Here is a 57,671-nt window from a genome sequence, read left to right on the forward strand (position 1 = left end):
CGATGATAGTGTGGATTACCCATGCGAAAGTAGGTCACCGCCAGGCTTCTATTCTAAAAACCCCTCCTAGCACTAGCTTCGAGGGGTTTTTTATTGTCCAGTTTTCGATAATTGAGTTTATTTAACGTAGTTCTGCTAATTATTTAACTAGGGTTATTTGAGTTCTAAAGCTTTGCCAGTGTTGAGCACGCATTTGCGTTGAATCAATTTGGTCCCAAGATAGTATGTTGTATTCCTAGAGTATGTGAGCTTATCTTGAGTAACATATTGAATCGCTGGTTGAACTTTTGGCTAAGTGATTTTCTAAATACCGAATATATCAAGTAGTTATTATATCCACATCATTTTCGCAGGAGAGTTTGCAGTAATGAGTGGAGATAACCTGGGTTTGGCGGTATTTCCGAGTGATTGTTAAATCATAGCCTGGAAGAGTTCAGCACGATAGTAGATGAGTAATATCACACCAAAAATTACCCGGTACCACGCAAACACAATAAAGTTATGATTCGCAATATAGTGCAGTAGCGCTCTGATGGCGAAAAAAGCGCTGATAAAAGCGGTTATGAAACCAACTAAAAATACATTGAGATCGCTGGCATGGAGCAAATCCCAATGCTTGTAAACATCATAGAATGTCGCAGCAAACATGATGGGTATGGCGAGGAAAAAAGAGAACTCGGTGGCAGCTTTTCGGCTTAGCCCGAAATACATACCTCCCATAATGGTTGACCCGGATCGTGACATGCCGGGGATGAGGGCTAAACATTGTGATAAACCCACCTTGAGTGCATCCGGCCAACGAATGTCGTCAACTGTTTCAATGTGCGTAGTCAGTTTTTTCTTTTCAATCCAAAATATGAATAATCCGCCAACGATAAAGGCAATAGCGACAGAAAAAGGATTAAACAAATGCGCTTTGATGGACTTGATAAATAGCAAACCCAAAAAAGCTGCCGGGAAAAATCCAATGGTGATGTTGATGATGAATCGCTGGGAGTTTGCTTCTGATGCAATGCCGCTGATAACAGAACCTATTTTATGCCGGTATTCCCAGCAGACTGCCAGAATTGCTCCTAGCTGAATGACAATCTCAAAAACCTTTCCGACTTCATCATTAAAGCTTAGTAAATCACCGGCTATAATAAGATGACCAGTACTGGAAATGGGTAAGAATTCTGTCAGACCTTCCACTATGCCCAATATGAAAGCCTTGAGCAGGATGATGTAATCCATTGTTGTTATTTTCCCTTAGAATTATGCAATTGCATTAAAAGTGGTTATTGTCGCAGACTAGCAGGTAAAAAAATACCCCTGTAAGAATCAGGCATAACCTTTATCTTGAAGGGGCAATTGTATGTTTCTTGCGTGATTATGCTTTTTTGTAAAGGTCCCCACCGCTTTTAACAAATTCTACTGCTTTAGCTTCCATGCCTTTTTGTAATGCATCGTTCTCAGCAACACCTTGGCTTTGTGCATAATCACGTACATCCTGTGTGATTTTCATGGAGCAGAAGTGAGGGCCGCACATGGAACAAAAATGCGCTACTTTGGCGGAATCTTTTGGTAACGTTGCATCATGGAAAGAACGGGCTCGGTCAGGATCCAAGCCCAGATTGAACTGATCTTCCCAACGGAATTCGAAGCGTGCTTTTGATAGTGCATTGTCTCTTATTTGCGCCCCTGGGTGACCCTTCGCAAGATCTGCAGCGTGCGCGGCAATCTTGTAGGTAATGATGCCTTCCTTTACGTCATCTCTATTCGGTAGCCCCAAGTGCTCTTTTGGCGTGACATAGCAGAGCATGGCGCAGCCGAACCAGCCTATCATGGCAGCACCTATGCCTGAGGTGATGTGGTCATAGCCTGGCGCAATATCTGTAGTAAGTGGGCCGAGTGTATAGAAGGGCGCCTCGTCGCAATGTTTAAGTTGCAATTCCATGTTTTCTTTGATCATGTGCATAGGCACATGGCCTGGGCCTTCAATCATGGTTTGTACGTCGTGCTTCCAGGCAATTTTGGTCAGTTCGCCTAAAGTTTCGAGTTCACCAAACTGTGCGGCATCGTTTGCGTCATAAATTGAACCGGGGCGCAATCCATCACCCAGGCTGAAGGAAACGTCATAGGCCTTCATGATTTCACAAATGTCTTCGAAATGGGTATAGAGGAAGTTTTCCTTGTGATGGGATAAACACCACTTGGCCATAATGGAACCACCGCGGGAGACAATACCAGTCATACGTTTGGCTGTCATAGGGACATAACGAAGCAAAACACCCGCGTGGATGGTGAAATAGTCCACACCTTGTTCTGCTTGCTCAATCAGGGTGTCGCGGAAGATTTCCCATGTCAGGTCTTCTGCTTTGCCATCTACTTTTTCCAATGCTTGATAGATGGGCACGGTGCCAATGGGGACAGGGCTGTTGCGCACGATCCATTCACGTGTTTCGTGAATGTTTTTACCTGTGGACAGGTCCATAATCGTATCGGAGCCCCAACGGGTTCCCCATGTCATTTTTTCTACTTCTTCCTGAATCGAGGAAGATACTGCTGAATTGCCAATATTACCGTTAATTTTAACCAGAAAATTTCGACCAATAATCATCGGTTCCACTTCGGGATGGTTGATATTGGCTGGAATAATCGCACGGCCACGGGCGACTTCATCTCTGACAAATTCTGGTGTGATGATTTTAGGAATTGCCGCACCAAAATGTTCGCCGGGATGCTGTTGTGTGAAAATTTCAGACAAGTTGTCTCTGCGCTGGTTTTCTCGAATCGCAATATATTCCATTTCAGGGGTGATGATGCCTTTGCGGGCATAATGCATCTGACTGACATTCATGCCGGATTTAGCACGTCTTGGTTGGCGTTGCAGATTAAAGCGAAGTTCTTTCAGTTTTGGGTCGTTGAGGCGTTCCTGACCAAATCCGGATGAAGGGCCCTTCAACAGCTCTGTATCATCGCGTTCTTCTATCCAAGGGGTGCGAACGGATGGCAGCCCGGTACGGATGTCAATTTTGACATCTGGGTCCGTGTAAGGGCCGGAAGTGTCGTAAACAAATATGGGTGGGTTGGTTTCGGCACCAAAACTGGCGGTGGTGTCACTTTGACTGATTTCCCGCATAGGGACGCGAATGTCGTCGCGTGAGCCTTGGACGTAGACTTTGCGTGAGTTGGGAAGCGGTTTGATAGCAGCTTCGGCAGCATGGGCGACATCAGTTAAAAATTGGGGATTGGCATTCATGGTACACTCCTTGGGCGACGTAGGAGCGTTGAAAACAACGCTTCCCTACGACGGTATGATCCGTATCAGGTTCAAAGGGTATTTCTCACCCTGCAGAAGGGGATAATTTTTCCTGCAGGGACCCCTAGCTATGGGTGTGAAATTACTGGATTTATGAAATAATTGCAAGTTATCGTTACAGTTTAGCAGAGAAATCGGAGCAACCGGATGACTATGGATATTGAGAAAGCACGCTTTAATATGGTGGAGCAGCAAATCCGACCATGGGATGTATTGGATCAGGGTGTACTGAATCTTCTGTTCAAGGTAAAGCGGGAAGAATTCGTGCCGCTTGCTTACCAAGGCCTTACCTTTGTGGATATGGAAATTCCACTGGGTCACGGGGAAGTAATGCTTTCGCCAAAACTCGAAGCACGGATTCTTCAGGAAGTGGCGGTCAAAAAAACCGATAAGGTATTGGAAGTGGGAACTGGCAGCGGTTATATGACTGCATTGTTGGCACACGAGGCAATGCATGTCTATAGTGTTGAGATTATTCCTGAGTTCAAAATGCAGGCAGATCAAAATCTGAAAGCGCACGGGATAACCAATGCTACTTTGGAGATTGGCGATGCAGCGTGTGACTGGAATCGACAAGGTCCATATGATGTGATTATCCTGACTGGATCAGTGCCGGTGATTCCGGAGAAATTTAAACAAAATCTGACTACGGGTGGCAGGTTATTTGTTGTAGAGGGTGATGCTCCTCTGATGGAGGCTAAACTGATTACCTGTGTTGCAGATGGCGTGTATAACACCGTGGTGCTGTTTGAGACATGTATTGCCCCGTTGAAAAATGTGCTGCAACCTCAGCGTTTTGTGTTTTAGTATTTAATAGTGGTGTGAGTTATGCAACAAATTAGCCCTGATGGATTGCAGCAATGGCTGGGCGATCAAACGCGGGTGCAGCCTTTTTTACTGGATGTGCGCGAACCTTGGGAGTATGAAACTTGTCATATTGAAGGTTCCAGATTAATTCCGATGAATCAGGTCCCCGACAAGTTTGAAGGTTTGGATAAAATGGCTGATATTGTGGTCATTTGCCATCACGGTGTGCGTAGCTACCGTGTCGCTCAATTTTTGGAACATTATGGGTTTGCCAAGGTTTATAATTTACAAAGTGGTGTGGATGGTTGGGCCAAAGAAGTGGATCCCGCCATGCGACTATATTAAGAGGAAAGTATGAAACGTCTATCAATTCTGATGGTTGGAATGGCTTTCAGCCCTGTACTTCATGCTGAAAATATGATGGATGCCTACCGTGAGGCACAAAGTCATGATGCGGTTTTTGCTTCCGCAAAGGCTGCGCATCGTGCCGGTCTGGAAAAATTACCTCAAGGCAGGGCATTGCTGCTGCCTTCGGTCAATTTAAGTGCCGATACCACAGAAAATAGCGTGAAACGCGAAGGCGCGGCGCGGACCAATTACAATTCATATGGCTATACATTAGCCTTGAGCCAGCCGATTTTCCGCAAGCAGAACTTTGCACAGTATGAGCAATCAAAACAGCAGGTAACACAAGCCGAGGCGCAGCTGGCGATTGCTAAACAGGATTTGATTTTACGCGTTGCCCAAGCTTACTTTGATGCTTTGCTGGCGCAGGATAATGTGGCGTTTGCGTCCAGTTATAAAACGGCTATTTCTGAACAGCTTGCGCAAGCCAAGCGTAATTTTGAGGTGGGTACGGCGACGATTACGGATACCCATGAAGCTCAGGCTCGATTTGATTTGGCGACTTCACAAGAAATTGCGGCGCGTAATGATCTGGAAGTCAAAAAATTTGCATTGCAGAAAGTGATTGGCAAAATTCCGTCTTCACTCTCTAGATTGAGTGATAAGCTCCCCCTTAAAACCCCAGAACCTAATGACATGGAACAGTGGGTGGCTTCTTCTGAGCAACAGAATTTGCAATTTCAAATTCAACAGGCTGCATTTGAAATAGCTAATCAGGAAGTAGAGCGTAATCGTGGCGGTCACTATCCGACGCTTGATGTCGTAGCTTCTTATCGAGATGCAAATAACACCAACCTGAGTTTTGGAATTGGTGGAAATACGCAATCTACTGCCATTGGTTTGCAGTTGAATCTGCCGATTTTTTCTGGCGGTTCGACGAGTTCAAAAGTGCGCGAGGCAGTGGCGAATCAGGATAAGGCGCGGGAAGACCTTGAAGATACGCGACGCCAAGTGGTATTGCAAACTCGTCAGGCTTTTCTGGGTGTAACCAGTGGTGAGGCGCAGGTGCGGGCTTTGGAGCAAGCATTGGTTTCCACCCAAAGTTCGCTGGATTCCACCAAGTTGGGTTTTGAAGTCGGAGTGAGAACCAGCGTGGATGTGCTGAATGCGCAGCAACAGTTGTTTAGTGCTAAACGGGATCTGTCGCAGGCGCGTTACACTTATATTATGAATCAGCTCAAGCTCAAATCTGCTGTTGGTACTCTGGGCGAAGCAGATCTGGAGCAGGTTAACAGTTTGTTGGCGCAAGCCAAGTAACTTACTAAGCGACTAACGGCCTTCCCGTTAGTCGTTCCAGTACTTTCAATGGTGCAGTTTGCTGATTATGCAACGCGGCCAAAGGCAAATGAAAAGTTTGCTCCAGCATGTACTGTCCCGACATGGCAGCGTGAAGCACTTGGTCGCTGAAAACGATCCAGACGCAGCCTGCGGGAAGTGCGAGTTCCTGTTGTGGCCCATTTTTCTGATAATCCAGATCCGCTTTCATCGTATCGTGTAAATGTAGCATGATGTGGTCGTATTCTGACCGCCGTCCTTTGGTAATACCCAGCTTATCCATCATCCACGCAGAACCGGGGAATGGCGATTTGATTTGTGGCAAATAATGATTGGCCAGACTTTCAAAAGGTTCGCCAACGCGCCAGATTCGAGGCCTGTTGTCAGGGTTGATATTGGCAAATACGCGTAGAATGCGTTCTCCATGGGTTGGTCGCGATGGAAAGGCATCGACGTGAAGGCGTTTATCATCTTTTTTGTAAGAACTAGCTCGTTGCTCAACTTCAAATGGACGGAAACTGGTGCGGCCATGTCCCAAGTGGGGAACGTATTCCGGGAACAAGTCTGAAACTAAATGGGTGGCCTGGCTGGCAAATCGGGCAATCATGGCTTTTAGCTGTGCCAAATCGGATTCATTGCCTTGTGCCCCTTTTATAGCCTTACCGTCATAACTGATATTTTTTGATTTTCCGTCTGACCATTGCGGGGAAAGAAAGCGGGTTTCCTGGGGTGACAGGGTAAATGCGAGGTGCGGTAAAAACAATACCTGCCCATTTTCCAGAGAGCAGATGGCGTCATTCTGAAGTGCGGGAGGGAAAGCTTCTTCCCAGGATGTGATTTCAAAGGTTTGCACTGGGTTCATGTTTTTTTCCAAAGTGGCTGGTTGCGGCAAATATAGCAAATGAAGGTGTCTGCTTCAATCCAAAAAGGGCGATATTAATTTGATGAGTCGATCTGTGGCGCCGCGATGTGCTTGGCTAAAAAGGAGGGCTGATTCGGCCATTTTAATGCGCTGCGTGTTACTTAGCAGTAGTTCATCGGTTTTCTGGGCAAGCTCGATAAAGTTTTCTATTCTGATCGCAGCGCCTGAATCGACTGCCTGCTTTGCGACATCAGTAAAATTAAAGGTATGTGGGCCGATAAGTGCTGGTACGCCCATCGCACTGGCTTCAATCAGGTTTTGCCCACCATAAGGCAGCAGGCTACCGCCAATAAAGGCAATATCGCAGGCTCCATAGTAGGCAAATAATTCTCCCATTGTGTCGCCCAAAACCACTTTAGTATCTTCAGCAATGGGCAGGTTGTCGCTCTTACGCTGAAATTGAATGCCATTTTGCTCAAGGAGTACCGCTACTTCATCAAAGCGTTGCGGGTGGCGCGGCACGATAACCGTCAGAATATTCGGGGTGTTGATATGGGTGAGTGCTTCTAAAATTAACGCCTCTTCTCCGTCCCGTGTGCTTGAAGCTAGAAAAACTGGGCGGTCGGCACCAAATTGTATTCTGAGTGTTTCGCCTTGTGTTTTAGCGGTTTCTGGCGGGGTGACATCGAATTTCAAATTGCCACTGATGGTGACAGAGGTCGCGCCAAGCTGGTGTAGGCGTGCTGCATCGTCTTCAGTTTGGGCCGAGATCACTTCGAGCGATTTTAGTGCCTCATTTGTTAAATGCGGAAGGCGAGCATATTTTTTGGCTGATTTGTCGGACAGGCGTGCATTGGCTAAAATCAGTGGAATTTGGCTTCTTTTGCATGCGTGGATCAGATTGAACCATATTTCTGTTTCCATCAAAATGCCAATTGCAGGCTTAAAGTGTTGTAAAAAACGTTGTGCCGCAAACGGATAGTCATAGGGTAAGTAGCAGCGCAGGACGTTTTCACCAAATAGCATTTCACTGGTTTCTCGGCCAGTAGGCGTCATATGGGTGAGTAAAATCTGGTGCTGGGGATATTTTGCTTGCAAGGCTTTTACTAATGGGACAGCAGCGCGAGTTTCTCCAACAGAAACAGCGTGGATCCAGATAAGGGGTTTCAGTGGCAGGATGCTATAGAAACCAAAGCGTTCTCTAATATGCTTGTGATAGGCTGGTTGACGACGTCCGCGCCACAGCAATCGCCATGCGACATATGGCAGCAATAAAAAGAGCAAAACAGTATATATGGTACGGTTTCTGATCATGCTTTATTTACTGCTTCTACGGCGCTAATGACTTCCGCAACAGTTGGTGGGGTGCCAAAGTTGCCCAGGTTGCGTATGGGGCTATCTGCATACAGACCATTTACCGCCGGGTCGGAGCCACAGAAAATAGCCACAACAGGCTTTTGGAGGGCTGCAGTCAGATGCACCAGTCCTGTATCTACGCCAACTACGCCTCTAGCATGGGCGAGCATGGCTGCAGCCTCTTCCAGGCGCATGGCAGGGGGTACGATTGCGTCAGGGATCAGTTCTGCAAGGCGTTTGCTGCGCGCATGTTCACTGGAATTACCCCAAGGTAATATACATATGATTCCTTGATTTTTATAATAAGCACCTAGTTCTATCCATGCAGACTCAGGCCAGAGTTTCTCATTTCGGCTCGTGGCGTGAAGTAATACCGCATAGGGATTTTCAGGGAGCCATGATGGTGTCAGGGCAGGCGCAACAATGCCATAATTAATATGCGGCTCAGGCTTGTATCCAAACGTTTGTGCTGCGAGCAGCCGATAACGGTCAACAGCATGACGTGTTTTATCAACAGAAAATTTCTTGTTGTAGAAAAGAGTAGCTAAAGGTTCCCAGGCACTGTCCCAAGCGAATCCACAACGCGTGCCTTTTGCAATTCGAGTAATAAGCGCACTTTTCATCAAACCTTGTGTATCGAGCACAATATCGTACTGCTTGTTTTGCAGTTTTTGTTTGAAGTCCTTGATCTCATGCCATGTGGAGCGCTTGAAAAGGTTTTTCCTCCAGCGCCGGATGGAAACAGGGATTATCGTTTTTACCCCGGGATGCATCTTGGGAATATCTGAGAATGGCGCTTCCACAACCCAGTCGATTTGGGCGTCTGGGAAATGGGAAAGAATGTCCGTTACCACGGGTAAATTGTTAATCACATCTCCCATGGAGGAGGTTTTTACAAGTAATATGTTGATCATCCGCCTATTTTAACGTAACGGGCGGCTCAGTTTCGCATAAAATAGCGAGCATGATGCAAAATACAAATAAGAACACTCGACAGCCATTATCTGTGACCATTGTTGCACTGAATGCAGCGCATCAGATCACTGCCTGTCTGGAATCCGTCGCGTTCGCCGATGAAATTGTGGTGGTCGATTCAGGTAGCACGGACGCTACGCTGGAGATTGCTCGCAAACATGGTGCGCGTGTAATCCATCAGGATTGGTTGGGTTTTGGCCCTCAAAAACAATTTGCTGTAACACAGGCGAGTTATGATTGGGTGTTGTGTCTGGATTGCGATGAACGTATTAGTGAGGGTTTGCGTCAATCTATCGAAGCTGCCTTGGTAAATCCGGAATATCAGGCTTATCAAATGCCACGGTGCAACCGTTTTATGGGACGCTGGTTAAGGCATGGTGAAGGTTATCCAGACTGGAGTTTACGCTTGTTTAATCGTCATGTGGCTGGTTGGAGCGAAGATGCCGTGCATGAGAAAGTAATCACTGCGACAACGGTGTGCAGGCTCAAAGGTGATCTCCTGCATGAGTCGGCAGAAAGTCTGGATACTTATCTGGAAAAGCAAAATCGTTATACGACACTTCAGGCGCAAAAAATGGCCGACCTGGGGAAGCTGGCCAGTTTGGTGCAACTGATATTCAGCCCGGTGTTAAGGTTTATCAAGTTTTACTTTGTTCGCTTGGGATTTCTCGATGGTTTGCCGGGTTTGGTGCATATATCAATTGGTTGTTTTAATAGTTTTATAAAATACGCCAAACTGAAAGCCCTGTCGCGCAAAGATGAGGGTTAAAGGCACATCGTATTCCATGCTAATATGTCACAAACATTAATATTCCGAGAAGCAAAAACAATGAAAATTCTGGTTACCGGCGCGGCAGGTTTTATCGGCATGCATGTCGCCAAGCGCTTGTTAGCACGTGGGGATGAAGTGGTAGGCGTAGATAATCTCAACGATTATTACGATGTCCAGTTGAAGCAGGACCGACTTGAACAGCTAAAGCCACACGATAATTTCCGTTTTGTTAAGATGGATATCGCAGATCGTGAGGCTATGGCGGCACTGTTTGCCAAGGAGAAGTTTCAGCGGGTCATCAATCTGGCCGCGCAACCCGGCGTAAGATATTCACTTAAAAATCCCCACGCCTATATCAATAGCAATATTGTCGGGTTTACCAATGTTCTCGAAGGCTGTCGCCACAATAATGTAGAGCATCTGGTTTATGCCAGCAGTTCCAGTGTTTATGGCGCCAACAGTAACATGCCATTTTCTGTGCACCAGAATGTGGATCATCCCGTTAGTCTTTACGCGGCGACCAAAAAAGCCAGTGAATTGATGGCGCATACCTACAGCCATCTTTATAACCTGCCCACAACTGGTTTGCGTTTTTTTACGGTATACGGACCTTGGGGTCGGCCGGATATGTCGCCCTCTTTATTTACAAGCGCAATTGTGGAAAACAGGCCGATAGATGTATTCAATGAGGGAAAAATGCAACGTGATTTTACCTATGTTGATGATATCGTTGAAGGGGTTGTCAGAGTGCTGGATCGGATTGCAACTCCCGATCCTGAATTTGACACCAATCAGCCGGATCCGGCTACAAGCTATGCACCTTACCGCCTATACAACATCGGTAACCACGAACCCGTTCAGCTAATGGCATTTATTGAAACCATTGAAAAAGCAGTTGGCAAAACGGCGGTTAAAAATATGCTACCGATGCAGGCGGGTGATGTGGTGGCTACTTATGCAGATGTGGAAGATTTGAAGCAGGCAGTTGGGTTCGAACCTAAAACACCGTTGGCATCTGGGATTGGCAAGTTTGTGGAATGGTATAAGTCGTACTATAAATAGTAACTGGCAGGAATTGATATGATATTGGTCACTGGTGGCGCTGGATTTATCGGCTCGAATTTCATTCTGAACTGGATTGCTGCTACTGGTGAACCAGTGGTGAATCTGGACAAGTTGACGTACGCGGGTAATCTGGAAAATCTGGTTAGCTTGAAACAGGATGCACGTCACATATTTGTTCACGGTGATATCAATGACCGGACGCTGGTTTCGAAACTGCTAGAACAGCATCGACCTCGTGCCATTCTCCATTTTGCGGCAGAAAGTCATGTGGACAGGTCTATTCATGGCCCTGAAGATTTTATTCAAACGAATATTACCGGCACATTTCACTTGCTGGAAGAAGTAAGGGCTTATTGGCAGAGTTTAGCAGCGGCGGAAAAAAACGCATTTCGGTTTTTGCATGTATCGACTGACGAAGTGTATGGTTCGCTCGGCGCTGATGATGCTCCTTTCAGCGAAACTACACCCTATGCACCGAATAGCCCCTATTCTGCTTCCAAGGCGGCTTCGGATCATTTGGTGCGAGCCTATCATCACACTTATGGCCTGCCTGTACTTACTACCAATTGTTCCAACAATTACGGCCCCTACCAGTTTCCTGAAAAACTCATCCCGCTCATTATGTTGAATGCCTTAAATGGTAAGGCTTTGCCGATTTATGGGGATGGTATGAATGTTCGGGATTGGTTATATGTAGGGGATCATTGCGATGCTATTTGTGCAGTGTTAGCCAAGGGGCATTTAGGTGAAACCTACAATATAGGCGGCTGGAACGAGATGACCAATCTTGATGTGGTACACACGGTTTGTGCCATTCTTGACAAACTTCATCCGGACTCCCCTGTTACACCTCACGCTTCATTGATTACTTATGTGAAAGATCGTCCAGGACATGACCGGCGTTATGCCATTGATGCGCGTAAAATTGAACAGGAACTTGGCTGGAAACCCAAAGAAAATTTCGAAACCGGCATCCAAAAAACCGTTCAGTGGTATCTGGATAATATGCAGTGGGTGGAAAACATCACCAGTGGCACATACCAAAAATGGGTCGATAAAAATTACGGTGGAAGGAACGTTTCATGAAAGGCATTATTTTAGCAGGGGGTTCCGGCACTCGCCTCTACCCTGTAACGCAGGCGGTTTCCAAGCAACTATTGCCGATTTACGACAAACCAATGATCTATTATCCCCTTGCTACGCTCATGCTGGCAGGTATTAGGGATATTTTGATTATTTCTACACCGCAGGATACGCCCAGATTTACACAGTTATTGGATGACGGCAGTCGCTGGGGCTTAAATATTACTTATGCAGTTCAGGCAGAGCCGGAAGGCATCGCCCAGGCATTTATTATTGGCAAGAAATTTATAGCCAATGAACCTTGTGCGCTGGTGCTGGGAGATAATATTTTTCATGGCCACGAACTTGCTGAAGATTTACAGGCGGCTACAAAGAAACAACAGGGAGCCACAGTATTTGCTTATCCGGTAAATGATCCAGAGCGCTATGGTGTGGTGGAATTTGATCAATCCGGCAAAGCGTTAAGTATCGAAGAAAAGCCAGTAAAACCAAAATCCCGGTACGCAGTAACAGGGCTCTATTTTTACGACAATCAAGTTGTTGATATCGCCACTTCGCTGAAACCCTCGCCAAGAGGGGAGCTTGAAATAACCGATGTTAACAAGATTTATTTGGCAAAAGGTGAGCTTGATGTAGGCGTCATGGGCCGTGGAATGGCTTGGCTGGATACGGGCACGCATGAGTCGCTTTTGGAAGCATCCCTCTTTATACAAACCATCGAAAAGCGTCAAGGGCTCAAGATTGCCTGTCCCGAAGAAATCGCGTTTCGTATGGGGTACATAACACCAGCGCAATTAGAAGTGCTTGCTATCCCGTTAAGTAAAAATGGCTATGGGCAATATCTGTTAGAGATTCTTACGGAGAAAGTGTTTTAAATGAATGTAATTAAAACAGCTATTCCCGATGTACTGATTCTTGAACCCAAAGTCTTTGGGGATGAGCGTGGTTTTTTTTATGAAAGCTATAACAAGCGCATTATGGAAGCAGCGGGGATTGTTGGGGATTTCGTGCAGGATAACCATTCCCGCTCTGCAAAAGGCGTGTTGCGCGGCCTGCATTATCAGATCAAGCAACCTCAAGGCAAGTTAGTCAGGGTGACATTTGGAGAAGTGTTTGACGTTGCAGTGGATATTCGCAAAAACTCCCCCTCGTTTGGTAAATGGGTGGGAATCAGCCTTTCGTCGGAAAACAAGCGTATGGCATGGATACCACCTGGGTTTGCTCATGGTTTTCTAGTGATGTCTGATTACGCCGAGTTTTTATACAAGACTACAGATTACTGGGCGCCTGAGCATGAGCGCTGCATTGCATGGGATGATTCTGATCTAGCGATAAACTGGCCGCTTCAAAGTGATCCGCAACTCTCTGGTAAAGATAAGCAGGGTTGGTTGTTTAAAAATGCCGATGTTTTTGTTTGAATTGCCTAGGTTTTCGGTGGCGCCCCTGCAATCTGCTTCTGTGCGATACAATGTACAATCCCTCAATAAATTTGGGAAATTATAATGAGTACGCCTCACTCACTTCTTAAACAAACGATCCTGGATGCTATAAGCAAACACCCCGATATTCGATTGGCCATACTGTTTGGTTCGTTGGCGTCTGGCAAAGAGCGCAAAGAAAGTGATTTGGATCTCGCTATTGACGTTGGGCACACTATTTCTGCAAGTGAGAAAATCGCACTCATAAATGAATTGGCGTTGGCAATTGCCCGTCCCATTGACTTGGTAGACCTAATGGCTGTTGGTGAGCCGTTGCTAGGACAAATATTACGCCATGGAAGAAAAATACTTGGTGAAGACAGGCAGTATGCAGAATTAATAAGCAGACACCTATTTGATCAAAGTGATTTTCTTCCCTACAGGAATAGAATTCTTGCGGAAAGGAGGATGGCGTGGATAGGGAAGTAATCGAGCAAAAGCTCGAGTCTTTGCGCCGCTGTCTTAAACGGATAGCAGAAAAATGCCCGACTGAATCAGAGAAATTAATAAATGATTTAGATTTGCAGGATATTATCGCCCTCAACCTTAGTAGGGCTGTTCAATTATGTGTAGATATTGGCGCACATCTGATTGCCGGGATGGAAGTGACTCCTCCAGACACCATGGGCCAAACTTTCGATATCTTGGCACAAGAAGGTCTCATGCAACCGCATCTAGCGTTGCGGCTAAAAAAAGCTGTAGGGTTTCGTAATATTGCAGTGCATAACTACGAAGTAATTAATTGGCTAATAGTCCATGCCATTGCACAACATCACCTAGCCGATTTTAATGAATTTGCCAAAATGGTTGCAACCAGATTGGAAAATGAAAACCACTTTAGGGAATAACATTTCCAATGAAAATTCTGCTCATCGGAAAAAATGGTCAGGTTGGCTGGGAACTCCAAAGAACATTAGCTACTTTAGGGGACGTCATCCCGGTAGACAGAAACCAAATGGATCTAGCCAATCCGGATTCCATTCGCGCAGTAATTCGCGAGGCAAAGCCCGATATTATTGTTAATGCAGCCGCCTATACTGCGGTTGATAAAGCTGAATCAGAACCAGAACTTGCCATGGCAATAAATGGGGTAGCCCCAGGTATCATGGCTGAAGAAGCAAAACGGTTGAATGCTTTAGTAGTCCATTATTCCACAGACTATGTATTCGATGGCACTAAGCAAGGTGCATATACTGAAGAAGATATTCCTAATCCAATCAATGTGTACGGCAAAACCAAATTAGCGGGAGAGCAGGCGGTTCAGGCCGTTGATGTGCAGCATATTATTCTCCGTACCAGCTGGGTATATGGAGTACGTGGAAAAAATTTTTTGCTTACCATTTTGCGTCTGGCCAAAGAGCGGGATGAACTTAAAATTGTGGATGACCAGATTGGCGCACCTACCTGGAGCAGGATGATTGCAGAGGCAACGGGGCAAATTCTGGCACAAAAACTCTCACCGTTCTCTATAAATCAGCATTCTTTTTCCGAGTTGTATGGTGTTTATCACCTGACTTCCGGTGGGCAAACCACTTGGTATGGCTTTACAAAAGCTATTCTGCAACATCAATCAGTTATTGATTGCGGCCTTTTGCCAAAATTAATTCCTATTTCTACCAAAGAGTATCCGCTTCCTGCCAAACGCCCCGAAAATTCAGTGTTATCGAGTGGTAGTCTAATAAAAACTTTTGGCTTGACCTTACCAGTTTGGGATCGGGCATTAAGCATTTGTTTGGATGAAATAAATTTTTAAACCGAGTTCAGGTGAGATCTTACGAAACGTACTTAGCAGTGAAATGGGTATGTGGAATAGTAATATCAACACTTTCCTTGATTAGCAAAACAAAAAGTGTTCAAATATTAACTTGTTCAATTGTTGAACGCTTAGTAATTTCTCACGAACGATCTTAGTATTACCAATCCCGAATGTTAAGTGACGAATACCGATACAAGATTTTAAAGCGCCTTGAAACCGAGCCTGAAGTTAGCCAGCGTGAGTTGGCGAAAGAATTAGGTATCAGTCTCGGTAAGGCAAATTATTGTCTTAAGGCATTGGTCGAGAGGGGGTTGGTAAAAGTAAATAATTTTCGTAACAATCAAAATAAAAAAGCTTATATTTATTTCCTTACTACAAAGGGTGTAGAAGAAAAATCAAGAATTACTGTCCAATTTCTTAAATCTAAAATTGTAGAATATGAAACCTTGAAATGTGAGGTAGAGAAACTTCAGTATGAAGCTGAGCAGATTCAAATTTCCAAGAATGGAAATGGATGTAATTCAGAATTTGAGGGGCGCGATCCCATCATTGAACCCATCACTAGTAAATAGATAGTATCTGCCAGGAAATCATTAAAATGCTCAATAACTCGTCAATTCTTATCACCGGGGGTACAGGATCCTTTGGCCATACCTTCGTGCCTATGACGCTGGCAAAATACAACCCGCGTCGTTTAGTTATCTACTCACGCGACGAGATGAAACAGTGGGAAATGGCCAAACTTTATGGCAACGACGAACGGGTACGCTTCTTTATCGGGGATGTACGCGACAAGGACCGTCTTTCGCGTGCACTTGATGGCATTGATTACGTGGTACACGCAGCCGCGACCAAGATCGTTCCAACGGCCGAGTACAACCCATTTGAATGCGTGAAGACCAATGTGTTGGGTGCGATGAACCTGATCGATGCCTGTATAGACCAAAAGGTTAAGCGAGTCGTCGCACTTTCGACCGACAAAGCGAGTAGCCCGGCAAACCTATACGGCGCAACAAAACTCACCTCAGACAAACTATTCGTTGCGGGTAATTCCTACGCAGGTGCTCACGAAACCCGTTTTGGGGTGGTTCGTTACGGCAATGTGATGGGTTCGCGTGGTTCGGTTATCCCATTCTTCCTTTCTATCGCTGACAAAGGGGTATTGCCGATCACCGATGAACGCATGACCCGCTTCATGATCACTTTGGAGCAGGGTGTCGATCTTGTGTGGCATGCCTTCGAAGATATGGTGGGTGGGGAAATCTACGTCAAGAAGATCCCTTCCATGAAGGTGACCGATATTGCCCGCGCCGTTGCGCCCGATGCCCATCATGAAGTCGTCGGTATTCGCCCCGGGGAAAAGCTCCACGAGCAGATGCTCGGCACGGAAGATGCGCTGCATACCTATGAATACCCCGATCATTTCAAAATTCTGCCAGCAATTCATAATTGGAGTAATGACCCCGCTCGCATTAATGGCGGGAAAAAAGTTGCTGAAGACTTCACCTACTGCTCGGACAATAATGCTGAGTGGATGAGCGTTGAGGCGCTGCGCACTTGGATTGAGCATAATCGCAACAAAATTGGGAACATCTGATGCATATTCCCTATGGGCGACAGAACATAAACGAGGCTGACATCCAGTCAGTTATTGATGTCCTGCGCTCTGATTTCCTAACTCAGGGCCCGGCAGTTCCTGCTTTTGAGAATGCAGTAGCTGAGTATTGTGGTGCACGGCATGCGGTTGCGGTTAATAGTGCTACATCAGCCTTGCACATTGCTTGCCTTTCCCTTGGGGTTGGCTCAGGTGATTCCGTCTGGACCAGTCCAATAACCTTTGTGGCTAGTGCCAACTGTGCCCGCTATTGTGGTGCTGACGTCGATTTTGTAGACATCGCCCCGCGTACTTACAACATGAGCGTTGTACGGTTGAAAGAAAAGCTGCTGCAGGCCGAGGCTAAGGGCAGATTGCCCAAGGTTGTGATTCCTGTTCATCTATGCGGTCAACCTTGCGATATGGAAGGCATATACGCGCTTAGTCAGCAATACGGCTTTAAGATCATCGAAGATGCATCGCATGCCATTGGTGGCAAATATCATAATGAACCGATCGGTAACTGTCATTATAGCGACATCACAGTCTTTAGTTTTCACCCGGTCAAGATCATCACCACAGGCGAAGGTGGTATGGCATTGACCAACGATGCAAGTCTTGCCAAGAGCATGCAACTCCTGCGTAGCCACGGTATTACCCGCGACGAGGGGGGCATGACACGCGCTTCGGATGGCCCTTGGTATTACCAGCAAATAGAGTTGGGTTATAACTATCGCATGACTGACCTACAGGCTGCGTTGGGGCTGAGCCAGAAGCAGCGACTGGATGAATTTGTTACTAAGCGCCATTCCTTGGCGCATCGATATGATGATTTGTTGGCTGGCTTGCCAATAACGACACCTTGGCAACACCCAGACAGTTATTCGGGATGGCATCTATATGTGATTCGGCTGAAGCTGAACGAGATAAACAAGTGCCATCTAGATGTATTTGAAGCCTTGCGTGCAGCCGGTATTGGCGTGAATTTGCATTATATTCCTGTGTATCAACAGCCATATTATGAAAGCCTGGGCTTTGGTGCGGGTTATTGCCCAGAAGCGGAACGGTATTACGCTGAGGCGATCAGTTTGCCGATGTATCCGGGCTTGACAGAAGAGCAACAGAACAGTGTAGTGAGTGCCTTGATCGAGGCGATCCGATAATGAGGCTCGTCCTTGGCACAGTCCAATTCGGTTTGCCCTATGGCGTTGCCAATCAAGACGGACAAGTAAGCCGTTCGGTCGCAAAAGACATGCTGAAACTTGCTGAGGCCAATGGCATCGACACGCTCGATACCGCCATCGCATACGGTGAGAGTGAAACTTGCCTGGGTGAAGTGGGCACGCAAGGTTTCAAGCTGGTGACTAAACTACCATCAGTGCCCGTTGATTGTGCTGATGTAAGCGGTTGGGTTCAAGAACAAGTTAACGAATCACTGGCACGCCTTGGTGTGAGTGTGGTGTATGGTCTGTTGCTGCACCGTTCTGAGCAATTGCTTGGCAAAGGCGGCAAAGCACTTTTTCAAACCTTGCAAGGTTTGAAAGAAGCGGGACAAGTGCAAAAGGTAGGTGTCTCCATCTACGATCCAAGCGAATTAGAAGCGCTAATCCCACAATATCGTTTTGATCTGGTACAAGCCCCATTTAATCTTGTAGATCGTCGCCTTCACACCACTGGCTGGCTACAACGACTGAAGCATGTGGGCGTTGAAATTCATGCGCGCTCAGCCTTTTTGCAAGGCCTGTTATTGATGCCGCGAGCCGATATTCCGGCCAAGTTTGCACCGTGGACTGAGCTGTGGGATAAATGGCACAACTGGCTCGCGAGCCATTCAGTTTCAGCAGTCCAGGCATGTTTGGCTTATCCACTCTCTTTTTCAGAAGTTGATCGCGTTGTCATCGGGGCAGACAGTGTGAGCCAGCTGGAGCAAATTATCAGGGCAGCGAACAGTGCTGTGTCAGATGAACTACCAGACCTGCACTGCGATGCAGAGGATTTGATTAACCCATCCCATTGGCCCCGTTTATGAAAATTGTTGCACTCGTTCAAGCCCGTATGGGTTCTACCCGTTTGCCGAACAAAGTTATGAAGCCGATAGGCGGCATACCAATGATTGAGCTGCTGCTCTCACGTTTGTCCCAAGCAAAAATGGTGGATCAGATTGTTGTTGCTACCTCAGTGGATGAACGGAATTTACCGCTAATTCAGCATGTGCAGAAACTCGGCTATGCCTGCGAACAAGGTAGTGAAAATGATGTGCTCGAGCGTTTTGTGCAAGCAGCAAAGACGCACAAGGCTGATGTGGTCGTGCGCATCACAGGCGACTGTCCGCTAGTTGATCCAGAGTTGGTCGATGAAGTTATCCGTCGTTTTAAAGCGGCTGATGTGGACTACTTTAGCAATGTTAGCCCGCCGACCTACCCAGATGGACTAGATATTGAAGTTTGCTCATTTAGGGTGCTGGAGCAAGCCAGTCAAGAAACCGATAAACCCTATGATCGGGAACATGTTACCCCTTATGTACGCGAATCTGGGAAATTCAATACTTCCTCCATGCAGTATGGCCAAGACCTCTCTGCCTTACGTTGGACGGTAGATGAACCCGCTGATTTTGCAGTGATTGAAAAGGTTTTTCAGCACTTTTATCCGCGTACCGATTTTACCTGGAGCGAAGTGCTTAATTTGCAAAACCAGCAGCCGGATATTTTTAACATCAATCAACATTTGAACCGTAACGAAGGAGCCACTATGGGCACCGGTCAGAAACTTTGGAAACGCGCAAAACAAGTTATTCCCGGTGGCAACATGCTGCTCTCCAAACGTGCCGAAATGTTTTTGCCTGATCTATGGCCAGCCTATTTTAGCAAATCCAAAGGCTGCAAAGTGTGGGATCTGGACGGTAAAGAATACATTGATATGTCCATCATGGGTATTGGCACCAATACCTTGGGCTACGGTCATCAGGAAGTGGATGACGCAGTGCGCAAGACCATTGATGCCGGCAATATGTCCACCCTCAATTGCCCGGAAGAAGTATACCTGGCCGAAAAACTGATTGAGATACACCCCTGGGCTGATATGGTGCGTTTCGCGCGCTCAGGCGGCGAAGCTAATGCTATTGCTATTCGTATTGCTCGGGCTGCTACGGGTAAGGATAAAGTAGCCATTTGCGGATATCACGGCTGGCACGATTGGTATCTGTCCGCTAATCTTGGCGATGACAAAAATCTGGCGGGCCATTTGCTTCCGGGTCTGGCGCCCAATGGTGTTCCCCAGAACTTGCGCGGCACAGTCTTTCCATTCAACTACAATAACTACGCCGAACTGGAAGCGCTGGTCAATGCCAATGATATTGGCGTGATCAAAATGGAAGTGGTGCGTAATATGGGCCCCGAAGATAATTTTCTGCACAAGGTGCGCAAACTGGCTACAGATCGCGGCATCGTGCTGATTTTTGATGAATGTACCTCCGGTTTTCGCGAAACTTTTGGCGGCTTGCACAAGAAATACGGCGTCGAGCCGGACATGGCCATGTTTGGCAAGGCAATGGGCAACGGCTATGGCATCACAGCGACTATTGGCAGACGCGAGGTCATGGAAGCGGCTCAAACCACGTTTATCAGCAGCACTTTCTGGACTGAGCGAATCGGGCCGACTGCCGCACTCAAAACGCTAGAAGTTATGCAACGTGTGAAATCCTGGGAGCAAATTACGCAAACTGGATCTGATATCACTAGCAAGTGGAAGGCGCTGGCGGAAAAACATGGCTTATCGATTGCTACTAACGGCTTGCCAGCACTAACAGGATTCTCGTTTAACAGCCAGAATGCGCTGGCTTACAAAACGCTCATTACGCAGGAAATGCTGGCAAAGGGTTATCTGGCCGCGACTAGCGTCTATGTCTGTACCGAGCATACGCCAGAAGTTGTCAGCAATTATTTCGAGGCATTGGCCCCGATATTTGCGCTTATTAGGGAATGTGAAGAAGGCAGAGATGTGATGAGCCTGCTCAAAGGACCTGTGTGTCATGGCGGATTTAAGCGGTTAAACTGATGGCCCACTCCATTCTGATTCTCGCTGCCCACCCAGACGATGAAGTTCTCGGCTGTGGCGGCACCATTGCTAAATTGGCTGATCAAGGTGCTATTGTGCATGTCGCCTTCTTGGCCGATGGTGTTTTTTCACGGGCTGGTGATACGGCAGCGCAGCAGGAAGAACTAAATGTTCGCCGGGCGGCAGCCCGGAAAGCCTGCGCTATTCTGGGAGTGAAGTCGGTGTCTTTTGGAGACTTTCCAGATAATCGTATGGATACAGTTGCGTTGCTCGACATTACCAAAGCAGTTGAGCCTTTGATTGCAGAGCACCAGCCTGAAATGGTGTTTACCCACCATGCAGGTGATGTCAACATAGATCATCGACGTATGCATGAAGCTGTTGTTACAGCCTGCCGTCCACAACTAGGTCATCCGGTTAAGACTTTACTTAGTTTCGAGGTGCCCTCCAGTACCGAATGGCAACTTCCAGGAAGTGCACCAGCCTTCGCGCCTAACTGGTTTGTGGATGTTTCAGATACACTTAATCGTAAGCTTGCAGCACTGGATGCTTATGCGGCAGAACTTCGTGCCTGGCCTCATCCGCGTTCGAGACAAGGTGTAGAGTATTTAGCACGTTGGCGCGGGGCGACTGTAGGCGTAGATGCGGCTGAAGCATTTATGCTAGGACGACAATTGGCATGAAGGTAGTTTTCCGTGTAGATGCCTCTGCAAGAATGGGGGTCGGCCACCTTATGCGTTGCTTGACCCTGGCAGAGGTTCTGCGCGAGCGTGGCGCTCAGATAAGTTTTGTTTGTCGCGAGCACACGGGAAATCTTATTCCATTAGTGCGGCAAAAGGCGATGTCTGTCAAAGCACTACCGACCACGGAAGCAAATGCTACTGAGACTGGCGAAGACTACGCCAGTTGGTTGGGTGTGACACAAGCTGTAGACGCTGAGCAGTCCATCGAAGCACTCAATGGCGAAAAGCCGGATTGGCTGGTGGTGGATCATTACGGGCTTGATATCGAGTGGGAACAAAGGTTGCGCCCACACGTAGGAAAGTTGATAGTGATTGACGATCTGGCCAACCGTCATCACGATTGTGATGTGTTGTTAGATCAGAACTTTTCTGCAGAGGGCGAGCGCCGTTATTCAGGTCTAGTCCCGGATGCCTGCAGGCTGCTGGCAGGGCCCCGTTATGCGTTGCTTCGCCCAGAATATGCGGATTATCGGAGAAAGCACCGTTTCCGTGATGGCCAAGTTAAAAAGGTGTTGGTATTTTTCGGCGGTTCAGATCCGCAGAACATGACCGGGAAAACGCTTGAAGCATTATCCCGTACCGATCTGAAGGATTTGGAAGTAGATGTCGTGGTCGGTGCCAATAATCCTCACCGCAAGTCCATTGAACAGCAGGCGTTTCACAGACCGTTTACTAATTTGCACGAGCCTCGTCCACACTTGGCGGATTTAATGGCAAAAGCAGATTTGGCATTGGGTGCGGGAGGTGCAACGACATGGGAGCGCATGTGTTTAGGGTTGCCAGCAGTAGTTATCTTGATTGCCGAGAATCAGCGCCCGGGAACTGAAGCACTTGCTGCAGTGAAATTGATTCAATATGTGGGCCAAGCTTCAGACATGACTCCAGAAAGTATTTCAAAAGAGGTTGTCGGGTTAATTTCAAATCCTAAACGCTTAATTGAGTTGAGCGTGCAAAATCAGCTTATGGTTGATGGGCTTGGTGCGATGAGAGTTCGGGAAGTCATGATGCCGACTGACACCGTTAAACTCCAACTTCGGGCAGCATACCAAGAGGACATGATTAGCTATTTCAACTGGGCAAATGATCCGGAAGTACGAAAAAATGCAATTCACACTGATCCAGTTCCTTGGGCAGCGCATACAGAATGGTTTACGAAAAAATTGAGTGACCCAAATAGTCATTTGTATGTTTTAGATGCTGCGGGGCTTCCTGTAGGGCAGATTCGATTTGATGAGGAAGGCAAGCAGGCAAGAATTGATTATTCACTCGATACTTTGGTGCGGGGAAGAGGATGGGGCGCAAAACTGGTTTCTCTTGGTTCGGATATATTGCAAAAAATTAAGCCAACAGAATTGCTAGCGGAAGTAAAAACAGAAAACCAGGCATCTCGCTCAGTTTTCTTACGCCTCGGATTTACACTGGATGGAAGTAATGGTGGCCTCTTAATCTTTCATCGCAATCCTGAAAAATCAAATGAAGTACTTTAGAGAGTTTTAGCTTTGAAGAATGCGACGATGAGCAACAATCAACTTAAACGATGCTGTGTCATAGCGACAAGTCGGGCGTGGAACCAGGATATGGTTGAGCGACTGGGTGCTTTGACCGGACGAGATTTCAGGTTGATTACTACTCCGGGAGAGCTGACAGTAGAGAAATTGGCCCCCATTAATCCTGAATTTATATTTTTCCCGCATTGGTCGCATCATATTGATTCAGGTATTTATGAGCAGTTCGAGTGTGTGATATTTCATATGACGGATTTGCCCTTTGGCAGAGGGGGAAGTCCGTTGCAAAATCTGATTGCACGCGGCATCTATGAAACCAAGATTTCAGCACTTCGTTGCGTGGAAGAAATGGATGCAGGGTCAATTTACCTGAAGAGGCTATTCAGCCTTTATGGCTCGGCAGAAGAGATTTTTATACGTGCATCCAGTGTCATCGAAGATATGATCGCAGAGATACTGCAAAAACTACCTGAACCAAAGCCGCAAGAGGGGGAGCCCACAGTATTCAAGCGGAGAAGACCGGAAGACGGTGATTTAGCCACAGCGCAATCACTGGAACAGATGTTTGACCAGATCCGCATGCTGGATGCGGAGGGTTATCCTAACGCATTTTTGAATATTGGGCCTTTCAAGTTTGAATTTACCAGGGCATCACAGAAAGTCGGCCAGATAATGGCGGATGTACGGGTTACGCTGGTCGACAACGTCAAAGAAAGAGATAACTAATGATCAAGATAGGTAATTTTGAGATCGGGCAGCAGAGCAAACCTTTTGTTATTGCTGAAATGTCCGGTAACCATAACCAGTCGCTGGAACGCGCATTGGAAATTGTCGAAGCCGCAGCCAAGACCGGTGCTCATGCGCTGAAAATTCAGACTTATACGCCCGATACCATGACGATTGATCTGGACGAGCGTGAATTCCATATCAGCGATCCTAAGAGCCTGTGGGCAGGCACTTCGCTCTATAAGCTGTATGGCCAGGCCTACACGCCGTGGGAATGGCACAAAGCTATATTTGACCGGGCGCGTGAACTCGGGATTATGGCTTTCAGCACGCCGTTTGATGACACGGCGGTAGACTTTCTCGAAAGCCTGGATGTGCCATTCTACAAAATTGCGTCCTTTGAGAATACCGATTTGCCTCTGATTCGCCGCGTGGCAGCAACGGGTAAACCGCTAATCATTTCAACTGGCATGGCTACCGTGGCAGAGCTTGATGAAACAGTTCGGGCTGCACGTGAGGCCGGTTGTCAGGATCTGATTTTGTTAAAATGTACTAGCACTTACCCGGCTACTGCCGAGAATACGAATATTCTTACTATTCCGCATCTGCGCGAACTGTTCGGTTGTGAAGTGGGGCTGTCTGATCACACCATGGGTATAGGGGTATCGGTGGCAAGCGTTGCGTTAGGTGCCACTGTCATCGAAAAGCACTTTACGCTCAATCGTGCCGATGGGGGGGTGGATAGCACCTTTTCCATGGAACCTGCGGAAATGGCACAGCTCGTAGTGGAAACAGAACGCGCTTGGCAGGCGCTTGGGCAGGTCAGCTACGGGCCTACAGAAGCTGAAAAGAAATCTATACAGTTTCGTCGCTCTTTGTATGTTGTTAAGGATCTTGCGGCAGGCGATGTCCTCACGCGTGATAATGTCCGGGCAATTCGACCCGGTTTGGGTTTGCCACCAAAATATCTGGAACAGGTTCTAGGTATGACTGTAAAACAAAATGTTAAACGTGGGGAGGCTTTGGGATGGGGGTTGCTTGCGTAAGATTATTTCATTTAATGAGGCCATAATTGGATAAGAAACAAGACTTTTCACTACGCTCTGACACTGCAGAACTACGCAATTTAATCTTAGGGATGCGTGCTGCCTATGCACGAGGTGAGAATGCTATGGAATTCGCACGTCAGACTGCGGGTGCTGGGGGGAACTCGCTTGTTTCTACGCTGCTTGCTTACGATCTTCAAGCCGGCTCTTACATTTCGGAAGCGCGAGCAAATCCGGAGGCGAATGCGCTCTGGTGTGCGCAGTTAGCAGGAATTTTAGATCCGTTTATTACAGATCAAAGTTCAATGTTAGAAGTTGGCTGTGGTGAAGCCACCACACTTACGGGTGTTCTGCGGCACTTACGAACCATTCCTCAGCATGCTTTGGGGTTTGATATCAGTTGGTCACGTTGTGCCGAAGGTCTCGGATGGCTGTTAGAAAAAGAAGTCAATGCACGACTGTTTGTGGCGGATTTGTTTGAAATCCCATTAGAAGATGGAAGCGTGGATGTTATTTACACCTCGCACTCGCTTGAACCCAATGGCGGACGAGAAGAGGAAGCGATTCGCGAACTGATGCGTGTCGCTCGTCGCGCAGTGGTTCTGATCGAACCAATTTACGAACTGGCCAACATGGCGGCGCAATCTCGTATGCGCCATCATGGCTATGTGCAAAGTCTTAAAGAAACTGCCGAGCGTCTGGGGGCGAATGTTACTGACTATCGCTTGCTCGACCACATAAATAACCCTCTCAACCCAAGTGGGTTGGTTCTTATTGAAAAGAGTGAAATCATCAAAGCGGTGGGGGGCGCCCCAGCTTGGCGTTGCCCACTTACGCATATCCCGATGAGTGATCTGGGGGATGTTTTTGTCGGTGAACAGTCTGGATTAGCTTATCCCGTTTTACGCGAGATTCCGTTGCTGAGGATGGAGCACGGGGTGATAGCTTCGAAGATCCACGGATCAACCAAGAAGAAATGATGCATGTTTAGGTGGGAGCTGTTGGGCTAAATGAATAATATTCATGCGAATGGAAATGAAGAGGTTTTTCTTGTTACGACAGCGTTAGCAGAGTTTTGGGATACAACGAAGCCAATTATTTTTCTGGGCGAGTGGTGTTTACGCTATAAACAACACGCATTTTGGGAAAAAGTTGACGGTAAGCTTATGGAAAGCCCTTTTCGTGAGCATGAGCAGACCAAGGAGGCTTATGATTATATCAATCGGCTGTATGAAAAAATATTGCCTTTGCTTGGAGACGCGTTAAATTCGATTCATGAGGTAAATTATAGCAATCACTATTGGAGGATAGTTGTTGGACCTTGGCTTCATTACTATTTGTCAACAGTATACGATAGGTATATACATTTAAAGAGCGCAATGGAAAAGCACCCGAAGTGCACCACTATCGGATTATCGGAGGAGTCATTTGTTACCCCTCATGATACGCTCGATTTTATTTGTTACCTTTTAGAAGATTCTTTCAACCTCCAGATTTATACAAAACTGTTGTCTGCTTTGGGACGAGCGTTTCCAAGAAAGAAAGTGCAAATTAACTCCAACACGTTGTATACAAAAATGCAATCTAGCTCACTGAAGTCAAGAATATTTAGTAGAGCATTAAAAGTATGTTTAGATTTGTTTGCCAATATCTGGCACCCCACCTTACTAGTAAGTCCATATTTTTCTAGACATGCAGAATTTCAGTTGCTATTTAAGAGTTACGGGAAAGTATTGCCATTTCGAGCTATTAAGAAGAATTGGTCTTCAGTTTCGTGCGACAAAGCTATTCGAGAAAAATTGAAGGTGATTCCGCTTGGAAAGGATGAATTTGAATGCTGCTTATCGAGTATGCTGTTTTCGGACGTGCCGCATTGTTATTTAGAAGGATTTAAGGGGAACAAAGAGTCGGCCGACACGATTTATCCCAAAAAAGTGAAAGCGATATTTAGTGCAAATAGCTGGTATTACGATGAGCCATTCAAACATTGGGCAGCAACATCTGCTGATAAGGGCGCTTTGTTATTGGGAGCTCAGCATGGTGGAAGTTATGGGGGGCTGGCAATGATGGTCAGTGAGAATCACGAAACGGCAATAACGGATTATTATTTTTCTTGGGGGTGGGAACGAGCAGATTGCATGTCCAGGGTAATTCCATTCTCAGCTACTAAATTAGCAGGTAGGGAAAAAATTGGAGCGAATAATCAGCAGTTTGGTATTTTATGGGCAGGTACAGCTTTACCAAGATATTTGGTGCAGTTTCCATTATTGCCAAAGTATTTTAATGAATACCTTTCATGGCAAAGGCGCTTCGCTAACGTATTGTCGCAAAATGCCAGAGCCGAAGTTCGGGTGCGGCTTCTGGATGAAGATTATGGTTGGGATATTGCTCAGCGACTGATTGATACCTTTCCAGATATTAAAATTGAAACATCGACGGTGTCTTTTCTGGAGAGCCTCGGTAATTGTCGGCTATATGTATGCGATCATTTCTCAACGACATTTGCCGAGGCTCTCGCGGCAAATAAGCCAACTATCCTGTTTTGGAACTCCCAAACTAATGAGTTGAGGCCTGAGGCTCAGTCTTATTTTGATTTACTTCGAAAAGGCGGGATTCTTTTTGATACGCCGGAAAGTGCTGGGGAGGCCCTCAATCAAATTTATGATGACGTTGAAACTTGGTGGAATGATTCAGAACGGCAGAATATTGTTGAGATGTTTTGTGAGCGGTTTGCCCGGAATTCTCCTGATGCTATTGAATTGTGGGTCGCTGAATTCAAAAGGTTAGAAGCGATGCCTGGACTCAAGGTTAATCGCGTCGGATAGTTATCAAGCCATGCTTCATTCTAGGTCAGTAAAAACCAGATTCTTGGTGTCCGTTGGTTCCAATAGTATCCGAGGCATGATCGGTTTCGCTTCCGGATTGCTTATTGCGCGTGGTTTGAATCCATCTGGATATGGCGATTTAATGTTCCTTTTGGGTAGTTTTGTCGCCATTCGGTCGTTGCTGGATATGGGAAGTTCAAGTGCGTTTTACACCTTCATGTCCCGGCATGTCCAAGGACCCAGATTCTATTCATTCTATTTTACTTGGTTGGTATTGCAATTTGTAATAACGCTGTTGTTCGTTGCATTGATTATCCCTGATAATATTTTTGCAAGAGTTTGGCTAGGGCATAACCGAGAAATTGTTTTAATTACCCTCTTGGCGGCTTTCATGCAACAACAAGTCTGGCAGACGGTTAGTCAGATCGGTGAAAGCATGCGGAAAACTGTAAAGGTGCAATTGCTGAACCTTTTCATTGCAATATTCTATTTGGCGATGGTTTCATTATTGTTGATTCTGGAGAGTATGTCGATAGAAAACATCCTGTTTTTAATGATTGTCCAATATGTACTCGCTACGCTATTGGCCTACCAGTTTTTCAGAGAAGATCAAGCTGGGTTCGTTGAAAAAGACGCAACTCTCAAACAAATATTTCAGGAATATTGGGTGTATTGCAAGCCCCTGATCGCGCTTTCTCTGGTTAGCTTTTTGTACGATTTCGCTGACAAATGGATGCTTCAAAAATTCGGAGGGTCGACACAGCAAGGTTATTTCCAGATCGCGAGCCAGTTTTCAACTGTCAGCCTTTTAGCAACAACTTCAATTTTGAGTATCTTTTGGAAGGAAATTTCCAATGCGCTTGCAAAGCACGACCACGCTAGGGTCACTATGCTCTACCATAAGGTAAGTAGAGGGCTTGTTATGTTGGGGGCAATTATTACCGGATTATTGCTTCCATGGGCAGAGCAGATTGTGACGGTTTTCTTAGGACCGTCGTATGTGCAGGCTTGGCCAGTACTAGCGATTATGTTGCTTTACCCAATACATCAATCGATGGGGCAAATTGGTGGAACTATGCTTTTGGCTGGTGGGCATACACATAAATATATGGTTGTGAGCATGATGATAATGTTAGTTTCTGTTCCTTTTTCTTACCTGATGCTTGCCCCGGCTGCTGGGGCGTTGGTTCCTGGTCTAGGGATGGGGGCTGTCGGTATCGCGTCAAAAACTGTGTTATTGAGCATAGTCGCCGTAAATATTCAGGCATTGGTTATAGCGCGATACAGCGGATGGAAGTTCGATTGGTTGTATCAGGTGATTGGCATTCCGTTAATGGTTGGATTGGGTTATTTGGCTAAGATGTTTGTGGGATTGTTGTGGAACTCAGATGGGACTGGTAATATGACCGACCTGATTATTTCGGTTATGCTTACATTCTTGGTTTACGGTATTTCTGTTACGTTGGTGTTATGGTTGCTTCCATGGTTGTTCGGTATGGAAAGGGAGGAAATTGAATACCTATTTAGGAAATCTAAATCCTGAAGTGGCGGTTTACGTAAGCAGAGGATGGAGCGGACGAAGAAAAGTCATGCGATTTGATTCAATCCTAAAATAAATGGCTCCAGATATTATCAGGGACGATAAGGCGCTGGCTGAATGTTGGTGCGATTTTATGTCCATTCCCAATCCCAAGTTAAGCGCTCAATAAGAATGAATCCAGCCAGCATCTACAGCGATGGAACCTACATAGAGCATAATCCGTCACTTCATCAGGAAGACAGCGCTTACAAGATGACCTATCTCGAATCTTTGCTAGAGACGATCGAGTGGCCTAAGGGATTGATTCGTATATTAGATGTAGGGGGCGGTGCAGGAATATTGGGGTGGCTTGTGTGCGAATGGTTTCACCAGCATGGTTATACCGTAGAGTGCTGGGCGCTAGACCTTTCTGAGGAAATGCTGGCTCTGCAGCGCGCTCATAATCCGTATATTACTGAAACCAGGTTAGGTGGCATGGAACAACTTGGAAATCAAGATTTTGATCTTGCACTGGTTATTGATGTGATTGAGCATGTTCCAGAGCACCACCTGTTTTCAGAGGCGCTGAATCGTAGAGCGAAATACATCTTGTATAACATTCCTATAGAGCAAAACCTGTTTGATGTACTCCGCAATCTGTATATGCGGGGACGTTATTACGCTTTGCAAACAAAATCATTAGGGCATGTACATTTTTTTACTCCGGGCGCTGCCAAAGCCTTTGTCCGCGTTCACCATCAGTTGTTGGGAACGCGCTTTTCTCATTTCGCGATGCATCTTCTCACGACAGATCATCCTGCCTATAAGATTCAATTGCAACACCGGTTGCGCTATGTAGAGTTGAAATTGTCGGCATGGATTCGCCGTTGGCTATGCAGCTTGGCGCCATGGCTGGTACAAGGTTCGCTTTTCATATTGGCACGCAGGAAATAATGGGACTATGCGACTAACAGATAAGGATTACTGGGAGCGAGTTTATGCGAAGAACTCAGGTGCGCCGGCAATATCTCCGCCACCTGCATCTCGGCGTAGTAAGGAATGGTTGCGACGTTTGTTGGGGCAATCTTTGATTACTTATTCGGAGCCGTATGACGATTATCTCCTTTGGGACGTTATTTTGCCTTCCTATTTTGGGGATGCAAAGGGCAAGAGCGCGATCGAGATCGGAAGTGCACCGGGAAACTTTATGGTGAAGTTGGCCGACAAATTTAGTGTGGTTCCCTTTGGTGTTGAATATACCGCGGCTGGAACTGCGGCTAACCGTTTGACATTTTCTGAGCATGGCTACAATCCAGAAGGGGTGATTGAAGCTGATGTATTTTCGTCTGATTTTCAGGCTGCATACCGTGGAAAATTCGATGTGGTTATTTCACGGGGCTTCATTGAACATTTCAGCGATCCGAAAAATGTGTTAGATGCACATCTCTCACTTCTTAAACAGGGTGGTCTGCTGATTGTATTGATTCCTAATTTGCGCGGTATTTACTGGGCTTGGACTTGGTTGTTCAACCGGAAAGAGCTGCCATTACATAACCTTGATATTATGCGAATTAATCATTTTCGCACACTGTTTGATCCTTCTAGTGTCGATACACTGCGCTGTAACTACCTTGGTACCTTTACTTTCTGGTTGTTCACTGCCGAGTCATCGGCGCTGTTTATGAATAAAGTCTTGCGGGGTATGCACTTGGTTCAGCGAGGTATTAATATAGGGTTTCGATTGCTGTTTGGGCGAAGAGGATGTGAAACAGCGTGGTTCAGCCCCAATTTGCTTTTTGTGGGGAAAAAATGCAAGGAATGACGGCGTGGGGGTGGTTGGCAAAGCTTCTCGAAATTCCGGCGCTCTGTCACAATGCAGCACGAAATCTGGATTATCGATCGCGAATGGGTTGGTGTGGGCGAGGTGTACGCTTCAGTACGGGCATCCACATTGAATATCCAGAATATGTTTGGATTGGTGATGGTGTCTACCTTAATGACCAATGCTGGATCAGTATTATTCCACCCAAATTGGCAGACAGCGCGCCTATACTTAAAATTGGTGCAGGCACTTATATTGGGCGTTTTGCCACACTTGCATGTATGCAGCGGGTTGAGTTGGGCGAAAGGGTTTTGATTTCGGATCGTGTGTTTATAGGGGATGCCATGCACGGATTCCAACGACTTGATTTGCAGATTGCTGATCAGCCAATGGTTTCCCCTGGGCCTGTATTTATTGGTGATGGAACGTGGATTGGTATTGGTGCGTCGATCTTGCCAAATGTTCGGATTGGCCGGCATTGTGTAATTGGGGCTAACGCGGTAGTAACGAGAGATGTTCCGGATTTTCATGTGGCAGCGGGAGTTCCAGCACGTATTCTGCGTAAAATTGATGAGCATGCAACGTCCGCTGATTGTTTTCCTTGAAAGCTATGTTGCGGGCGGCGCCGATCAGGTTGTGGCGTCTCTTCTGCCATATCTCGTTAAGCGAAGACCGATAGAGGTCTTCGTGAATGCGCGTAGTGATACTTCGGTGTTGCTTGCTAAGCCATTGCCCCCAGGAGTGGGCCTGCACTATTATGCTTGGCCAAATATTGCTGAATGGGCTAATTGGTCCCGGCAGGCGGGTACCAGTTGGGGGCGCCTTTGGCGACAATTTTTAACGTTGAGTTTACGTTATCCATGGCTGATGTTTCTTACTGTTCTTCTTTTTTTTCGATTAAGAGCGTTAGCCCCATGTGCCGTCTGGGTAAATAACGGAGGTTATCCGGGTGGGGACACTTGTCGTGTTGCAACAGTTGCTGCGGGTTGGTTGCGCAATTGTCGTGTTATACATGTGGTACATAGTATGGCGCAATCACCCCGGATTCTGGTAAGACCATTTGAGTGGTTGCTGGATCGTCTCGTGGATAGATCGGCTACGGTTGTGGCTGTATCAAATGCCGTGGCACGATCGCTGACTGATGTGCGCGACATTCGCCAAGTACCGATGGTGATTTACAACGGCCTCAATGATAGCTTCCCAACACCCCCTCCGCCCGCGGTTGGGCCAATTCTTCGTGTGTTGCAGGTGGGCTATCTGGATAGCAATAAAAATCAAGCCCTCTCAATAAGTGCTTTAGGGATGTTAAAGCAGAATGGTATTAGATCCATTGAGTTGTTGCTGGTGGGAAAGGAAGTGGAGCTTGGCTTCCAAGCAGAACTGGAGGCTTTGGCCGAGAGGTTGGGGGTTTCAAATCAAATTCGATTTTCTGGATTCGTTAAGAATGTTGATCCTTTTTACACCGCTTGTGATGTGGTAGTGTTGACCTCAAAAGTCGAGGGTTTGCCAATGTGTTTGATCGAGGCAATGCGTGCGGGACGGGCGGTGGTATCGACTCGGGTTGGCGGCGTGCCTGAACTCGTGGTTGAAGGAGAGACCGGTTGGCTGCTGTGTAGCTCCGGTTCTGAAGAATTGGCCCAGATTTTTCGGCACTTGCTGGAAAGGAAGGAAATTTTGATATTGGCAGGGGCGGCAGCACGGCTGAGGTTTATGGCTGAATTTCAACTCTCACGCCAAGTTTCTGAATATGCGAATCTACTAGGGATTTCTGCAGAAGCATAGCAGGAAGCTAGTCGATTTTGAATAATACTTAAGGTGACATGCTTATGAAAGTCGTGATTCTGTGTGGCGGCTACGGAACTCGGATTCGAGACGTTGCAGATAATATTCCCAAGCCAATGATTCCAATTGGGCGCTATCCAATTTTGTGGCACATCATGAAATATTACGCAAGCTTTGGGCATCAGGATTTTGTGTTATGTCTTGGCTATAAAAGTCAGGTGATCAAGGATTTTTTTCTGAATTATGAGGCTCACACCAAGGACTTCACAATAGAACTAGGCAAGCGAGAGAAAATTGAATTTCATACTGATCATGATGAATCTGATTGGCGAGTAACGCTAGCCGATACGGGTATGGAAGCAATGACTGGAGCGCGTATCGCGCGAATTCGGAAATATGTTGGTGATGAAGATTTTATGCTGACTTACGGCGATGGTGTGGGAGATATTGACGTTGAGGCTTTACTGGCTTTCCACCGTTCGCATGGAAAAACACTGACGGTATCTGGAGTGCGTCCACCAGGCCGATTTGGAGAGTTGGTCAGCGATATGGGGCAGGTGGTAGAGTTTAACGAAAAACCCCAGGCAACAGGAGGGAGGATTTCCGGCGGATACTTTGTTGCAACGCCTAAATTGTTTGATTATCTGGATGATGCTGAAGATCTGGTGTTTGAGCAGGAGCCCATGCGTAAACTGGTGGCTGATGGTGAGTTGATGGTGTTTGAGCATGATGGTTTTTGGCAACCAATGGACACAAGTCGTGAGTATCAATTGCTTAACGCGCTATATGAGCAGGGAAAAGCGCCGTGGGTGAAATGATGGCTACGGAGTTCCTGTCTGTTTTTGCCGGTCGCCGCGTGATGGTAACCGGACATACCGGTTTTAAAGGCTCATGGTTGGCTTTCCTGCTCAACGAGATCGGTGCGGAAGTATTGGGGTATGCGCTCCCCGCAGAACAAAAGGAGAGTCATTTTGTAGTCTTGGCGTTGGACAAGTCAATTCGACACGTCGAAGGTGATGTGCGCGATGGGACGAAGCTCACGGAAACTATGGCTGGTTTCCAGCCTGAGTTCGTATTTCATTTGGCTGCTCAAGCTTTGGTGAGGCCATCCTATACGGATCCAAAAGCAACATTTGAGACAAATGTGATGGGTTCAGTGAATCTGCTGGAAGCTGTGCGCCAGTGTGAATCAGTTCGTTCTCTGGTTTATATTACCTCTGACAAATGCTACGAAAACCTGGAATGGGTGTGGGGGTATCGGGAGAATGACCGATTGGGAGGGTACGATCCTTATAGTGCCTCGAAAGCCGCAGCAGAAATTGCCTTCTCGGCCTATGCGCGCTCCTTTTTTGCCCATCGTCCTGAATTAGGTGCCGCAACGGCACGGGCCGGCAATGTGATCGGAGGTGGCGATTGGGCATTGGATCGGATTGTGCCAGATTGTATCCGCGCTATTGGTTTGGGTAAGCCAGTTGTGTTGCGCAACCCCAAGGCTACTCGGCCATGGCAGCATGTCCTAGAGCCACTTGCCGGTTATCTGTTGCTTGCAATGCGCTTGCGGGAGCAACCATTGACTTATTCAAGTGCCTGGAACTTTGGCCCACCTTCCAGTGAAGTGCGGACCGTGTTACAAGTGGCGGAGCAAATTGTAAGTCGTATCGGGCGTGGAAGTGTCGTTATTGAACCCAGCGAGGTAAAATTGCATGAAGCAAATTTACTGCAACTTAATTGTGACAAGGCGCACCGATTGCTTGGTTGGAAACCACGCTGGAACGTAGAAAAAACGCTGGAAGCAACTGCTGACTGGTATAAGGCGGTGATGGATGGTGCTGAGGTTGCTATGGTTACCCGCCAACAATTGCGAGATTATTTTCCGGAGCTAAAATGATTGATGGTGTAATTATTTCCCCCCTACGGCAGATGCTTGATGAGCGAGGCAAGGTCATGCATATGTTCAAGGTTGGCGATCCAGCCTTTCAGCAGTTTGGTGAGATTTATTTTTCCTGCGTATACCCTGAGGCTATAAAGGGTTGGCATATTCACAAGGAAATGACTCTTAATTATGCTGTGCCACACGGGCATATTAAATTCGTGCTTTACGACGATCGACCAGAAAGTCCAACTCGTGGTGAAGTGCAGGAGATTTTTATGGGGTCGGACAATTATTGTTTAGTGACTGTGCCCCCCATGGTGTGGAACGGATTCAAGGGCATCGGAATGGAGATGGCCATTGTAGCAAATTGTGCCAGCATTCCCCATTCACCGGACGAAATTGATCGTCGTGATCCTTTTGATCCGGCTATTCCATATGACTGGGCAATCAAGCACCGATGAGTGGAACTGTTCTTTTAACCGGGGCTATGGGGTATGTGGGTGGGCGCATCGCCCAAACATTGGCTGAAAAAAACAGTGGAACGCTTCGCATGGCAAGTCGTACCCCTCCCATTCATCGTCCGGTTTGGCTGGCGCGTGGTGAGATGGTGGCTTTGGATTTGTTCAGTGATGAAGATTTGCAAAAGGCATGCAGTGGTGTCAACTGTATAGTGCATTTTGCAGCTATGAACGAGATTGATTGTGCACAGTATCCTCAGCAAGCGCTTCAGGTAAATGGGTTGGGTACGCTTAGACTGCTACAAGCCGCAATAAGCGCTGGAGTGGAACGATTTATTTATTTTTCAACTGCCCACGTATACGGTGCGCCATTAGTGGGAGATATTGATGAAGAGCTTTTGCCTAGGCCAATTCATCCGTATGCGATCACTCACAGAGTTGCTGAAGACTTTGTTTTGGCCGCTCATGATTGTGGTGATTTAACGGGTATTGTGGTAAGGCTTTCAAATGGGCTGGGCGCTCCAACTCACCCTGAGGTAAACCGATGGACCTTGATTGGAAATGATCTTTGTCGCCAAGCCGTTCAAAATAAAGAACTGACATTACGTTCGAGTGGTTTGCAATGGCGTGATTTTGTCACTATGACAGACGTAGGCAGGGCTGTGCTGCATTTGATGGGTCTTTCTAAATCAGCGTGTGGTAATGGTTTGTTCAATCTTGGCGGCGCAAACTCAATGCGTATAATTGATTTAGCAACCCATATTGCTGAGCGCTGTGGTGAAGTGCTCGGGTATGTTCCACCTATCACAAGACCTCAGCCCAATTTCAGTGAAAAGGATATTGGGTTAACTTACCGAATGGATAAATTGCTTTCAACTGGTTTCAAATTAAGTGGCAATTTTGATGAGGAAGTCGATGCGACCCTCCGTTTGTGTAATCAGTATTTTGGCGGAGCTAGGTGACTTCGAGTGATCGATCTCAAGGGGATTTTGTTTGATTAACGAAGCACCTTTGGTTTCTGTCGTCATTCCTACCTATAATCGGGTAGGGCTGCTGCGCGAGACAATCGGGTCAATTCTGTCTCAGACGCTTCAAGATTTCGAGATTATTATTGTTGATAACATGTCCATTGATGGAACAGAGGACTATGCTTCACATCTTGATGACTCCAGAATAAGATACTTCAGAAACCCCAATAATGGGGTGATCGCTGTAAATCGCAATTTGGGGATTAGGCATGCCAAAGGTAAATACCTGGCTTTCTGTGATGATGATGATCTTTGGATGCCAGAAAAGCTTCAGCGCCAAATAGATGTTATGGAGAACAATGTCGATATTGGACTCTGTTATACCAATGGTTATTCATTTCGAGAAAACGATGTTATACATACTCGGCTGGCTAGAAAAAGGGTATTTAGTGAACATTTTCGTCATTTGCTATGGGAAAACTGCATTCCCAGTTCAAGCGTTCTAGTCAGAAAAGTAATTTTTGAAGAAACTGGCCTTATAGATGAGAACATAGAATTAGTCGCTGTAGAGGATTACGAGATGTGGCTAAGAATTGCCTATATCTCGAAATTGGCCTATGTGGATGAGGCTTTAATCAAATACAGGTTTCATAATAATATTTCATCAGGACTTGCCAATATAGCATTAAAAAATGTTCGTGCGATAAAGGGCTTAGGGGAAAAGCTGGGAATTAACAGCTTATTAATACTGAGATCGATTTTGCATCAATATGCGAAGTATATTTATTTTCGCTTAACCGGTAGGTAGTCGTGTCTCAAACCCCCAACTCCTTTTCTTATGCATCGCATTAGTTTAATCATTCCTTGTTATCGGGATTCCGCAACGTTAGGCCGGGCAATTGAGTCGGCATATGCCCAAACGATGCCTGCCTATGAAATTATTGTTATTAATGATTGTTCCCCAGAGACTGAAGAAATTGAGAAGGTTTTAAAAGCCTACAAGGATGTTGTTTACTTTAAAAACCCTGTCAATATTGGGTTGGCGGCTACAAGAAACAAAGGAGTTTCCATTGCAGGCGGTGAAATTGTTACATTTCTTGATGCGGATGATGAGTTGCACCCGCAGAAATTAGAATTGCAATATCCATTTGTTGGGAAAAATTGTGTAGTCGCATGCAATGTTGAGCGGGTTGCTATCGGACGTCTGCCTGGACAGTGGTGTCATTATGAGCAGGCAAATGCCAAGCTCTTCCGGGGTTCGAGATGGATGATCTATCGAAATGCCCTGACCGGAGCTTCACTGATGGTTTATAAATGCTTGCTAGAGCGAATGGGCGGGTATGATAGTGACCTGCGTTCGTGTGAAGACTTCGATCTTTGGTTGCGTTTTGCTAAAGAGGGTATACAGATTAATAATATTCGCTTGCCACTGTACCGTTATTATTTTAATCAGAGCGGATTATCGAAGAATTATTTAAATATTTCTAACTGGGAAGTTAAAGTATTGCTAAAACACTTCAGCCGCGAATGCGTGACTTTGAGTAATTCAAAATGGGCGGCTAGCGTATGGGCATTCTATTTATTAAAGCAAATGGCGCGTTATGAAGCTAGCAATGATCCTCAATTGGCAGAATTAATTGATAGTAATCTGTCAAAGTTGGATTCTGTATCATACTTGTTCACTTTGTTGCGATTAATCTGGATTTCTAGACTGCCTAAAGCATACGTTAAGTTGTTTGGTGGATTGTAAAAGTGCTAAAAATAGTAGCCGTGAATCCTCTTTCCAATTTATCAAATTGTAATATAACAATCAGCAGTGAATTTCGGGAAAAAGTGGATGCTTGATCAAAATCAAGTTAATACTAAAACACATATCCATAAGTTTGGTATTCAGCCCTCAATATTATTGTGGATTGTTTTTTTCTGTTATGCCACTTTTATGGCATTGATATTTCAAAAATTAATCTTACCTTTAATTCCGTCGCTACATGCTGGAAAAGGTTTGATGACAAATGATGCTGCATATTTTCATTCGGTAGCCGTAACACTTGCAGATGCTATTAATCAGCATGGCTGGGGAAGTTGGAAGCTATGGCCAGCTCCACCTGGAGCTATGGGGAATGTTGGGCTGCTTGCAGCATTATATGTGCTATTTGGAAATGACCCATCGTTAATTATACCGATCAATGCAGCCGTACACGCGAGCGGGGGAGTGCTGATTTATCTTATTACCCGGAGGCTATGGGAAGGTAATGTAGGCAATGTTGCAGGTGTGATTGCAGCCTGTTTGTTTATTACGTTTCCATCTGCCCTCAATTGGTATGGTCAACTACACAAAGATGGGTATGCAATACTTGGTATATTACTCGTATTATATTCTTGGGTCTGGTATATAGACCAACCCGGGAAATTAAAGGATGCCATTAGACTGGCACTGGGAAGCCTTTTAGGTATCCTTTTGATAGATTTTGTCAGGCCATACATTTTAAATTTGCTCATGATTGCCATTATGGGGTTTGTTGTAGGAATGCTGTTTTTTTCAATTTTCACAAAGAAGCTGGAACGACAATATAGTCATGCAGCTTTTGCAATTGTAGTGTTTGCACTAGTAGTTATTAGTTCGGTGATTTCCATAAAACTGCTTCCTTCATCTGCTTCAATTAATGTAGAAAATGACAGCGAGATAGTTGCAAACATGTATGAGAGTTGCCCGGAACTTAAAAAATGGCAGTGGCATGCTAATGAATATTTGCCTGAGAAGTTTGAACATTATTTGGAAGCTGCTGCACGAGTGAGAGCCTTTTCTATATGTAAAGGTGCTTCAGCAAGATCTCAGATAGATAGCGATCGATCGCCCAATAGTTTTCTGTCAGTTTTAGCGTATATGCCACGAAGTTTAGAAATTTCATTGTTAGCGCCTTTTCCAACCACTTGGGTTCAAAATATTAGCGCAATGAAACTGGTTGGGGTTATGGAAACAGCCATTTGGTATTTGATTATTCCAGGGGTCTTGCTAGCACTATACTATCGTCCTACACCTAAAATTATACTTTCGCTTGTTTTTGCCACAGTATTTTTAGCTATTTATGGTTTTGTTACTCCAAACGTAGGCACCTTATACCGCATTCGATTCCCATATTTATTTGTTTTCATAGTGGTAGGTGCTTTGGGTTGGACATATTTTTTTATGAAAAGAAAAAAATATGAAAATGAAAAACAAATTGACAAAGAAGACACAGAGTTTGAAGTTAATGATCAATCCTTGAGTAAAAATGATGCTCTTTCAAGGAGATCAATAACAACTGCAGGTTTTATGGTGTCAATCTTGACAATGGTTTCTTTTTTAGGCTTGTTTGTTCGTGACGTTTTGATGGCCAGATGGTTTGGTTTGGGTAACGAACTCGATATATTTTTTATCGCAATGATGTTGCCAATGTTCTTTGTTAATGTTCTTTGCGTGCCATTTGGAGCCGCCGTTATACCGTTTTTTATGGAATTAAAGGAAAAGATGTCTGTAGCTTTAGCGGATACGGTCGCTGAGCTTTCTTTTGCGGTCAATGCATTTTTGGCATTGTTATGCCTTGGTATCTATTTGTTGATGCCTATTCTGCTTCCGTTAATGGGATGGAGTTTTGAACAGGAAAAAATAAACCACGTTTCCAGAATAATGTTGTTTGCATTGCCAATATTGTTCTTTAGTGGGATGACAATATTGGGTAATTCTTTATTAAATGCTTCTGGAAAGCTTTCTCAGCCCGCATTGTTACAACTTGTGGTACCTGTCCTGGCAGTTATTGTATTGATATTGTTTGGCCATCAGTTTGGTGTCATAGTTGTGGCTGCAGGTATGCTTTTTGGGCAAATAATCAATTTAGGATTAGTAATTATTTCCCTTAGAGGCCAAGGAATTACATTTTATCCACGCTGGCCTAAGCATTTGAAGTCTGTGTATGCAGTATTGCCGCAATTTACAGTACTTGTTGCATCTGCATTATTTATTAATGCAGCAATCTTAATAGATAATGTTATGGCATCAAGTTTGGATACTGGTAGTGTTGCAGCGTTAAATTTGGGAAATAAGGTGGTGTTGTTTGTTACTGGCGTTATTGGTACGGGTTTGACTACGGTGATGTTGCCATATTTTTCTGGTTTCATGGCTCAACGCCGGCTGAGTGAAATGCGTCATGAACTATCCTTTTTTTTGTTTCTCATTAACCTGTTTGCTATTCCAGTGGCTCTAGGGCTTTATTTGATGTCGGATAATATTGTGCATTTCGCTTTTGAAGGAGGTGCTTTTGGTCGAGAGGAGGCTTCATTGGTTTCACGAGTAGTGAAATTTGGCGTGATACAACTCCCATTTTTTGCCTGTAACGTTTTGTTATTGAAATTTGCGGTCGCGAGCCGCCACAATGCCTTGATAATAGTTACTTCTCTATCTGGACTTTGTTTAAATGTAATTTTGAATCTTGCGTTTATGCCGCATTTTGGGGTGTCAGGTATCGCTTTAGCTACGACACTTTCCATGATGGTGACGACTGGACTTTTGTTAATAATGATTTATAAGTTAAAGCATTTGGAAGGGTTGGATTTAGTATGTATCCTCCTTTTCTGGGCCCTTTTTCTGACAGAAGTTCTCTGTTTATATTATAAAAGCTATGTTGGAGTGTTCGTCGCAACTTTAGCGATGTTGTTTCTGGTTGCAGGAAGCGGCAAATTGTTTTTTGGAAACAAACCTATCTCTATTTAGAGTTCAGGATGAGTATTTACAATTTAAATCCGCGTAACATTGCTTTTTATAAGATGGCGAAATGTTTATAGTCCGATATTTCTGTTTTTCGATTCCTCATATAAAAAAGTTGTAGATCCATTGTGAAAAAAATTTGTATTGTTACTGCAAGTGAAATGACAGTTCAAGCCTTTTTGCTTAACCATTTGAAGGCTATGCAAGAAATCTATGAAGTTTATGTTATTACAAATACAGTGACGCCCGATTTTCTTCAAGCGTTTGGAATTCAAGCTAAAGTAATCCCTTTACGGATTGAAAGGAAAATTTCACTTTGGACAGATTTGCGTGCAATGTTTAGCCTTTTTCTTGTTTTTCGGCAGAACCATTTTGACCTGGTTCATTCGGTTACTCCTAAAGCAGGTTTGTTATCAATGATGGCAGGATGTTTTGCTTTTATCCCGATTCGACTTCATACATTTACAGGTCAGGTTTGGGCAACAAGATCTGGCTTGGGACGTTTTGTGTTAAAAAATGTGGATAGGCTGCTAGGTAAGTGTGCCACACATCTCTTGGTGGATAGTGTTTCACAGAAGGAGTTCTTAGTTCACGAGCATGTTCTCTCTTCAAATAAGGCGACTGTTCTTGTACACGGTTCCATAAGTGGTGTGAATACCGAGCGCTTTAAACCAAATCCCATTTCCCGGAGGAAAATTAGACAGCAAATTGGCATTGCTGAAACTGGCATTCTGTTTCTTTTTTTGGGGCGATTAACCAAAGATAAAGGCATATTGGATTTGGTTGAGGCATTTACCCGGCTTCGCAAAGATAATCAAGAGATCCATTTGCTGTTGGTTGGCCCAGATGAGGATGCAGTTCAAAAGGCTATTAGAGAAGTTAGCAGTGATTGCATAGGTAGTATTAATTTTGTAGGGTTTACTAATACTCCGGAAGCGTATATGGCTGCAGCAGATGTATTTTGCCTTCCCAGTTATCGAGAAGGCTTTGGAAGCGTCATTATCGAAGCAGCATGTGTGGGTATCCCGGCTATTGGTTCGAGGATTTATGGCATTGTTGATGCTATTGAAGACGGAAAGTCAGGCTTGTTGCATGATGCAAAAAATGTTCAGGATTTGTTGGATAAAATGCGATTGTTGGCATCAGACAGCGAGTTGAGGGGTAAAATGGGACGATATGCGCAAAACCGTGCGAAAAGTCTTTTTCCAACATCAATAGTGACTGCGGCACTGTTGGAATATTATCAGGAATTGCTGCCGGAAACGTTATGATAAAACGCTTTCTTGATATGCTTTCTTCATTGATTTTGTTGATACTTTTTTCCCCTGTTATGGTTGTTGTAGCAATCTTGGTTCAGATTTTTATCGGTAGCCCGTTTTTGTTTAAACAGTTAAGGCCCGGCAAAAATGCCAAACCTTTTTATCTGTATAAATTTCGCACCATGAGTAATGAGCGTAATGGCAGAGGTGAGTTTTTGCCTGATGAGTATCGATTGCAGAGATTCGGGAAAATATTACGTCGTTTAAGTTTGGATGAACTTCCGCAGTTGATTAATGTGTTGAAAGGCGATATGAGTTTGGTCGGCCCTCGTCCGTTATTGATGGAATATTTGTCGTTGTATTCTGCTGATCAGGCCAGACGACATGATGTAAGGCCAGGTATTACAGGATGGGCGCAGGTGAACGGACGAAATGCAATCAGTTGGGAGGAGCGATTTAAGCTGGATGTCTGGTATGTGGATCACCAGTCTTTGCTGCTTGATTTAAAGATCTTTTGGCTTACAGTGATGAAAGTATTGCGTTCAGAAGGGGTCAATCAAGAGGGGCATGTAACGATGGAAAAATTTGCGGGCAATGCAAGAAACGATGTTAGATGAAAAAGAATCCATTTTTGTGTTTGGCGCTAGCGGCCACGCAAAAGTAGTTATTGATGCGATTGAAAAGCAGGGAGCGTTTAAAATTGCTTTTCTGATAGATGATAATAAGGCTCTCTGGGGGCAAGACTTTTATGGTTATCCTGTCTATGGAGGCAGGGAAACATTAGTTGCCGAAAGCCAAGAAATTCTGACAGATAGAGGGATTGTCGCAATCGGTGAAAATAATATCAGGTTGAAAGTGGCTGAATGGCTTGTGAAAAATGGATTTAAACTTGTGAGCGTGATTCATCCATCCGTACAAATTGCTCGTGGGGTAAAGGTTGGGCGTGGATCCGTGATTATGGCGGGTTGCATTATTAATTCGGACGCGGTTATAGGTGAAAATGCCATTATCAATACTGCAGCAACAGTGGACCATGATTGTGCAGTTGGTAATGGGGTGCATATTGCGCCAGGAAGCCATCTGTGTGGCAATGTACAAGTGGGTGAGGGTAGTTTGATAGGTGCGGCCAGTGTTATCACGCCAGGTATTTCTATTGGCAATGGGGTTGTCGTTGGAGCTGGATCGACTGTGATTAAAAACGTAAATGAAAATGAAAAAGTGGTGGGTTCACCCGCCCGCATCGTTAAATAAAGATTCTGGATCAATTTGATATGAAATTTGTAGATCATTTGGCCATTGATGGTAATGAGCCACTACGCTCAGAGCCATTCGCCCCTTGGCCTTATTTTGAGCGGGATGAGATAGCGGTTGTCGAAAACGTGCTTGCATCTGGCAAAGTGAACTATTGGACCGGACAAGAAGGCCGCAAGTTTGAAGAAGAATTTGCATCCTTTGTTGGGTGTCAGTATGCAATTGCCCTTGCCAATGGAACGGTGGCGCTGGAGTTGGCTTTGTATGCGTTAGGTATTGGCCCCGGTGATGAGGTGATTCTTACTAGCCGGACTTTCATTGCTTCTGCAAGCTGTGTGGTTATGCGTGGCGCGACTCCAGTTATGGCTGACGTTGATCTGGTTAGCCAGAATGTAACAGCTGACAGCATCCGAGCTGTCTTATCACCCAGGACGAAAGCGATAATAGCGGTGCATTTAGCTGGATGGCCATGTGAAATGGATCCTATCCTAGCATTGGCTAATGAGTATGGGCTGAAGGTAATTGAAGACTGCGCTCAGGCCCATGGTGCAACTTATAAAGGAAAGCTGGTTGGTTCGTTGGGTGATGTGGCAGCTTTCTCATTTTGTCAGGACAAGATTATGACCACTGGAGGTGAAGGTGGCATGTTTACGACTAATGACCGGCAAATATGGGAAAAAGCTTGGGCATTTAAAGATCATGGCAAGAGCTATGATGCAATTTATAACCGGGAAGCTAAGCCAGGCTTCAACTGGGTGCATGATTCTTTTGGCACAAATTGGCGTATAACCGAAATGCAGGCAGCTATCGGGCGGGTCCAGCTTCTAAAATTACCCGCTTGGCTAGAAACCAGGCGGCGAAATGCCCTGATTTTGAGACAATGTTTTGAGAAAATACCTGGATTGCGAGTAACCGTTGCACCAGAATATGTGGACCATGCTTACTACAAATTTTATACATTTACAAAATCAGAAATGTTAAAAGCAGGTTGGGATAGGGATAAAATAATGCTGGCGATTGTGGCTGAAGGCGTTCCATGCTTTAGTGGCAGCTGCAGTGAAATATATCTGGAGAAAGCCTTCCCAAAATCCATGCGACCTCCTGCGAGACTGCCGATAGCTAAACAACTTGGTGAAACCAGCTTGATGTTTTTGGTGCATCCGACGCTTGAAGAAAAAGATATGCACGATATTTGCCAGGCTGTAGAAAAAGTCATGAGAGCTGCGGTGCAATGATCCGAATAAACATAATTTTGGATTTGAGAGCCGAATGAACATAAGAGGTTTGTTGGCTTTTTTACATGATGTTTTGGCTTCGGCAGCGGCGTGGGTTGTGGCTTATTGGCTGCGTTTCAACCTGGATATTCCTCCTTCTTATACCCAGAATATGCTGCAAACCTTGCTCTATGTGGTCCCTGTACAGGCTGCGGTATTCTGGTATTTCGGTTTGTATCGTGGTATCTGGCGCTATGCTAGTTTGCCTGATATTAAGCGGATATTGATAGCCGTTATTTTGGCAACCTTACTGGGTTCGCTTACTTTAATGTTGTTCAGGGCGTCAGGCCAGATTCCTCGTACGGTATTTTTGCTTGATCCCGTTTTGTTAGTGATGTTAATGGGCGGAAGTCGGCTACTCTATCGCGCTTGGAAAGAACATCGGTTATATGGCACATTTCAGTTGCAAGGCTTGCCGGTTCTGATTCTGGGAGCGGGTGATGCGGCGGCTAACTTGATCAAGGCACTTGAGAGAAGTAACGAATGGCGCGTTGTTGGTGTCCTTGATGACAATATACACAAGCATGGAAGGTTGGTTCAGGGTGTGCCTATTTTGGGCAGGCTGGATGAATTGCCTTTATTTGCAACAAAACTATCTGTCGGACAGGCAATTATTGCAATGCCGTCTGCCTCTCATGCCATTCGCAGACGAGTGGTAGGGCTATGCACCGATGCTGGAATTAGGGTTCTAACGGTTCCGTCATTTGAAGATTTGATGTCAGGGAAGGTTGCAGTCTCGCAAATACGGAATGTCGAGCTCGATGATTTGCTTGGGCGTGACCCGGTGGTGCTGGATGATAAACAGTTACACAATTTCTTGACAGATAAAGTGGTGATGGTAAGTGGAGCTGGTGGCTCTATTGGCTCGGAGCTTTGCCGTCAAATTGCTAAATTTAATCCAAAGCATTTGGTGCTATTTGAACTGAATGAATTTGCTCTGTACACGATAGAGCAGGAATTTCTTGAGAAGTTTCCAAAAATCAGTGTGATATCTGTAGTAGGGGATGTAAAAAAACGAGCCAGAGTGGATCAGGTAATTGAGACGCATCAACCTACGGTGATATTTCACGCGGCAGCGTATAAGCACGTGCCTCTCATGGAGAGAGAAAATGCTTGGGAGGCTATGCAAAATAATATTTTAGGAACTTATTGTCTGGCCAGTTCTGCAGTGCAACACGGAGTAGAAAAGTTTGTGCTGATTTCGACTGACAAGGCGGTGAATCCCACAAATGTCATGGGGGCAAGTAAGCGTCTCGCTGAAATGGTATGTCAAGGCCTGCAACAGAAAGAGCAAACAAAGTTTGTGATGGTGAGATTTGGAAATGTATTGGGCAGTACAGGCAGCGTGATACCAAAATTCCGTGAGCAAATTGCAAATGGAGGACCTATTACCGTGACTGACCCCGAAATAACCCGCTACTTCATGTCTATTCCTGAGGCTGCGCAACTGGTATTGCAGGCAGGTTCAATGGGTAAGGGCGGTGAAGTATTTGTCATGGATATGGGTGAGCCGGTTCGTATTGTTGAACTGGCAAAAGACATGATCAGATTGTCTGGATTTAATGAGGAAGATATAAAAATAGTCTTTACTGGATTAAGGCCCGGTGAAAAGCTGTATGAGGAATTACTTGCTGATGACGAGCATACGTTACCTACGCCTCATCCAAAATTGAGAATCGCAAAAGCCCGTGAAGCAGATTTGAAGTGGCTTGAGAAATTGGTAACGTATTTGTCTGAAAGCCCCATTTTGAAAGATGAAGACGTCAGGCGAGACTTAAAAGAGTGGGTGCCAGAGTATTCATGTAGTAATGGTAAATAGTGCTCTTCATCAAAAAGCAAGTTTTCGCTGAGGAGTTAAGCTTACTTTGAATGGTTTATAAGTTGGATTTTTGAAGTAACGCGTCAAATTGTTTTAAAGCAATATCTGGGCTGATATCTTCTACATTAAAGCTTTCAGGCTGCAACGCAATATAGGGCACTCCCCACGGATGCCATCTTTTCTGGTTGGATTTTCCAAAGAAGCAAAGAATAGGTTTGCCAAGTCCTGCCGCCAGATGCATGGCTCCGCCATCGCTACAAATAACGGAGTCACATAGAGATAATGCGGCAATGAGCTCTTCGAGTTTGCTTGTGGGGTAGGCGAGGATCGGTAAGCTGTTTAATTGTGCCCTGATTTCTTGTGCTTTAGTATCATCACCAGGATGCATCGGGTTGGTTTCGTCGCCGGGTGACCATAATAAAATAAATCCAGATTGGTGCCTTGTATGTAATTCTGAAATCAATTCAACGAAATAAGCGCTAGGCCATCTCTGGCTGGGTTTTCTGGCACTGATGTGGATGCCGATCAGCATTTTTGTTTCAGAGAGCCATTGCTGATTTTTGAGCAAGGATTGTGCTTGATCTGTTTCCACTGGAGGAGGCGTAATACGTAGTTGAGGTGGGGGTGGCAGTATGCCTAATGGAGTCAGGAGATTAAAAACGTCTTCTGCTTCATGTATGTCTTCCTGGAAGATATAGGGGATGGGCGTATCGATTTCAATGTGTTGCTCTGTTTGGCTGTGGGAAACAAAGCCAATAATATGTTTTGGCCTAACCATGCGTGCCAATTTAAGAGAGCGTGGCTGAAAATCGGGTGCTGCTAAAATAACATAATCAAAATGCTGTTTTCTGAGTTTAAAAATAAGTCGAATACGATCCCAATACACGCGGAGAGTAGACTGACCTTTAGCGCGATGTTTGGCCTTTGTATAAGCAAAGACATCATCAATATCCGGATTGTTTTGCAAGACGGGTAGGTTATAGCTATTTACCAGCGCAGCAATATACGCTTTGGGAAAATGAGCGCGCAAAGCAAGAAACATGGGTGTGGTGCAAACCAGATCACCAATATTGTCTCGACGGATAACAAGGATTTTTAGCGATGTGCTCATGACAGATAGCTCAGCATAAGTTGGGCTCTTGCAATATAGGAATGATGCTGTAGAAAATATTGATTTCCTTGCTTTGCAATTAATTGCCTTTCCTCTTCATGAGCCAGAAAGTAGTTGATTTTGGTTCTGAGTTCTTCAACGTTTCGCCAACAGGCGATATGTTTATCTTCAGTGTAGGCATCATCTATTTCTGCAACCCAGTCTGTCAGCAAGAATCCACCCGCAGCAGGAACCTCAAAAAGCCTCAGGTTCATGGCCGAGCCTTGTCCGAACCAGTTATGAATATTGAGATTGATTTTTGTCTGATTAAATATTTCGTTAGTCTTCTTACCAAATGCTTCGGGGTAAACACAGGATTTTCTTAACTGGGCTTTATGCCATCCAGGCCCATAAACCCGTAAATCAAAATCTTGTAATTGCTGGACAATGCTTTCCCGATAAGGGGAGTGTGTGCCAACAAAAATGATATCTGCCAAGCTTGTGGAATGCGGCAGAGGATAAAAGGTATGTGTATCAGCAGCTGAGGGCAGGTGCTGAATTCGGGTAACACCTTCTGTTTTATACAGCGCTACAGAGGAAGCATCGTTGGTAAAATAATAGTGATAAAAAGGCGCATTGATAATTGAGCGCTTGTGATCAAGTGGATCATCAATCCAGTAACCGATAGTAGTGACACCAAGTGCGTTTATTTGCTGAATGGTTTCAGGGAATAATTGAACACCTTTAACACAGAGAAACAAGTCAGGTTTTTGCTGTTTGATAACATTGATTAACTGGTCATTGATATATTGCTCCTGCCGCTGTTGCCAACCTTTTGCCCTTAAGGCGCGAGGCAAATAGCGTTCTAGCGGAGGTTTGATATCATAATCAAAATAGGTGACCTGATGGCCTAATGCTGAAAATGCTTGGCCAAGGTTCAACCCAACTTTTGTGCGGCCAATTTTTGTGGGTGTGGCAATGACAAAATTCAGCGATTTGGTCATCAGATACTCTTATTTCGCTGTTGTAGTAGTGGATACGTTTTGTTTTTTGAGATGCAAATAGGCAAGCCACATACCAAGCAATGTGGCACTTAAAATACCATGTTCGTGATGCAGTGTGGTATTGACAAAACCTACACCAACGTTGACAAGCCACGCTGATAAACTGGACCCCCAAAGCGCCCATTCAATATCCTCATCCTGTATTTTCGGGCGAAAGCGTATTAAAGTATAGAGCCACGACAACAGAATGGTGACTAAGACTGACAAACCAATGGCACCCCGTTCAGCCAAGGCAGTGAAAAAGAGACTATGGCCATGCGCGCTGCCTAAATAATAAGAAGGGTCAAAAGGTTTGCCCGATGCTTCAACCCAGGTTTGAACCTTTTCCATGCTAATTTGGTTGTAGTTGTGCATACCCACGCCAAATAATGGAAACTCTTTCCAGGCAACGATGGCGCTATGCCAAATCTGATCACGGCCCGTGAGTAGCCGGTTTTCTTTGGCAACAGCTTCTTGTTTCTTTACCACATCAATTTTGGCAAAGTAAGCACCTGCAACAACGCACATGATACCGACAAGAAGCAAGATACCGGATTTGCCTGAACGCTTTACCCAGGCAATTCCGAGGATGATTGCAAACACGATTGCCATTGCGACCGCTGCACGACTAGCGCTAATCAATACGGCCACTGCAAACAGCACTATGCAGAGTGTGCCTAATAGCCGCCCTATGATACCCAGTTTTTTCCAGAGGGCTAATGTATACGATAAAGCAACACCAAAGCTGATCGCCATATAAATTGCGCTGTGGTTAACATGTCCAACCGAGTTCAGTTCCAACAGTTGTCTAGTGTGCGATACATAGAGTGCCCAGAAGGCATAGGTTAGTGCTATCAGTGTGGATGTAATTACAGTGAATCCTAACCACATCAGCTCATTACGTTGATAACCGCTGCGCTTGATGAGCCATAAGATGGAGCCGTAACGAAGAATGTCATTCGCACCGCCCCATTCACTACTGTGCATACCGGCAAAGGCAGAAATAACATACCCGGAAACAATCCAGGTGAAAATAAGACTATCCCAGATGTCCCACTGACCGCCAAAATTTTTGTCTTTGAAGCGATTGAACAACCAAGTAATGCAATATGCAAGCCAAAATATATTTTTAGGTGCCTCAAGGAGCGGAACTGCGATAATTAAACCGATAAGCAATACGACTTCAATTAAATATTTTGAGGTGAGTTTTGTGACTATGCTGGTCATAGAAAGTTAAGGGCTAATAAGTGAAAAACTGTACAATTATACAGGTTTTCAGTGAGACGAGCGTTTCCGCTACAGATAATGCAGGGAAGAAAGGCGTTTAATAATTTATGAGTATTCGTGACAAAATCAGGGCGTTGCGCCTTTATTATAAATCAGTTCGAGCTATCAGCCAGGTGCTATCCCCTAATTGGCACATTTTGACTTTCCCCTTTTTTGGTAAAGGTGAGTTTGTTAGTCATAGCGAGGGTAAGGTTTTTTCGGTACCTAAAAAATATTGGCAAATGTTGCCATCAGCAGCAAGAATGATCGAAGTTGGTGCTTACCCATATTGGAAGGATGATGTATTGCATGTGGCTTTCCAAGGTTCTGAATTTACTGCACCACCTATGGATAAATCTCTTGGAGGTACGCTTAAGGAAATCTTTCTTGATAATGTCTATAAGCTTGATGAGATGGATTTGAATGGTAAGGTCGTACTCGATGTGGGTGCTTATGTGGGAGATTCGGCTATTGCATTCGCAAAGCAAGGCGCAATGGTCCATGCATTTGAGCCGTTGCCTATTCTTCAAACGTACTTGAAGGAAAATATTCGACTTAATAACTTGGGAAATCAGATTGAGATTCACCCCGTTGGTTTATCGGATAAAAATGAAGTCATTACCATCAACGCTACTACTTGTGGATTTGCGGGTGCCACAGTACTTGATAGTACTGAAAAAAGCGCAAAAGGAGAAAGAGTCTTACAGAACCTGCAATTGGTTAATGCAGTTGAATATCTCCACAAAAGCGGAATTGGAAAAGTATATTTCCTGAAACTGGATTGTGAAGGTTGTGAGTACGCGTTATTCCAGAATGTGCCATTTTGGGAAATGATAAAGCCGGAAATCATTATGATGGAATTTCATCGTGGTGGTGCCGTGTTGGCTTCCAAGCTTGAAGAATGGGGCTACCAAGTGGACCCGTATGAAAAAGGCCAAGTAGGGTATATCTACGCAAGATTCCAACATGAAAATTCTGATTCTTAAGCGCGATAAAATAGGGGATTTGTTACTGACAACACCCATGTTAAGTCATTTGCGCCAATCTTTGCCGAACGCTGAGATTCATTTGCTCGCGAACAACTACAATGCTTGGGTCGTAGCAGAAAATACCGATATTGATCAGTTGTGGATATATCGCAGAGCTAAATCAGGACGAAAAATTGATTTTGGAGCGGTCATTCACCAGATATGGCAACAGCTTCAATTGCGATTTCAACGTTTTGATGTGGCAATTGTAGCTGGAGGGGAATTTTCCCCTCGTGCGGTTAAACGTGCGTTGAGCATTCACGCCAAGCGTACGATAACCTATTGTGATGAGAGCGCTGTTTGCGCTCGTGTATCTGACCCTTTACCTGCGCCTGCAGGCGAGCATGAATCTGATCGCATGTTGAATTTGCTGTTGCCACTTCAAATCAGGTTGCATGAGCAGGTGATAAACCCGACATTTAACCTTCCGGCTCAGTGGCAGTTATTTGCCGAAAATTGGTTGTTTGGGCGACATATATCCCCCAGAAAATATATTGTGATCGGGTTGGGTGCTCGTCGGGCAAAAAAACAACCCACTTCGGAACAGGTTTTTCACTGGGCAGCATATTTTAAAGAGCACTTTCAGTTGGATACATTATTCATGTGGACGCCTGGTAAGAGTGATAACCCGTTGTACCCGGGGGATGATGAGGTGGCTCAGCCGGTGCTTGATGCAGCAGTACCTTATATTTATCCATTCCGGGGCGCTTTGATGCCAGCATTGGGATTGATCTGGAACGCGCGTACCTCTATTTTCCCCGATAGCGGGCTGATGCATTTTGCAGCGGCGAGCCCGGGCGGTGTACTTGGATTATTTGCCGAAACGGATGTGTCTCCATCCCCGGTCCAATGGGGGCCGCGTGGCGCTAAAGTCGCATTTCTGGAAGCAACTAAAAGTGTAGCAGAAATAGGTGATCAGATGATTTATGACAAGCTCGAATCGTTACTTGCCTGAGTTATTTTTTTCCTGGTACATGCTGGGATTGAGATTCGGATCGTTGTACATTTTGAACTGCCTGTAAATTTTAAAATACGCTTGCCCTTGAGATGCAGATTCGAGCAGTGTATCCAGACATGACTGCAAATCGGTTCGTTGTTCAAGCAGTTTTGCGAGTTTCGCAGAGCAAGTTTCAATGTGATTAATATCTACATCCGTACGCTGGGTTTGGAATCTCATGTGGTGAATTTTTAAACTTAGTATTGAAAGCCGATCCATCATAGCGCCAGCTGTTTCACTGTTTAATTTCGCATTGTTCTGAAGAGTGACGTTCGAGAGAGTATGCAGCAGGGCTTCATCCATACCTTCAATGGCATCATTGCGTTTCTGGTTATAACCATCAATTGCACGCTTATTAGCGGCTATCTCGCTGTCAGGGACATTCTTGCGTCTTGCGAGATCTTCTTCATTCCACAACAGGCAATTAAAGCGGTGATTCAGTTCGATAGCTTGCCATACCCCGGAATCAAATTTTGCTGGGGACTGCTTAGGCCATTCTGGATTGGCGAGGCAAGTGTCGTGAAATGCGCCGAGATCAATTGCGGAAACGTTCATATCATTCATTTTTTACTCTATATTCTGTTTTATCTTTATTGGGTTGAGCCAAGAATCTCTGTTATTAGATTCGTGACATCAGGTAACGTAATAGCATGCATGCATTGAGGGGTATTGCATTCCTTCGTGCTCCTGCCACATCGCCTGACCCATGAAATTTCTCGTCTGAAAAGTTTTTGTTGGTTGCGGCAGGGAAAATCTTCGATAGTTACCGCATGGTAAGGACTATTCGACCAAAATTCGCCTTTTCCACAAATGACGTCTGAGCCAGGGCCAAAGAGGGTGATAGTGGGTGCATTAACGAGCCTGCCCAGATGCGCGATGCCAGTATCAGGGCACACTAGCAATGCAGCATTTTTAATCAGATGCCACATTTGCGGAAGCGTAAGCTGACCAGCACAGGAAGGAAATTTTTGTTCAGGGTCAATGGTGGCAATGTATTTTTCCTCTCCTTTGCCACCGCTCCAGATTACTTGGTAGCCTCGGTTGGACAAATATTCTGCCAGAGCTAACCACTTGGTATTATCCCAATGCTTGAGGGGGCTGCTAGCACCTACATGCAACACACAATAAGGCCTATTGGGTAACTGGAATGGAGTGTATGCAGGCGATGGCCAATCAGCTGGGCGATATGCTTCCGGTGGTTTCCCTGGCATTAAGGCAGCTACCATGTCTCCCCATGTGGCGGGTAAGTCTGGATAAGGAATCAGGGTATCAACTGCCCAGTTCTTATAGGCAGGATGGTCAGCAGCGTGCGCAATCACCCATTTTGCACCAAGGGCGCGTGCAAGCCAACTGTGGCGATTGTCCCCGGGCACTATCGCCAGGTCAAATCCCCGTAAGGCGAATAATATCTGAAAGGTGGCAGGATCACGGGGATCAAACGGTATGGCTTTAACGCCATAGGGTTGTTTCTCGTACAGAGGAGCAATGGCTTTTGGTGTGGCCATAATGATTTCTGCTGCAGGATATTGCTCACGAAGTTTGGCCAGTAACGGTGTGAGCATAAGGGTGTCGCCCAGCAATAAGTGGTGGGCTATTAATATCCGTTTGGGTTCGGTAGGCGATTTGCGCCTGCCAAGCGTTGCAAAACTATTCCATAACGCGAGGGTAATGATTTTAACGCGGGAGGAAAAACGGCTAGCCATGGGTAGCAGCGTTGTTAAAAATCACTTCCATTTTGTCCAGCATAGCTTCGAGACCAAATTTTTCTTGTGCCCTTGCTCTGGCTGCGCTGCCTAGTACCTTACAAAGCTCAGGGTCAAGTAAAAGTCTGTTTATCGCTTCCTGCAATTGCTGTGCGTTTTTTGGTTCAACTATTAAACCCGTTTGTTCAGGCAGGATCGCCTCCAGAATACTGCCAATAGGGGTGCTGATAATAGGCAGGCCACACAACATGGCTTGTAAAATGGCTTGTGGTACGCCCTCGTTGGCGTAAGAAGGCAGTACAAAGATATCCAGTGCTTGCAACCACGGCAGGACATCTAGCTGGTTACCGGGCATAGTGACACGATCATTCAGTTTGAGTTCAGTAATTCGTGTTTGTAACGCGGCATGTTGTGGGCCATCCCCTACAATCACCAGCCTGGTATTTTGGTCGGCAAGGTGGGCGAAGGCATCCAGCAAATATTGATGGCCTTTCCAACTGCGTAAGGTTGCGATAATGCCGATAATTTTTGCGTCCTGCGGCAAATTCAGTGTTTCCCTTGCGGTTGTTTTGTCGCCTGGAACAAAATGTTCCGTATCAATACCCGTAGGGACAGATGTGATTTGCGACGGGGAATAGCCGTTTTGTTTGATCAGTTGCTCGCGCAATAGCTCCCCTGTCGTAGCAATATGTTGTGTAGCGCTTTTGTATAGCCAGCGCGTAGAAGCGTTATCGGGAATGGGGGCTGATATATGGCGTGTTCGTACAATGGCTGCCGGGTGCGAAAGACCAACTGAAGCAAGGGCCACTAACCAGCTGTCTGTAGAACTGTGGGTGTTGATGACGTCGGCTTTGTTGGCTTTGAGCCAACGGCGCATGGCCAGCAAACCACTGAAATTTTTCCGGCCTATGGGTAAAGCAACCACAGGGATATTACGGGTTTTTGCTTCGGTAAAAATCTTTGCTTCGGGCGGGCACAGTAAAGTTACTTGATGACCACGCCTGATCATGCCGGCAGCTTCCGTCAGAATACGAATTTCCTGTCCACCCCAGCCGAGAGAGGCTTCGGTATGAACAATATGTATCGGAGTTTTGTTTGGAGTGCCAGTCATTATTGTGCCGTTTGAGTGTTTTCATGGACAAACTGAATGCGATGCAAGTTGGCGTATACGCCATTTTGTTCTATCAGTTTGCGGTGATTGCCGATCTCTACAATGCGTCCTTTTTGCATGACAACGATGCGGTCGGCGTTCTCTATAGTGGAGAGGCGGTGGGCAATCACAATGGTAGTACGGTTTTGCATCAGGTTTTCCAGAGCGGCCTGCACATGGCGTTCGGATTGGGTATCCAGCGCTGATGTGGCTTCATCCAGAATCAGGATGGGTGCATTTTTGAGGATAGCCCGTGCTATGGCAATGCGCTGACGCTGACCGCCAGAAAGTTTAACGCCATTTTCACCCACCAATGTTTGCAAACCCTGAGGCATTTCGTGGATAAATTCCATGGCGTGTGCAGCTTCTGCAGCAGCGGTAATGGCTTCGATCGTTGCCTGTTGCTGACCATAGGCGATATTGGCAGCGACCGTGTCATTAAATAGCACGACATCCTGGCTGACAAATGCAATATGACTGCGCAAGCTGGTTAGCTTGATGGTTGTGGTGTCGTACCCATCCAGTAAAATTTGGCCACTTGTCGGATGATAAAAGCGGGGGATCAAATTCACCAAAGAGGTTTTGCCGCTTCCAGACTGACCAACCAAGGCAACGGTCTCACCAGGTGCGATTTTAAGGGAGAAGTCTTTGAGTGCTAAATTATGAGATCCTGCTTCGTATTCCAGATTGATATTCTGAAATTCCAGTGCACCTTGTGTATGGGGGATTTCAATTGTTCCGCTATCCGGTTCGGGCTCTTTGTCCAATAATGCAAATACAATTTCAGCGGCGGCTAACCCTCTTTGCAGGGCCTCACTTACGCCGGTTAATCGTTTTACCGGTGCCAGCAGCATGAGCATGGCAGTGATGAAAGAGACAAACCCGCCCACAGTGGTTTGATTGCCGCTTGACTGAAGCGTGGCAAAGTAGATGATCAATGCCAAAGCAATGGCCGCAACAAGCTGTACAAGCGGCACGTTGGCACTGGCAGCTACAGTCTGTTTCATGCTGAAACGGCGTGCCCGGTTGGTCGCTTCTGAAAAACGCTTGATTTCATAGTCCTGACCTCCAAAAACCTTGACAACTTTATGCGCACCCAGCGTTTCATCCAGGACATGGGTGATATCACCTAATGCGCTTTGGCTGCTGCGACTCATTTCTCGCAAGCGTTTGCTGAATAATCTGACGATCAACGCAGTGATAGGCGCGATAGCGAAAGCGATTAAAGTGAGTTTCCAGTTCAGGTAAAGCATCCATCCCAATAAACCAAGGACTGTAAAAAAATCCCTGACTAAAACAGTAATGACATTTGTGCCTGCGGAGGTCACCTGGCTCACGTTAAATGCCACATTGGCAATCACTTCACCGGATGAGGCATTGTCGTAATAAGGGGTGGGTAGTGTAATCAGTTTCTGAAACATCAGGTTGCGAAGGTCTGTGACCAACTTGGTGGAGACCCAGTTCACAGTATAGTTACTGGTAAAGGTGAAAATGCCGCGTAGCAGAAACAACCCGATTAGCAGCAGGGGAATCAGTTTGATGAGGGTTTGGTCGCGATTAACAAAACTGCCATCCAGCAAGGGCTTGAGTAATGCTGGTAAAGCCGGTTCAGTCGCGGCGACAGCGATTGTGCTTACGACTGATACGGCAAAAACCCGCCAGTAGGGAAGAATGTATCGTAGCAAGCGCAGATACAAGTCTTTGCTGCTCATTTCCGAATTTGCCATGTAGTGCTTACTTAATATCCAATAACTGATTGGTTTGGAAGCTGAAAAATGTTTGATTATACCTGAGTTGCCATGGATGCTGAAACGGCTTCGTAACAGGCGAGCGAGCTCAGGAGGGCAGTAACGTTTTATACAGTTCCAGTAACTGGATTCCCATGGTATCCAGATTTCTGGTGGCCATGGTTTCTCTGGCCGCAGTACCAGTTGATATCTGCATTTCGGGTGACATAAGCTGATGCATATGGCGGACCAATTGCGGCAGGTCAAGCGCATCGCACACAAAGCCGTTTTTGCCCTGAATGATCAATTCTGCAGCACCGCTTTTAAGGCTGGTGATTACTGGTAAGCCGGATGCCATTGCTTCCAGAGCGACATTGGGGAATGGGTCGTAGAGTGTAGGGAGGACAAAAACATCAGCCGCGCCGTAATAGGGTTTGGTGTCTTGCTGGCCACCAGCAAAATGAATACGGCTGGATAAGCCCATAGTGTGCGACTGCGTCTTGAGAGAGGCGAGTTTTTTATCTTTGCCTACAATGAGCAAGTGGGCGTTTTCAGGCAATTGTTTCATGGCCTGTAGCAAAACCGGCAGCCCTTTTCTTTCAAATCCGGAACCAACGAACAGAAACAGCGGCGCATCTTGGGGAATCTGGTATTGGTTGCGGATGGATTCCCGGTGTGCCAATTTAAGACGAGGGTGGTAGGCCTCAGTATCCACGCCACTATAGATAACATGTAATTTGGCTTCATCAAGACCAAAATAGCGCTGGATTTCTGCTTTCACCATGCTCGAATTGCAGATGACGGCCTTGAGTTGCGGGCTATGGAACATTTTTTTTTCAGCAGCCATCACATAGTGGTGATAGGGGTTCAAATTAATACCGAGTTTGCCGAATAGGCCCATGGTGCGTTTACGTTGTGATAGCCATTCTCGGTGTACTCCATCCCCTGCACGGAAAACATCACAGCAAGAGAGGCGTTCGTGAGATTGGATCAGATCAAAGGTTTGGTGCTTGAGAGTGCGGCAAACGCACCGTGCAAACCCCCAGTCCCGCCATAAATTGCCGAAATATAAAGGGTCGCAGATTAAGTGCTCGCGCTCTACATTGGCATCCCAGCTACGGGTGATCAAGGTTAATTGAGCACCTTGACCTTGCAAAGCTTGTACAGCCCGTTCTACAAAGCGTTCTGCGCCGCCAAAAGCCGTGTACCGTTGACGAATAAGCGCAATTTTAATTGGTTTCATCCTATTTTCAACATTTCCTGGACGGCGCTTA

The 57,671-nt window shown here is 45.7% G+C and carries 55 protein-coding genes and 1 riboswitch (1 of these 56 running past the window's edge); of the genes, 41 read left to right on the forward strand and 14 right to left on the reverse strand.

Going from position 1 to position 57,671, the window contains the following annotated elements; all coding sequences use genetic code 11:
* Positions 1-411: 411 nt before the first annotated feature.
* Both EDC63_RS11715 and thiC read right to left on the reverse strand, forming a co-directional pair.
* On the reverse strand, positions 412-1,233 hold the full coding sequence (locus EDC63_RS11715; protein WP_124945421.1) for an undecaprenyl-diphosphate phosphatase: 822 nt from the start codon (positions 1,231-1,233) through the stop codon (positions 412-414).
* Positions 1,234-1,369: 136 nt separating this feature from the next.
* Positions 1,370-3,241, reverse strand: coding sequence for a phosphomethylpyrimidine synthase ThiC (gene thiC / locus EDC63_RS11720; RefSeq protein ID WP_124945422.1), 1,872 nt, complete (start codon positions 3,239-3,241; stop codon positions 1,370-1,372).
* A 25-nt stretch (positions 3,242-3,266) separates the two neighbouring features.
* A riboswitch (TPP riboswitch) is annotated at positions 3,267-3,377 on the reverse strand.
* Between the two features lie 77 nt (positions 3,378-3,454).
* On the opposite strand from thiC, the gene EDC63_RS11725 reads away from it, so the two are divergent.
* Genes EDC63_RS11725 through EDC63_RS11735 form a run of 3 tightly spaced genes read left to right on the forward strand, consistent with a single transcriptional unit; the run spans position 3,455 to position 5,770 of the window.
* Positions 3,455-4,108 (forward strand): protein-L-isoaspartate O-methyltransferase family protein, encoded by a 654-nt coding sequence (locus tag EDC63_RS11725; protein ID WP_124945519.1) that lies wholly within the window; start codon positions 3,455-3,457, stop codon positions 4,106-4,108.
* 21 nt (positions 4,109-4,129) lie between these two features.
* A complete protein-coding gene (locus EDC63_RS11730) occupies positions 4,130-4,453 on the forward strand; it encodes a rhodanese-like domain-containing protein (RefSeq protein WP_124945423.1) in 324 nt (107 codons plus the stop codon).
* 9 nt (positions 4,454-4,462) lie between these two features.
* The gene (locus EDC63_RS11735; protein ID WP_124945424.1) at positions 4,463-5,770 is read left to right on the forward strand and encodes a TolC family outer membrane protein; all 1,308 of its coding nucleotides are present in this window, start codon (positions 4,463-4,465) and stop codon (positions 5,768-5,770) included.
* A gap of 4 nt (positions 5,771-5,774) precedes the next feature.
* On the opposite strand, the gene EDC63_RS11740 is transcribed toward EDC63_RS11735, so the two are convergent.
* From EDC63_RS11740 to waaC, 3 genes are read right to left on the reverse strand one after another with little or no spacing between them, the layout of a single operon-like run.
* Positions 5,775-6,650 carry a Kdo hydroxylase family protein gene (locus EDC63_RS11740; protein WP_124945425.1) on the reverse strand — a complete coding sequence of 292 codons (876 nt, stop codon included), beginning with the start codon at positions 6,648-6,650 and terminating at the stop codon, positions 5,775-5,777.
* A 54-nt stretch (positions 6,651-6,704) separates the two neighbouring features.
* Entirely contained in the window at positions 6,705-7,964 is a 1,260-nt protein-coding gene (gene waaA / locus EDC63_RS11745; RefSeq protein WP_124945426.1) for a lipid IV(A) 3-deoxy-D-manno-octulosonic acid transferase, read from the reverse strand.
* Entirely contained in the window at positions 7,961-8,920 is a 960-nt protein-coding gene (waaC, locus tag EDC63_RS11750; protein WP_124945427.1) for a lipopolysaccharide heptosyltransferase I, read from the reverse strand. Before waaC ends, waaA begins: the two co-directional genes overlap by 4 nt.
* Positions 8,921-8,970: 50 nt before the next feature.
* Between waaC and EDC63_RS11755 the strand changes: the two genes are divergently transcribed.
* The 36 genes from EDC63_RS11755 (at position 8,971) to EDC63_RS11930 (ending at position 46,393) form a co-directional block, all read left to right on the forward strand.
* Positions 8,971-9,750 (forward strand): glycosyltransferase family 2 protein, encoded by a 780-nt coding sequence (locus tag EDC63_RS11755; RefSeq protein ID WP_275937702.1) that lies wholly within the window; start codon positions 8,971-8,973, stop codon positions 9,748-9,750.
* Between the two features lie 60 nt (positions 9,751-9,810).
* Entirely contained in the window at positions 9,811-10,815 is a 1,005-nt protein-coding gene (locus EDC63_RS11760; RefSeq protein ID WP_124945428.1) for an NAD-dependent epimerase, read from the forward strand.
* Between the two features lie 18 nt (positions 10,816-10,833).
* Positions 10,834-11,904 (forward strand): dTDP-glucose 4,6-dehydratase, encoded by a 1,071-nt coding sequence (gene rfbB, locus EDC63_RS11765; RefSeq protein ID WP_124945429.1) that lies wholly within the window; start codon positions 10,834-10,836, stop codon positions 11,902-11,904.
* A complete protein-coding gene (gene rfbA / locus EDC63_RS11770; protein WP_124945430.1) occupies positions 11,901-12,776 on the forward strand; it encodes a glucose-1-phosphate thymidylyltransferase RfbA in 876 nt (291 codons plus the stop codon). Before rfbB ends, rfbA begins: the two co-directional genes overlap by 4 nt.
* Positions 12,777-13,319 carry a dTDP-4-dehydrorhamnose 3,5-epimerase gene (rfbC, locus tag EDC63_RS11775; RefSeq protein WP_124945431.1) on the forward strand — a complete coding sequence of 181 codons (543 nt, stop codon included), beginning with the start codon at positions 12,777-12,779 and terminating at the stop codon, positions 13,317-13,319. It abuts the gene before it with no gap.
* 84 nt (positions 13,320-13,403) lie between these two features.
* The gene (gene mntA / locus EDC63_RS11780; RefSeq protein WP_124945432.1) at positions 13,404-13,808 is read left to right on the forward strand and encodes a type VII toxin-antitoxin system MntA family adenylyltransferase antitoxin; all 405 of its coding nucleotides are present in this window, start codon (positions 13,404-13,406) and stop codon (positions 13,806-13,808) included.
* Complete coding sequence (hepT, locus tag EDC63_RS11785; RefSeq protein ID WP_124945433.1) at positions 13,793-14,227, forward strand: type VII toxin-antitoxin system HepT family RNase toxin; 435 nt, start codon at positions 13,793-13,795, stop codon at positions 14,225-14,227. Before mntA ends, hepT begins: the two co-directional genes overlap by 16 nt.
* A gap of 8 nt (positions 14,228-14,235) precedes the next feature.
* A complete protein-coding gene (gene rfbD / locus EDC63_RS11790) occupies positions 14,236-15,132 on the forward strand; it encodes a dTDP-4-dehydrorhamnose reductase (protein ID WP_124945434.1) in 897 nt (298 codons plus the stop codon).
* Positions 15,133-15,305: 173 nt separating this feature from the next.
* Positions 15,306-15,707: a MarR family EPS-associated transcriptional regulator gene (locus EDC63_RS11795; RefSeq protein WP_124945435.1), complete on the forward strand. Its 402-nt coding sequence runs from the start codon at positions 15,306-15,308 to the stop codon at positions 15,705-15,707.
* Between the two features lie 26 nt (positions 15,708-15,733).
* A complete protein-coding gene (gene pseB / locus EDC63_RS11800; protein ID WP_124945436.1) occupies positions 15,734-16,732 on the forward strand; it encodes a UDP-N-acetylglucosamine 4,6-dehydratase (inverting) in 999 nt (332 codons plus the stop codon).
* The gene (gene pseC / locus EDC63_RS11805) at positions 16,732-17,892 is read left to right on the forward strand and encodes a UDP-4-amino-4,6-dideoxy-N-acetyl-beta-L-altrosamine transaminase (protein WP_124945437.1); all 1,161 of its coding nucleotides are present in this window, start codon (positions 16,732-16,734) and stop codon (positions 17,890-17,892) included. The genes pseB and pseC overlap by 1 nt, the downstream gene beginning before the upstream one ends.
* The gene (locus EDC63_RS11810; protein WP_124945438.1) at positions 17,892-18,758 is read left to right on the forward strand and encodes an aldo/keto reductase; all 867 of its coding nucleotides are present in this window, start codon (positions 17,892-17,894) and stop codon (positions 18,756-18,758) included. The genes pseC and EDC63_RS11810 overlap by 1 nt, the downstream gene beginning before the upstream one ends.
* The gene (locus tag EDC63_RS11815) at positions 18,755-20,782 is read left to right on the forward strand and encodes an aminotransferase class III-fold pyridoxal phosphate-dependent enzyme (RefSeq protein WP_124945439.1); all 2,028 of its coding nucleotides are present in this window, start codon (positions 18,755-18,757) and stop codon (positions 20,780-20,782) included. The genes EDC63_RS11810 and EDC63_RS11815 overlap by 4 nt, the downstream gene beginning before the upstream one ends.
* Positions 20,782-21,465: a PIG-L deacetylase family protein gene (locus EDC63_RS11820; protein WP_124945440.1), complete on the forward strand. Its 684-nt coding sequence runs from the start codon at positions 20,782-20,784 to the stop codon at positions 21,463-21,465. Before EDC63_RS11815 ends, EDC63_RS11820 begins: the two co-directional genes overlap by 1 nt.
* Complete coding sequence (gene pseG, locus EDC63_RS11825; protein ID WP_124945441.1) at positions 21,462-23,012, forward strand: UDP-2,4-diacetamido-2,4,6-trideoxy-beta-L-altropyranose hydrolase; 1,551 nt, start codon at positions 21,462-21,464, stop codon at positions 23,010-23,012. The genes EDC63_RS11820 and pseG overlap by 4 nt, the downstream gene beginning before the upstream one ends.
* Positions 23,013-23,039: 27 nt before the next feature.
* Complete coding sequence (locus tag EDC63_RS11830) at positions 23,040-23,756, forward strand: methionyl-tRNA formyltransferase (RefSeq protein ID WP_223248180.1); 717 nt, start codon at positions 23,040-23,042, stop codon at positions 23,754-23,756.
* Positions 23,756-24,802: a pseudaminic acid synthase gene (pseI, locus tag EDC63_RS11835; protein ID WP_124945442.1), complete on the forward strand. Its 1,047-nt coding sequence runs from the start codon at positions 23,756-23,758 to the stop codon at positions 24,800-24,802. The genes EDC63_RS11830 and pseI overlap by 1 nt, the downstream gene beginning before the upstream one ends.
* A 26-nt stretch (positions 24,803-24,828) precedes the next feature.
* Positions 24,829-25,782: a class I SAM-dependent methyltransferase gene (locus tag EDC63_RS11840; RefSeq protein WP_124945443.1), complete on the forward strand. Its 954-nt coding sequence runs from the start codon at positions 24,829-24,831 to the stop codon at positions 25,780-25,782.
* A 30-nt stretch (positions 25,783-25,812) separates the two neighbouring features.
* Positions 25,813-27,627 (forward strand): LIC12162 family transferase, encoded by a 1,815-nt coding sequence (locus tag EDC63_RS11845; RefSeq protein ID WP_124945444.1) that lies wholly within the window; start codon positions 25,813-25,815, stop codon positions 27,625-27,627.
* Between the two features lie 115 nt (positions 27,628-27,742).
* Positions 27,743-29,170, forward strand: coding sequence for a lipopolysaccharide biosynthesis protein (locus EDC63_RS11850; protein WP_165922989.1), 1,428 nt, complete (start codon positions 27,743-27,745; stop codon positions 29,168-29,170).
* 168 nt (positions 29,171-29,338) lie between these two features.
* Positions 29,339-30,100, forward strand: a complete 762-nt coding sequence (locus tag EDC63_RS11855; RefSeq protein WP_165922990.1) for a class I SAM-dependent methyltransferase — start codon at positions 29,339-29,341, stop codon at positions 30,098-30,100.
* Positions 30,101-30,107: 7 nt separating this feature from the next.
* Complete coding sequence (locus tag EDC63_RS11860) at positions 30,108-30,968, forward strand: class I SAM-dependent methyltransferase (protein ID WP_132920936.1); 861 nt, start codon at positions 30,108-30,110, stop codon at positions 30,966-30,968.
* Entirely contained in the window at positions 30,956-31,573 is a 618-nt protein-coding gene (locus tag EDC63_RS19090; RefSeq protein WP_124945447.1) for an acyltransferase, read from the forward strand. The genes EDC63_RS11860 and EDC63_RS19090 overlap by 13 nt, the downstream gene beginning before the upstream one ends.
* Positions 31,545-32,750, forward strand: coding sequence for a glycosyltransferase (locus tag EDC63_RS11870; RefSeq protein ID WP_165922991.1), 1,206 nt, complete (start codon positions 31,545-31,547; stop codon positions 32,748-32,750). Before EDC63_RS19090 ends, EDC63_RS11870 begins: the two co-directional genes overlap by 29 nt.
* A 44-nt stretch (positions 32,751-32,794) precedes the next feature.
* On the forward strand, positions 32,795-33,568 hold the full coding sequence (rfbF, locus tag EDC63_RS11875) for a glucose-1-phosphate cytidylyltransferase (protein ID WP_124945449.1): 774 nt from the start codon (positions 32,795-32,797) through the stop codon (positions 33,566-33,568).
* Positions 33,565-34,638: a CDP-glucose 4,6-dehydratase gene (gene rfbG / locus EDC63_RS11880; RefSeq protein ID WP_223248187.1), complete on the forward strand. Its 1,074-nt coding sequence runs from the start codon at positions 33,565-33,567 to the stop codon at positions 34,636-34,638. Before rfbF ends, rfbG begins: the two co-directional genes overlap by 4 nt.
* Positions 34,635-35,084, forward strand: coding sequence for a dTDP-4-dehydrorhamnose 3,5-epimerase family protein (locus EDC63_RS11885; RefSeq protein WP_124945450.1), 450 nt, complete (start codon positions 34,635-34,637; stop codon positions 35,082-35,084). Before rfbG ends, EDC63_RS11885 begins: the two co-directional genes overlap by 4 nt.
* A complete protein-coding gene (locus tag EDC63_RS11890; protein ID WP_124945451.1) occupies positions 35,081-36,043 on the forward strand; it encodes an NAD-dependent epimerase/dehydratase family protein in 963 nt (320 codons plus the stop codon). The genes EDC63_RS11885 and EDC63_RS11890 overlap by 4 nt, the downstream gene beginning before the upstream one ends.
* A gap of 31 nt (positions 36,044-36,074) precedes the next feature.
* Entirely contained in the window at positions 36,075-36,857 is a 783-nt protein-coding gene (locus tag EDC63_RS11895; protein WP_165922992.1) for a glycosyltransferase family 2 protein, read from the forward strand.
* Positions 36,858-36,887: 30 nt separating this feature from the next.
* Positions 36,888-37,799 (forward strand): glycosyltransferase family 2 protein, encoded by a 912-nt coding sequence (locus tag EDC63_RS11900; protein ID WP_124945453.1) that lies wholly within the window; start codon positions 36,888-36,890, stop codon positions 37,797-37,799.
* A gap of 87 nt (positions 37,800-37,886) precedes the next feature.
* Positions 37,887-40,796 (forward strand): murein biosynthesis integral membrane protein MurJ, encoded by a 2,910-nt coding sequence (murJ, locus tag EDC63_RS11905; RefSeq protein WP_124945454.1) that lies wholly within the window; start codon positions 37,887-37,889, stop codon positions 40,794-40,796.
* Between the two features lie 155 nt (positions 40,797-40,951).
* Positions 40,952-42,061: a glycosyltransferase family 4 protein gene (locus tag EDC63_RS11910; protein WP_124945455.1), complete on the forward strand. Its 1,110-nt coding sequence runs from the start codon at positions 40,952-40,954 to the stop codon at positions 42,059-42,061.
* A complete protein-coding gene (locus tag EDC63_RS11915; protein WP_124945456.1) occupies positions 42,058-42,666 on the forward strand; it encodes a sugar transferase in 609 nt (202 codons plus the stop codon). The genes EDC63_RS11910 and EDC63_RS11915 overlap by 4 nt, the downstream gene beginning before the upstream one ends.
* Positions 42,656-43,300, forward strand: coding sequence for an acetyltransferase (locus EDC63_RS11920; RefSeq protein WP_124945524.1), 645 nt, complete (start codon positions 42,656-42,658; stop codon positions 43,298-43,300). Before EDC63_RS11915 ends, EDC63_RS11920 begins: the two co-directional genes overlap by 11 nt.
* Before the next feature lie 20 nt (positions 43,301-43,320).
* A complete protein-coding gene (locus EDC63_RS11925; protein ID WP_124945457.1) occupies positions 43,321-44,535 on the forward strand; it encodes a DegT/DnrJ/EryC1/StrS family aminotransferase in 1,215 nt (404 codons plus the stop codon).
* 34 nt (positions 44,536-44,569) lie between these two features.
* A complete protein-coding gene (locus EDC63_RS11930; protein WP_124945458.1) occupies positions 44,570-46,393 on the forward strand; it encodes a polysaccharide biosynthesis protein in 1,824 nt (607 codons plus the stop codon).
* A gap of 55 nt (positions 46,394-46,448) precedes the next feature.
* On the opposite strand, the gene EDC63_RS11935 is transcribed toward EDC63_RS11930, so the two are convergent.
* Genes EDC63_RS11935 through EDC63_RS11945 form a run of 3 tightly spaced genes read right to left on the reverse strand, consistent with a single transcriptional unit; the run spans position 46,449 to position 49,753 of the window.
* A complete protein-coding gene (locus EDC63_RS11935; protein ID WP_124945459.1) occupies positions 46,449-47,504 on the reverse strand; it encodes a glycosyltransferase family 9 protein in 1,056 nt (351 codons plus the stop codon).
* Positions 47,501-48,487, reverse strand: coding sequence for a CgeB family protein (locus tag EDC63_RS11940; RefSeq protein ID WP_124945460.1), 987 nt, complete (start codon positions 48,485-48,487; stop codon positions 47,501-47,503). Before EDC63_RS11940 ends, EDC63_RS11935 begins: the two co-directional genes overlap by 4 nt.
* A 9-nt stretch (positions 48,488-48,496) precedes the next feature.
* Entirely contained in the window at positions 48,497-49,753 is a 1,257-nt protein-coding gene (locus EDC63_RS11945; RefSeq protein WP_124945461.1) for an O-antigen ligase family protein, read from the reverse strand.
* Between the two features lie 107 nt (positions 49,754-49,860).
* Here EDC63_RS11945 and EDC63_RS11950 point away from each other — a divergent pair, with 107 nt between their 5' ends.
* Together EDC63_RS11950 and EDC63_RS11955 are read left to right on the forward strand one after the other, a co-directional pair.
* Complete coding sequence (locus EDC63_RS11950) at positions 49,861-50,778, forward strand: FkbM family methyltransferase (protein ID WP_124945462.1); 918 nt, start codon at positions 49,861-49,863, stop codon at positions 50,776-50,778.
* On the forward strand, positions 50,759-51,775 hold the full coding sequence (locus EDC63_RS11955; protein WP_124945463.1) for a glycosyltransferase family 9 protein: 1,017 nt from the start codon (positions 50,759-50,761) through the stop codon (positions 51,773-51,775). Before EDC63_RS11950 ends, EDC63_RS11955 begins: the two co-directional genes overlap by 20 nt.
* Here EDC63_RS11955 and EDC63_RS11960 read toward each other — a convergent pair.
* The 6 genes from EDC63_RS11960 to rfaQ all read right to left on the reverse strand — a co-directional run.
* Positions 51,764-52,381 (reverse strand): DUF4254 domain-containing protein, encoded by a 618-nt coding sequence (locus EDC63_RS11960; RefSeq protein WP_124945464.1) that lies wholly within the window; start codon positions 52,379-52,381, stop codon positions 51,764-51,766. The two genes, EDC63_RS11955 and EDC63_RS11960, sit on opposite strands and share 12 nt — an antisense overlap.
* Positions 52,382-52,407: 26 nt before the next feature.
* Positions 52,408-53,520 carry a glycosyltransferase family 9 protein gene (locus tag EDC63_RS11965; RefSeq protein ID WP_124945465.1) on the reverse strand — a complete coding sequence of 371 codons (1,113 nt, stop codon included), beginning with the start codon at positions 53,518-53,520 and terminating at the stop codon, positions 52,408-52,410.
* Positions 53,513-54,631, reverse strand: a complete 1,119-nt coding sequence (locus EDC63_RS11970) for a glycosyltransferase family 4 protein (protein ID WP_124945466.1) — start codon at positions 54,629-54,631, stop codon at positions 53,513-53,515. The genes EDC63_RS11965 and EDC63_RS11970 overlap by 8 nt, the downstream gene beginning before the upstream one ends.
* Positions 54,631-56,382, reverse strand: coding sequence for a lipid A export permease/ATP-binding protein MsbA (msbA, locus tag EDC63_RS11975; RefSeq protein ID WP_223248183.1), 1,752 nt, complete (start codon positions 56,380-56,382; stop codon positions 54,631-54,633). Before msbA ends, EDC63_RS11970 begins: the two co-directional genes overlap by 1 nt.
* A gap of 124 nt (positions 56,383-56,506) precedes the next feature.
* A complete protein-coding gene (locus tag EDC63_RS11980; RefSeq protein WP_124945468.1) occupies positions 56,507-57,640 on the reverse strand; it encodes a glycosyltransferase family 4 protein in 1,134 nt (377 codons plus the stop codon).
* On the reverse strand, positions 57,637-57,671 hold the final stretch of the coding sequence (gene rfaQ, locus EDC63_RS11985; RefSeq protein ID WP_124945469.1) for a putative lipopolysaccharide heptosyltransferase III. The gene runs 1,048 nt beyond the window's last position; 35 of the gene's 1,083 nt are visible here — the last part of the coding sequence; its start codon lies beyond the right edge, outside the window — the gene reads right to left on this strand; the stop codon is at positions 57,637-57,639. The genes EDC63_RS11980 and rfaQ overlap by 4 nt, the downstream gene beginning before the upstream one ends.

Origin of the sequence: Sulfurirhabdus autotrophica, from assembly GCF_004346685.1 — a bacterium.
Lineage (GTDB): Bacteria > Pseudomonadota > Gammaproteobacteria > Burkholderiales > SMCO01 > Sulfurirhabdus > Sulfurirhabdus autotrophica.

Coding starts and splice junctions, on each gene's coding strand:
- EDC63_RS11740 (WP_124945425.1), bottom strand. CDS start 6,650: ATGAACCCAGTGCAAACCTTTGAAATCACATCCTGGGAAGAAGCTTTC.
- EDC63_RS11730 (WP_124945423.1), top strand. CDS start 4,130: ATGCAACAAATTAGCCCTGATGGATTGCAGCAATGGCTGGGCGATCAA.
- rfbB (WP_124945429.1), top strand. CDS start 10,834: ATGATATTGGTCACTGGTGGCGCTGGATTTATCGGCTCGAATTTCATT.
- EDC63_RS11860 (WP_132920936.1), top strand. CDS start 30,108: ATGCGACTAACAGATAAGGATTACTGGGAGCGAGTTTATGCGAAGAAC.
- EDC63_RS11760 (WP_124945428.1), top strand. CDS start 9,811: ATGAAAATTCTGGTTACCGGCGCGGCAGGTTTTATCGGCATGCATGTC.
- EDC63_RS11945 (WP_124945461.1), bottom strand. CDS start 49,753: ATGACCAGCATAGTCACAAAACTCACCTCAAAATATTTAATTGAAGTC.
- EDC63_RS11885 (WP_124945450.1), top strand. CDS start 34,635: ATGATTGATGGTGTAATTATTTCCCCCCTACGGCAGATGCTTGATGAG.
- rfbF (WP_124945449.1), top strand. CDS start 32,795: ATGAAAGTCGTGATTCTGTGTGGCGGCTACGGAACTCGGATTCGAGAC.
- EDC63_RS11940 (WP_124945460.1), bottom strand. CDS start 48,487: ATGACCAAATCGCTGAATTTTGTCATTGCCACACCCACAAAAATTGGC.
- EDC63_RS11920 (WP_124945524.1), top strand. CDS start 42,656: ATGTTAGATGAAAAAGAATCCATTTTTGTGTTTGGCGCTAGCGGCCAC.
- EDC63_RS11715 (WP_124945421.1), bottom strand. CDS start 1,233: ATGGATTACATCATCCTGCTCAAGGCTTTCATATTGGGCATAGTGGAA.
- EDC63_RS11960 (WP_124945464.1), bottom strand. CDS start 52,381: ATGAATGATATGAACGTTTCCGCAATTGATCTCGGCGCATTTCACGAC.
- waaC (WP_124945427.1), bottom strand. CDS start 8,920: ATGATCAACATATTACTTGTAAAAACCTCCTCCATGGGAGATGTGATT.
- EDC63_RS11910 (WP_124945455.1), top strand. CDS start 40,952: ATGACAGTTCAAGCCTTTTTGCTTAACCATTTGAAGGCTATGCAAGAA.
- EDC63_RS11755 (WP_275937702.1), top strand. CDS start 8,971: ATGATGCAAAATACAAATAAGAACACTCGACAGCCATTATCTGTGACC.
- EDC63_RS11890 (WP_124945451.1), top strand. CDS start 35,081: ATGAGTGGAACTGTTCTTTTAACCGGGGCTATGGGGTATGTGGGTGGG.
- EDC63_RS11845 (WP_124945444.1), top strand. CDS start 25,813: ATGAATAATATTCATGCGAATGGAAATGAAGAGGTTTTTCTTGTTACG.
- EDC63_RS11855 (WP_165922990.1), top strand. CDS start 29,339: ATGAATCCAGCCAGCATCTACAGCGATGGAACCTACATAGAGCATAAT.
- EDC63_RS11810 (WP_124945438.1), top strand. CDS start 17,892: ATGAGGCTCGTCCTTGGCACAGTCCAATTCGGTTTGCCCTATGGCGTT.
- EDC63_RS11950 (WP_124945462.1), top strand. CDS start 49,861: ATGAGTATTCGTGACAAAATCAGGGCGTTGCGCCTTTATTATAAATCA.
- pseC (WP_124945437.1), top strand. CDS start 16,732: ATGCATATTCCCTATGGGCGACAGAACATAAACGAGGCTGACATCCAG.
- EDC63_RS11795 (WP_124945435.1), top strand. CDS start 15,306: ATGTTAAGTGACGAATACCGATACAAGATTTTAAAGCGCCTTGAAACC.
- pseB (WP_124945436.1), top strand. CDS start 15,734: ATGCTCAATAACTCGTCAATTCTTATCACCGGGGGTACAGGATCCTTT.
- EDC63_RS19090 (WP_124945447.1), top strand. CDS start 30,956: ATGCAAGGAATGACGGCGTGGGGGTGGTTGGCAAAGCTTCTCGAAATT.
- rfbA (WP_124945430.1), top strand. CDS start 11,901: ATGAAAGGCATTATTTTAGCAGGGGGTTCCGGCACTCGCCTCTACCCT.
- rfbD (WP_124945434.1), top strand. CDS start 14,236: ATGAAAATTCTGCTCATCGGAAAAAATGGTCAGGTTGGCTGGGAACTC.
- EDC63_RS11915 (WP_124945456.1), top strand. CDS start 42,058: ATGATAAAACGCTTTCTTGATATGCTTTCTTCATTGATTTTGTTGATA.
- EDC63_RS11815 (WP_124945439.1), top strand. CDS start 18,755: ATGAAAATTGTTGCACTCGTTCAAGCCCGTATGGGTTCTACCCGTTTG.
- mntA (WP_124945432.1), top strand. CDS start 13,404: ATGAGTACGCCTCACTCACTTCTTAAACAAACGATCCTGGATGCTATA.
- msbA (WP_223248183.1), bottom strand. CDS start 56,382: ATGAGCAGCAAAGACTTGTATCTGCGCTTGCTACGATACATTCTTCCC.
- EDC63_RS11870 (WP_165922991.1), top strand. CDS start 31,545: ATGCAACGTCCGCTGATTGTTTTCCTTGAAAGCTATGTTGCGGGCGGC.
- EDC63_RS11930 (WP_124945458.1), top strand. CDS start 44,570: ATGAACATAAGAGGTTTGTTGGCTTTTTTACATGATGTTTTGGCTTCG.
- EDC63_RS11925 (WP_124945457.1), top strand. CDS start 43,321: ATGAAATTTGTAGATCATTTGGCCATTGATGGTAATGAGCCACTACGC.
- pseI (WP_124945442.1), top strand. CDS start 23,756: ATGATCAAGATAGGTAATTTTGAGATCGGGCAGCAGAGCAAACCTTTT.
- waaA (WP_124945426.1), bottom strand. CDS start 7,964: ATGATCAGAAACCGTACCATATATACTGTTTTGCTCTTTTTATTGCTG.
- EDC63_RS11980 (WP_124945468.1), bottom strand. CDS start 57,640: ATGAAACCAATTAAAATTGCGCTTATTCGTCAACGGTACACGGCTTTT.
- rfbG (WP_223248187.1), top strand. CDS start 33,565: ATGATGGCTACGGAGTTCCTGTCTGTTTTTGCCGGTCGCCGCGTGATG.
- EDC63_RS11820 (WP_124945440.1), top strand. CDS start 20,782: ATGGCCCACTCCATTCTGATTCTCGCTGCCCACCCAGACGATGAAGTT.
- EDC63_RS11970 (WP_124945466.1), bottom strand. CDS start 54,631: ATGACTGGCACTCCAAACAAAACTCCGATACATATTGTTCATACCGAA.
- rfbC (WP_124945431.1), top strand. CDS start 12,777: ATGAATGTAATTAAAACAGCTATTCCCGATGTACTGATTCTTGAACCC.
- EDC63_RS11735 (WP_124945424.1), top strand. CDS start 4,463: ATGAAACGTCTATCAATTCTGATGGTTGGAATGGCTTTCAGCCCTGTA.
- EDC63_RS11900 (WP_124945453.1), top strand. CDS start 36,888: ATGCATCGCATTAGTTTAATCATTCCTTGTTATCGGGATTCCGCAACG.
- murJ (WP_124945454.1), top strand. CDS start 37,887: ATGCTTGATCAAAATCAAGTTAATACTAAAACACATATCCATAAGTTT.
- thiC (WP_124945422.1), bottom strand. CDS start 3,241: ATGAATGCCAATCCCCAATTTTTAACTGATGTCGCCCATGCTGCCGAA.
- EDC63_RS11965 (WP_124945465.1), bottom strand. CDS start 53,520: ATGGCTAGCCGTTTTTCCTCCCGCGTTAAAATCATTACCCTCGCGTTA.
- EDC63_RS11830 (WP_223248180.1), top strand. CDS start 23,040: ATGAGCAACAATCAACTTAAACGATGCTGTGTCATAGCGACAAGTCGG.
- EDC63_RS11935 (WP_124945459.1), bottom strand. CDS start 47,504: ATGAGCACATCGCTAAAAATCCTTGTTATCCGTCGAGACAATATTGGT.
- EDC63_RS11725 (WP_124945519.1), top strand. CDS start 3,455: ATGGATATTGAGAAAGCACGCTTTAATATGGTGGAGCAGCAAATCCGA.
- EDC63_RS11955 (WP_124945463.1), top strand. CDS start 50,759: ATGAAAATTCTGATTCTTAAGCGCGATAAAATAGGGGATTTGTTACTG.
- pseG (WP_124945441.1), top strand. CDS start 21,462: ATGAAGGTAGTTTTCCGTGTAGATGCCTCTGCAAGAATGGGGGTCGGC.